Genomic DNA, 57,671 nt, shown 5'->3' with positions numbered 1-57,671 from the left:
TTTCCAAGAATGAAAAAAAGAATACATAATACTGAAATATGGATCTTCATAAAAAAAATTTGCTGCTAATTTAAAAATAAAAACACTTTTATTGATCAATCTTTTGTACATTCATAAAAATAGCCGGAAAAACCGGCCATTATCAAAAATATATATATAAAAGTATGGTGTTGCCTTATTGCGCTTTTTTTCCGGCAAACTTATTCAGTTTCATGCTGATGGAGAACATGACGTATCTTTTCAGGATGAGGTCTTCGCGGTCTTCGAAATAAGAATCTGTGATTGTTCTTTTTACACTTTGGTTTTGATTTAATACATCGTAGATTTTTACTTTTGCCGTAAACTGTTTTTTATAGAATGAATAGCCCAGACTGGTATTCCAGAAGTAAAAATCCTTTTTAAAGCCCGGAGCGATATTCGAATTGGTATTATATTCAAAATCGTTTCCAAATACGAAATTGCCTTTCAGCAGATAATTGGTAAGCTCCAGTTTCAGGGACTGGTTGGCTGTATTTACACTTTTTAAATTATAATTGGTATAATTTGAGAAGCTGTATCCAAGCCGGTAAGAAGGTTTAATCGTCATTTTATCTTTGATCTCATATACAAGATTAAGGCCGGGATTAAGATTGTATGAACTGCTGGTAAAAGATTGTCCGTCAACAAAACCATTATTGTAATTATAATTCATGTTGAATGTTGGGTTAATGGTCAGTTTGTTATTTTTCCATTTCAGGTTTTTACTGAAGCCCCCGCCGGCGTTAATGCTTTTATTTCCGCTTACATTATTATAAGTCACTACTTGTTTTCCTGCATTATCATAGGTGGAAAAATTAATGATGTCGTTATTTCTGTACGTAAAACCAATATTGAAATAGTAACTGAGGTTTTTTACTTTATTATAATTATTGAAATACAGATAAAGATTGTTGATCCATGTATTTTTCAAATTGGGGTTTCCTTGATAGGTAATCAAAGGATTGGATTCATCTTTATAAGGAGTCAGCTGTTCTGCAGTCGGAATGTTGAAGTTAGAGTAATTATAAATACTTAAGGTTTTACCTTCTCCAAGCTGATAGTAAAGATTGAGATTATATTCAGGCAATACGAAATTTTTCTGCAGGTCATATTGCTGTCCGTTATAGATAGAGTTAACCTTCATATCAGAAATATCAAGGTTCACCGAAGCCCAGAAGTTGAGTTTATTTTTATTGATCTGATAGCTCATTTCAGGAGAAATCTGATTGATTCTCTGCTTCATGTTATTCGATAAAAGCTGGTTGAATTTAGTGTAATCTCCGGTAGCATTATCAAAATCGTTTACATTCCTTACATCCCTCGCTGATCTCGCTTCATATTTTATTTTAAAATTTACACTGGACGAATCGGAAATGGGTTCTGTATATCCTGCACTGAAATTAAAAGAGCTGTTCTGATTTTTATTCTTGGCTAATTGATCACGGTTATCTTTTGTTATTCCGTTTTCATCATAAAATGTGTTCTGGGATTGGCTTAAATTATCTCTTTTAGACTCAGAAATTGAACTGTTCATATTGGCTGAAAGCACACGCCCTTTTTTCTTGAATTTTCTGGAAAAATAAATGTAAGGATTAAATGAATTATTTTCCGAATCATTACTTGAATAGGAGTTACTTTCATTCAGAAGACTTCCATTCTTCAAAGTAGATGATTGTAAATTATTGAAACTAAAACTGCTGTTTTTAGTAAATCTCGGGGAAAGATAAACACTTGTCATGGAATCCAGCTTGATTTTGACTGAAGTATCAAAACTGTACTGCTTGGATTCATTTTCTCCATTGCTTTCAGAATTGGTCTGAAGCGTATAATTGGGTAAAAGGGTAGATCTTGAAACTTTGGATCTTGTCTCCGTATTAGAATCCGAATGCATCAGGCTGAAAGAATCCAGATCAGCATTTTTCCCCATTTTATCACTGTAATTCAATCCAATGGTCGTAGACCGCTGAATCCCTCTTGTACCGCCTCCCTGGTTATAATACGTTACATTTCCTACTGTGGAGACAGATCCGCCCTGCATCATCCAGGCATTCCGGCCGTTCCCCATACTGTCAAAAACCTCATCCCTGGAAAATCCCTGAGAATTGATGTTATTAGAAGAAGCAAGGATACTTACTTTGGTATCACCTTTAAAATAACTGGCCAGCCCGCTTGCTTCATACCGCTTGTCTGAACCATAACCTACCGTAAGTCTTGTCAGCAAACCTTTATTTTTCTTTTCGTCAATATTAAAATTGATAGTGGTATTCTGAGATTTGGCTGTTGTCCCGCTCAGTTCTTCTTCCTTTGTCTTGGTTGTTGTAAACTGAATATTCTTGATAATATCTGCGGGTAAATTCTGAAGGGCAATTTTGCCATCTTTATCGAAGAAAGGTTTTCCATTGATCATGATCTGATCCACTTCCTTCCCATTCACTGTAATTTTTCCATCATTATTGATCTCTACGCCTGGAATTTGTTTCAGAAGTTCTTCTATTTTACTGTCAGGTCGTACTTTGATCGCTGCTGCACTGAACTCAATAGTATCTTTTTTAATTTTTACCGGTGATGCTGTGATTTTTACCTCATCAATATTGTTGACAATACTTTGTTTTTCAAGCTGAATATCTCCTAAGGATAGGGATTGATCTATTTTATCAAATTTTTTTGAATAGGACGACAATTTATTAGCATCAATTTTCAGAATGGAGGGTTCTTTAACATCATCAATCTTCAGAGAGAATTTCCCTTCTCTATTGGTGGCTGTGTAATTGATAATGGACGAATCTTTTTCTTTCAGGAGGTAGACGGTTGCATTTTCTATCACCTTCTTTTCAGAATCTGATATTTTTCCGTCAATGTGTAGTTTTTGGGCGTGCAGAATAATGACTGTGAACATCAAAGTCAATAGCAACAGAGTTTTCTTCATTAGTTTTTTTTTCAGAGCCGTAAAAATATAAAAACATCCCAAAGTTGGGATGTTTCTATGCTTTATTTGTGAAATTTTATTATTTTTTAATAAAATTTATGCTCTTAAATATCTTGAATACGCATATCCTTCCTGACCGTCATCAGTTTTCACTTTCCACCAGTCATCAGAAGTTTGTTCAATTAAAGTTACTGAAGAACCTTTAGCTGCTTTACCTACTACAGCAGCCTCAGTAGAAGGCTCCTGTCTGATATTAAGGTTAGAATCTTCTGTTGCCACTGTTAAAGAAGCTCCTGAAGTAAGACCTGCAACCTGTACATCAATATTGATATCTGAAGCAGAATAAGTAGAATCAATAGCTCCTAAAGCATTCCATACAGCATCTTTAGCCGCAGTATTGGAAGCATTTCCGGAAACATAAAGAATTCCGTCCTGCTCCTGAACCTGAAGATTAGAGATCCCTGCAGACTGTGCCGCTGAAACTACACTTGAATATTTATCTTGTAATTCGCTCATCTTAAATTATTTTACGATTAGGTTGTTGTTATACTTTCCAATTTTCAAAGCATCTACAGATTCTTTGATTTTTCTAGCCTGTAGACCAGAAACATTTCCTGTAAGAGTAAGCTGTCCGTTTACAACTTCTACTTTTACAGAAGGGAAATCCTTCACCGCATCCTGAACTTTTTTCTGAACCGCAGGATCTATAGCAGAAGCAGTTTCAACAGGTGCCGGAGCAGGAGCAGCTGCTACAGTAGACATATCCATTACGTCTTTTACTCCGTTGATCGCTTTTAATTTTGCAATCATCGCGTCTTTAGACTGCTGATCTGCGAAAGTACCGCTTAAGTGAGCTACACCTTCTTTTACTTCAACAGAAGCATTGGGATTAGAAGTTACTACCGTTGTAGCCTGAGTCTGAAGGTCGGCATCAGAAATTTTCTTTTTACAAGAAATAGCACCGAAAGATACAGCTACAGCTAATGCAGCCATTGCAATAGTTTTTTTCATATTGTATATTTATTAATGTTGTTATACAATCAAATGTAATAATAAAATTTGTACCAAAAGAATAAAAATTCAATAAATGTTTCTTAATTTTTTTACAATATTTTCTAAACCAGACTTTTAATTTTGGGGCATTAAAAACTTAATGTAAAATTAAGCCCCATTTAAGAAAATCTTCTGTCAATTGAAAAACCATTATATTTGCGCAAATTGAACTATATATATGAAAGGACAGAATAAACTTTTTATAGCAATTATCATTGCCCTTCTTGTTGGAGTAGGAATTGGAGGTGTTGTACACGTGAAATATCCTGAGAATGCAGAACCTTTTGCTAAAAACATAAAACTGCTGGGAACGGTTTTCATCAGATTGGTACAGATGATTATTGCTCCTTTGGTTTTTACGACTTTGGTGGTAGGTATTGCCAAAATGAGTGATATTAAAATGATCGGAAGAGTAGGAACAAAAGCGATGCTTTGGTTTATTTCCGCTTCTCTGGTTTCTCTTTTTATCGGGTTGATCCTCGTTAACTGGCTGGAGCCGGGACATGTCACAAAACTACCGATTCAGGATGTATCTTCTGCTGATGAACTTCTTAAAAGCAGTAAAAGTTTTTCCATGGAAGACTTTGTAAAGCATATGATTCCTAAAAGTTTATTTGAAGCCTTTGCAACCAATGAAGTATTACAGATCGTGATATTTGCAGTGATGTTTGGAGTTGCACTTGCGAATTTAGGGGAAGAGTATTCTAAGCCTGTGGTGAAGCTTTTTGATATCATCGCTCATGCAATCCTTAAAATGGTTGGATATATTATGTGGTTTGCTCCGCTGGGAGTATTGGGAGCTATTGCCGCAGTAGTGGCGACCAATGGTTTTGAAATCTTTAAAGTATATGCTATTTATTTAAGAGACTTCTTCTTTGCTATAGGAGTTCTTTGGCTGGTACTTTTACTGGTAGGTTATTTTATCTTAGGAAACCGTCTTTTTGACCTTTTAAAAAGGATAAAAGAGCCATTACTGATCGCTTTCTCTACCACGAGTTCAGAAGCTGTATTCCCGAAATTGGTTGAAGAATTGGAGAAATTCGGTTGTAACAGCAGAGTAGTATCCTTTATTTTACCTTTAGGATATTCGTTCAACCTTGATGGAAGTATGATGTATATGACCTTTGCGTCAATCTTTATTGCTCAGATTTACGGAATCGAAATGACTCTGGGACAACAGATCACCATGCTATTGGTATTAATGCTTACTTCAAAAGGAATTGCCGGTGTTCCGAGAGCTTCTCTGGTAATTATTGTAGCGACGTGCTCCATGTTTGGTATTCCGCCGGAAGGAATTGCTTTGATCTTACCAATTGACCATTTCTGTGACATGGGAAGAAGTATGACCAACGTGCTAGGAAATACATTGGCGACTTCAGCCGTTTCTAAATGGGAAGGACAATTGACAGAGCCACTAGACAAAATTTAAATATGAGTTTACATAACTTAGAACATCATAAAAGCCATATTCTTGAATATGGCTTTGCTGTTATCAATAATGTTTTTTCACAGAAAGAACTTGAAGAAATAAATCACGTTCTTCAAAATATAGACACTTCAAAAGAGAATTTCAGAAAATCTGAAGACCTGTTTGCGATTAGACAGTTTTTAAAAGAGGTCCCGGAAATCAAAGATCTTATTTTTAATAAAAATATTCAGAGAGTGGTTAAGGAAATCTTCGGAGAAAAATATTTTGTGGTAAAAAGTATTTATTTTGATAAGCCTGAAACTTCCAATTGGTATGTAGCTTATCATCAGGATCTGACTATTTCTGTTGATAAAAAGCTGGATCTGCCAGATTTTGGTCCATGGACAACTAAAAAGCATCAGTTTGCAGTACAGCCGCCACTGGATATTCTGGAAAATATCTATACCATCAGAATCCATTTGGATGATACCGATGAAAATAATGGAGCTTTGAAAGTAGTTCCAAAATCTCACGCAAAAGGCGTTTACAGACCGGAAACCATCGACTGGACAATTGAAACAGAAGAAATCTGTAACGTTGAAAAAGGGGGAATTATGATAATGAAACCTTTAACGCTTCACGGTTCCAATCGGACAACCAACGGAAAGAAAAGAAGAGTAATCCACATCGAATTTTCTGACAGGGAACTTCCGGAAGTCCTGCAATGGTCGGAAAGAATGAATTGATAAAAAAAACGCCTTCGAAAAATTCGAAGGGCATTTTTTTATGTTTGGAAGCTGGATGATGGAAGAAAGAAGTTCTGAAAGTCTAAGGATTAATATCAGTCTATTTAATTAAAACTTGAAAACTAAGCTTTCTTACAAACGAACTTCAGGAAGTAATGAGTCAAATAGAAACTTCCATCTCCCTTCTCCCATCTTCCTTACTTTATAGAAATCTCATCAAGGAAAATATAAGCATCTCCGCCTGCCCCTTGGTGCCATTCCGGAAGTTTCCCGAAGTAGTAAGCTTTTACTTTGATGTATCTCGCTTCGGTAGGAAGAATTTCAGCAGAGAAATCTTTGATCTGTACTTTTTCATCCTTAGGGTCAATGTCATTATCAACGGTTTTTAGAAGGATAAAATCTTTCCCATTCATGGAAGCGTAATATTCTACTTTTTTAGGCATCAGAATCCATGCTCTGCTGTCCTGAAGATAGGTGGAAGATACTGATTTGATTTGCTGAGGAGATTTGAAATCAATGATTGCTTCAAAATTCTGTCCCTGATAGCCATGCCATTCACCTTTTCTCCAGTTGATATCACCTCTGATTCCGTCGATAAGAGCCAGCTTTCCGGTAGCGCTGTATTGTGGAGTAACTTTAGACAGGATATTAATATCCCAGTAATTAGGTCTTCTGTTGAAATTGGCTGTAGTTACAGAACTTTTTTCTCCGTTTCTTTCAGCATAAGCCATTACCTGGGTAGTTTTTGTGATAGAGAACGGTCCTTTGTAAGCAGAGAAAGTCTTTCTTTTATTGCTGTCGCTTTCATCCATGGTCATATAATATACCTTGTCATTGGGATTCAGCGGAGTGATTTCAACTTTGGTAGAAAAATCAAAGATCCTGTCAGCTGCGATTACGGGTGAAGCTGTTTGTTCCTCATATTTATAATCCTTAACAGGTTTCACATTTTCAAAACCAAGTTTTTTAAGTTCTGCTCTGCCGGTGTTTTTAGTGATGGTTTTTGTCGTACCATCTTCCAGATGAAGCTTGATTTCATCAAAATAAGGTGTTGTGGTTTCCCATTCCGGTAATCCTGGAGTCACAGAATAAATTCCCATAGAACTTAGAATATACCATGCACTCATCTGGCCGCAGTCTTCATTTCCGATCAGGCCGTCAGGTGTATTTTTATAGAAATTATCAAGGATATATTTTATTTTGGCATCTGTTTTTTCAGGTTTGTCTACAAAATTGTACAGATAGGCAATGTGGTGGCTTGGCTCATTTCCCTGAGCATATTGTCCCATCAATCCTGTGATATCTACCTGCTCTCTTCCCGTTGTTTTATCAGGAGCGGTGAAGATGGCATCAATAAACTGTTCAAATTTTTCTTTTCCGCCATGCGCAGCAATAAGTCCGGGAATATCCTGTTGTACAGAATAAGAATAATGCCACGAATTTCCTTCTGTATAATTGTTGTTCACTTCTCTTGGATCAAATGGTTCATACCAGTTTCCATTCTTTCTTGGCTGCATAAACCCGGTTTTAGGATTGTAAAGGTTTTTCCAGTTCTGAGAGCGTTTCATGAAATACTGATAATCTTCTTTTTTGCCTAAAATTTTTGCCATTTGGGCAATGCACCAATCATCATAAGCATATTCTACCGTTTTGGAAACACTTTCATGTTCATCATCAATACTGATATAATTATTCTGTTTGTAAGCCTTCAATCCGAAAATATCCTGCATTGCTGAACCTTTAGCTGCCTGAAAAGCCTTTTCGTAATCAAACCCCTGAATTCCTTTAGCCATAGCATCTGCAATCACAGAAACGGAGTGGTAACCAATCATACATTCTGTTTCATTGGAAGCCAGTTCCCATACCGGAAGTTTTCCGCCCTGTTCGTATTGTTTGATGAAGGTGTTGATAAAATCTGCAGTTCTTTTTCTGTCAATTAAAGTCATCAACGGATGAGCACCTCTGAAGGTATCCCAAAGTGAAAAGACGGTGTAATAATCAAAGCCATTTGCCGTGTAGAGTTTGTTATCCCTGCCTCTGTATCTTCCGTCAGCATCCATATTGATGTTAGGCTGTGTGAAAACATGGTAAAGAGCGGTATAAAAAACGGCTAATTTGTTTTTATCATCAGATTTCACTTCAATTTTTGAAAGCTCTTTGTCCCAATCAGATTCTGCTTGCTTTCTTACAGTATCAAAATCCTTTGATTGTCCTTCTGCCAGCATATTTTTTCCTGCTCCTTCATAACCGGTAGGAGAAACAGACACTTTTACATTGATCTTTTCTCCTTTTTTAACATGGGTTGAAAATGCCAGAGCAAGCTTTGTACCGGTAAAAAGATTGTTTTCCTGTCTTCCGTTCACCTCTTTTTTTGAAATTTTCATTGGCTTTGAAAACTCAATTCGGGCATAGATGTACTGGTTGGTAGCCCAGGCTTCACTTCTTCTGAAAACTTCAATGGTTTTATCATCAATGATCTTTACTTCTCCTTCCAGAAGCTTATCCCTGTGGTTGAGGTCCAGAATAATATTGGCATTACCTGCATTATTGAAGGTATATTCATGATAACCGACTCTTTTTGTCGTTGTCAGGCGCACTCCAATATTCTGTTTATCTAGCTTAACAGCATAATATCCGGCAGTCGCCTTTTCATTTTTATGCGAAAACTTTGAGGAATAATCTTTACTGTTCAGGCTTGGGTTTCCCATTGTAGGCATCAGCATAATGTCTCCATAATCTGAAACTCCGGTTCCGTTCAGATGCGTATGAGAAAATCCATAGATCACGGAATCCGAATAATGATATCCGCTGCATCCGTCCCAGCTTCCGTCAATTCTGGTGTCCGGAGAAAGCTGTACCATCCCGAATGGAACGATTGCTCCGGGAAAAGTGTGGCCATGACCTCCGGTTCCTATAAAAGGATTCACATATTGGGAGTAATTCTGTGCAGAAATAATCTGAGTAATAAATAAAGAAAATGCTATAAGCCCTTTTTTCATGTTCTGATTTTATAAAGGCGAAGATATTGAAAAACAGCAAAACAGAGGTAATAAAACAGAGGGGTAGCTTGTCTTATAGAAAACGATTATAATTCATGAAGAAGACATTACTCGCTGTAATTGTGCTGCTGCCGGCAGTTGTATTTGCCCAGACAGTAACAGGAAAAATCTCTCAAACCGAAAATGCGATTCCTTACGTTGAGGTGATTGCCATAAAAGATCAGAAAAAACAGACTGCCATTTCAGACGAAAAAGGAAACTATTCATTGAAGCTTTCAGAAAACGGAACCTACACTATTAAGCTTATCCAGGATGGTATAGAAATATCCAACAACGAACTGATGGTAAATGGTGAGGTAAAGCACGATTTTTTTATTGAAAAAAAGAAAGAGAAACAGATCGAAGGAGTTACGCTTACTGCCAGAAAAAAGCTGATTGAGAGAAAAGCGGACAGATTGGTTTTCAATGTTTCCAATTCTGTGGCCTCACAGGGAATGGATGGAGCGGATGCCCTGGCAACAACACCATTGGTAAAAGTAGATGATAATACCGGGGTCTCAATTGTCGGGAAAAGTGGGGTAGCAGTAATGATTAATGACAGGATTCTGAATTTGTCAGATGCTGAACTGGTTACGTACCTAAAAAGTCTCAGATCTGAGAATATAGAAAAAATTGAAGTCATTACTTCACCTCCCGCCAAGTACGAAGCACAGGGAAACAGCGGCCTGATCAATATTGTTTTAAAGAAAAATCAGAATCTGGGATGGAGCGGAAGTTTGACTTCCAGTCTTCAGCAGCAGACTTACACCGGAAATTCAAACAGTGTAACGGTAAATTATCAGAATGAAAAACTGCGTACCTCATTGAAGTTAAGACAAAATAAAAATGAAAAGCATTCGTATGAAAACTATTGGATAGAAGGTGCAGATGGTCTTAAAAGTAATGATAACAGAAGAGATTTTGGAGATGGACTTGGAGCGAATTTAAGCCTGGATTATCAGCTGGGTAAAAAATCCAATATCGGATTTATTTATGATTTAGGATTCGGGCATTCCAATATGGATATTACGAATACCTCCAACTATTTTCAGAATGGTAATTATACCAACACGCTGCTTACTTATGCAGAACACAGAGCGACCAGCAGACAACATACCGCCAGTGCTTACTATGACCTGAAATTCGGGAAACAGGACAATAAACTGAGTATTACAGGAAATTATTTTTCCAATACACCGGAAACCATCATTGATTTTACCACTACGGAAAGCTCTGGAGACCGGTTTGTTGTAAAGTCGCCATCTATGGTAGATTATAAAATTTACTCCGGGCAGGCAGATCTTACATTGCCTTATCAGTTTGCAAAGACAGAAGCTGGGATAAAATTCACCAATTTTGATAATAATTCTAATATTTTCTATCAGAATTTGGCAAATGGAAATTATATTACAGATCCCCTGAAAAGCAATGAGTTTGAGTATAATGAGAAAAATTATGCGGCTTATATCAGTTTTGAAAAATCTTTCAATGAAAAATGGTCGGCAAAGGCAGGCTTACGTTATGAATATTCTGTAGTCAATGGAAATTCTTTAACGTCAGGTCAGCAGAACGAAAATTCTTACGGAAAATTTTTTCCTACAGCCTATATCAGCTATAAAAGTAATGAGAATCATACATTCAACCTGAATTACTCCAAAAGGATCAACAGACCGGGATTTCGCGCGATCAATCCATACCGCTGGTATATCAATATCAATTCTTATTTTACCGGAAACCCTTTCCTGAAACCGTCGATCAATCATAATTTTGAATTTTCTTATGTTTATAAAGGAAAACTATCAGCATCAGCTTATTTTCAGAGATCAGTGGATGCATTTGGCCAGCTCGCTAATCTGAAAGGTGAAAACAGAGTGAGTACTTTTGAAAATTACTACAATCAGAACAGTTTGGGTGTTTCGCTTAATTATTCAGATACTTTTTTCAAAAAATGGGAAGCGAATTACTCTGCCAATTATTCTTATATGAATACCGATGTTTTTGCAACGGATGCCCTTGCCAGAAAAGGAAACAGCTATGATTTCGATTTTCAGAATAATATATCACTCAATTCAGGCAAAACAATACAGTTGATCCTGAATTACTGGTTTCGTCTGCCTTCCAATTCCGGAAATTCATACATGAAATTTGCCGGTAATTTTACATCAGGCCTGAAACTAAGCTTTATGGAAAGAAGTCTTCAGCTGAATGTGTTTGTTTCTGATATTTTGAAGCAAGGGAAAAGCCTGGGTGAAATTTATTATACCACCGGAACTCATTCGTACAATAATTATTATGATGCCAGAAGGCTTACGGTATCTGCAACGTATACTTTTGGAAATAAAAAAGTAAAAGGAACAGACCGCAATGTAAGGTTTGATGAGAAAAACAGAGCTAACTAATACCCTGGATTTAAATTATTTTTTGATGCATGTCATTCTGAATGAAGCGGAGTGGAATGAAGAATCTCTTCTTTTTATGAGATTCTTCATTCGTCAGAAATTGAAGATTCGACATAGTCAATGACAATACAGGAAATTTCTATACTTCTCCTTCAAAAAAATCATTAAGATATTTCTCCTTATCATTTTCTTCCCATCCGGAACCCAGATATTTTTTCCAGGATTGGGATTCATGATAGACAATACCCATTTCCCAGACACAGTAAGTAGGGAGGTGGGTTTTGTTTCTGTTCCATACTTCAAAGTTGCCGGAACCATCATAATACACGCTTTCCCATAATTCATTTTCACTTCGCCATGTACATACCAGAAGGAGATAATTTTTTCCGCAGCGATGCATAATGATAAATCCCAGATCATCAATATTTTGAAAGCCCTCTTCAGCATATTCAACACATAACCGTGCATTATGAATGTCCTGTGGAGAGATTTCTGCCGGATCATCAGCCAGGTCATACCATTTGAATTTTGTTTTTCCAACGGTAAAAATTCCTTTTGGCTGTGCGTATTTGGAAGGATAGGAAGTCGTGTTCATATCAATTGCTTTCTCGGGTTGGCTATGGTATCAGATAAAAAAACAGAATAAGAAATTTTTAATGATCTGATTTATCACCTGATATTATAGATTTTATTGATTCTAAATTACCGAAAAAATCCGTAAATTTGTAAACAATTTATATTTATATGTTGACGAAAGAAAAGGTTCAGGATTTCCTTAAAGAAATAGAAGTAGACGATTTGGTGAATAATCTTCAGATTATGGGTGATGATGTTTATATTGACATGACTGCTCATTCGCCTGCAATGCACGAAAAGAAAAAACTGGAGGCTGCCATGAAACAGGCTTTTGCCAGTGAGTTTGGAGAAAACGTTCATTTAAAACTTAAAATCGTTTCTCCGGAGCCTAGTGAAATTCAGCAAAGTCAGATCAAAGGAAAACAAATTCCGGGAATTCAAAATATTATCGCTATTGCTTCCGGTAAAGGAGGAGTAGGGAAATCTACAGTTTCTGCAAATATGGCAGTAACGTTAGCTAAAATGGGCTTTAAAGTAGGATTATTAGATGCTGATATCTACGGTCCTTCAGTTCCTACCATGTTTGATACAGAAGGACAAAAGCCAATTTCTGTAGAAGTAAATGGGAAGAATTTGATGAAACCCATTGAGAACTATGGAGTAAAAATGCTTTCTATAGGATATTTCTCAGGAGCTAATCAGGCAGTAGTGTGGAGAGGACCTATGGCTTCAAAAGCATTAAACCAGATGATCAGAGATGCTGCATGGGGAGAACTGGATTTCTTACTGATAGACCTTCCTCCGGGTACAGGTGACATTCACCTGTCAATTATCCAGGAAGTACCGGTAACGGGTGCGGTGATCGTAAGTACACCTCAGCATGTTGCCTTGGCAGATGTAAGAAAAGGAATTGCTATGTTCCAGATGGAAAGTATCAATATTCCTGTTCTTGGATTAATCGAAAATATGGCGTATTTTACACCGGAAGAACTTCCTGATAACAAATATTATATCTTTGGAAACCAGGGAGCACAATATTTAGCTGAAGATCTTGGAATTCCTGTATTGGGAGAAATTCCATTGATCCAAAGTATCAGAGAGGCAGGAGATGTAGGAAGACCGGCTGCGCTTCAGGAAGGATCTAAAATTGCAGATATCTATACAGAGACTGCCAGAAAAATGGTAGAAAGCTTAGTGGAAAGAAATAAAAGTCTTCCTCCTACTGAAGCCGTAAAGATTTCAACAATGGCAGGATGCTCACCAAAAGCAAAATAATAATATCTTTCAATACATTTGAAAGAACCAAATTGAACTGAAAAATATGGAAACAAACATAACGCACGAAGATACAGTAACAAGAGTAATGGAGGCTCTGGAAAGCATCAGACCGTTTTTGAATAAAGACGGTGGTGATATTGAGCTTATTGATGTGAAAGATAATCAGGTGTTTGTGAAACTTTTGGGTAACTGTTCCGGATGTTCGTTGAATTTTTCAACCCTGAAACTAGGTGTTGAAAATACCATCAAGCAACATGCGCCGGAAATCGAAAAGGTAATCAACGTAGAGTAAAATTATATCTGAGATATTTTTAAAAGACAGACCTCAAAGGTCTGTCTTTTTTGTTTGAATATGCTCTTACAGACTTTGAAATCTGTGAAAATCATATTTATTGTTTTACAACCTTATTTCCCACTCCTGTAATAGAAACATCAGGTTTACCCGATTTTGTTCCGGAAGTTCGGTAGTAGATCATATTGTCACCACCTTCCATGGATATTTTGTCCACTTTATCAATGTATACTTTATTACCTGTTCCGGAAACCGTAATTTTTTTAGCACTTCCTTTGACTGTTAATGTATTGTCACCGCCTTCTACCTCAACAACTCCTCCGTTGAGAGTATAATTGAGTTTATGGCCTACACCTTCTACATGAAGCACCTTATTATCTTCTGTTTTCTCTACACCCTTTGTGGATTCTATTTTTCTGGATTGTGAAAAAGCAGTACCCGTTCCCAGTAGCAGGATGGCCAGAATTCCTGCTGTCTTAATATTTTTCATTGTGAATTTGGTTTTGAAGGTAAATATAGAAATAAAATGATTTTTTCAGGCATTTCAAAAGTTAAATCATCTTAAATAATGACTTTGATATTGAGTTGACCTCAAAACTTCTCAATAAAAAAAGCTCCGGAAAAATCCGAAGCTCTAACTCAATAGAATGATATACTGTAATTTATGTTTACTTTACAATAACTCTTTTGATCTGTCCTTCGGAAGTTTTTACAAGATAAACCCCTGTAGAAAGATTGGATGTGCTTATGGTTAAAGCATTTTTCTCTTTTCCAATTAATTTTCCGGACATATCGTACAATTCGTAATCCTGTTTTCTGTTAAAATAAAGTGTATTTCCTTTGTTGACAGGATTTGGGAAGATATTAAATGTTGCCTGTTCCGCTTTTGTTTCACTAGTTCCAAGGGTAGACGGCATTGCTACTTCATACATGGATAAAGTTCCGCTGATCTCATTGGCAATAATTACATACCCTTTGTTGGTCGTTGTATTTTCAGGAGCAATATAGATGATTCCTTCAGGGCCGTTGTCTCCTCCATAAGCTGAAGTAGAACGGGAATGTTTATAATCGGTGAAAGTAGGATTGTTAGGATCTGTGATATTATACACCATAACTCCTCCGGTTCTTTCTAATGTAATAAAAGCATAGGTCTGTCCGTTGATATTTCCTAATGCCACACCTTCCGGTTCAGGGCCTTTTGCACGGCTTCTGTTTTTAACAGCATTAGATTCATTATCCGCATTGAAAATTAACGGCTGATAGGCTGCAATATATCTTTCAAACTGATCTCCGCTGTCGTACACGATCTGTTTGGTATCAGCATTGAAAATAGAGAATGAACGCGCTCCTAAAGCAGCCATCTCTTCAAATTCTGTATCTCCGTCTGTATTTCCTGTAGCAGAGGAAACCCTGAATCTTCCCAGATTATAAGGAGCCTTTAAAATACTTGAATTAGGGAAAAGTACAGGATCTAAAGTATAACCGTTTGCCCCCACAGTAGTTCTTTCACTGTATCCTGAAAGATCTTTTTCATCTCCTTCATTGGCGGTTACAATATAATGGGTATTTCCTACCTTATAGTTCTGTACAGCATCCGGAACATAATAGGCTTTTACAGGCCAATTGGCAATTAAAACCTCTCCATTATTGTCCGAAGCATCAAAACCATTACCCGGCAGGTTCATATCTTTTTTACCCAATCCCCAGATTCCTGTGATGGTTTTGGTTGCCAGGTTAATTTCAGCGACCGCATTATTTTCCTGAAGCGTTACCCAGGCTTTCTGACTGTCAGAACTGATGGTAACATATTCAGGTTCCAGATCCTGAGAAAGCGTATTGTTGGTTCTTACTTTTCTTAAACCTGTAGCGGTTAATGCAGCAAGCTGAGACTCAAAACTGTTGAAATTGAGAGTCGTTACATTACTTTGTGTAAGATTTCCGATACCGCCGGAAATATCAATGATACTGATTGTTCCTTCGGGATCTACAGTGTAAGCATCATTAGGTTCTCCTTCGTTAGCGGTCACCACTTTTGTTCCGTCAGGAGAAAAGGTGATCATATCCGGTAAAGCTCCTACAGTAACCTGCTTAAGGAAGTTTCCGTTAATATCGAAAAATACTACAGAACCATTTTGCTGTGGATTGGTATTAGGAGAAGCTGCTGCAATGATTCCGTTTTTCACTGCAATACTTGTAATTCCGCCATAGGGAGCCATATTGACTGTTGTTACGACTGATGGAGTAGCAGGGGAGCTGAAATCAATAATATCAAAAACGTCTGTAATGGAGCTTATTGTGAATAAACGTTGAGTTGATGCATCGTGAACCACAATTTCCGTAGAACTGTTATTATTTCCTGAAGGATCAAAACTTCCCAGGTAATTCAGTTGAATTTGATGAGAAGGAACCGGTGCCGGTTTATCATTATCCACAATGTAAACCGTTGCAGAATTGTCTCCTGAAATAGTAGCTCCGGTAGGATTTTCAAGACTTACCACAAAATATTCGGCCTGTTGTTCTGCCACCGTGTCATCAATAATCGGAATGTTAACCGTATAACTTGTTGTAGATGGAGTGATATTAATAGTCTGATTGGCTAAAGTAAAATCGTTAGCATCAGCCGTACTGAACGGTGCAGGTTTTATTACAAGATTTACCGCAGCCGCTGAAGGATTGTTGATATTGATTTTAAATGCAAGGTTTCCTGCATTTTCATTGACTTTAATGAAGTTTTTTTCCAGAGAAATTGTTGTTCCGGCTGTAGTGAAAGTGCTGGATGTAGCGACTGTAATCCCATTGTCACTGAAATCTTCTACCATATTGGGTTTAAGTGCAACATAATAAGTTTGTCCCGGTACCAAACCTGAAGTTGGGATCACCGTGATGGTATTGTTGCTGAAAGTTGTCGTAAAAGGAATTAGTGTTCCTGCAGCATTTCCAAGACGAAGCTCTATAAGATTTTGAGCATTAGCATTATTGATTGCAGAATTATCTGTTAATCTTATATTTTCATTAAAAGACAATGTAGGATTTACAGTTGTTGAAGCGTTATTGGTATTGTTGGCAGGAAGATAAGTAACGGTTGGTGGAGTGGTATCTGCCCCTCCGGCAGGAGTCGCATCTACTGTGAAATTGTCGAAACGGTTGTTGCCTCCGGTTCCACCTCCTGCTGCGGAGAATTCAACTTTTAATTTAAAATTGGGGTTGTTATTGGCTCCCTGAATGGCAGAAAAATCAAGGGTAATGAGCTGAGGATTGGCATCCTGAGGAGTTACGGTTTGAAACTGCACAAAATTAGTTCCGTCTGTTGAATAAGACCATGTTTGAGTACCGGCTCCCTGTCCGGATCTTCTGGTGGTAAACTTAACAATGACGTTGTTGTATCCTGTGGTTGGCAGATTAAACTGTAATCCTCCACCAATTGGATTATTGAATCTTAAATGAGTTCCGGATGCATCTCCGTTTCTGGCATTTAAATTTTCATCGCTAAAATTCTGCCCGGTACCCCCGGCAAAATCTATTACACTCGTGCCTCCTGCTATTGCCGTAAGAGAACCATTCACCATGGTAGAAGATGGTGTAGTGATGGTGGCAGCAGATGTATTGTTGTTAAAATTCCAGTAATGAATCAGTGTCTGTCCGAAAAGCCCGCTCTGAAAAAAGAATGCGGCAATCACAGACCCTTTTAATATGTAGTTGTTGATCATTTTTACTTTGATTAGATAAATGCAAAAATGAACTTTATGTTTCGCAACTATTTTAATGGAATCTTAAGAAATGTTTAAAAAATAGGTTTGTTTCCGATAAAAGATAAAATGATATTCGAATGAGGGATTGGTGGAATAAAATTATTTTCCTGATTTTCCGGAGAAATTTAAAATTGTGCCGGACTTATTCCCTTCTAATGGATGTTTCTGCATATAAAAATATCCTGAAACAGCAGTCACAAGCAAGAGTACAAAAATAACCAGAATAATTCTTCTTAACATGTCTCTCATATCGCTAAATTTTTAATATCTCTAATTTCTAAAGTAGATGTAGGGTACCTTTTTTGTGTTACATTGATCATTGCTCTACCCACTTCGTGTAAAGTTAATGATTTTGATTGGAAAAAAACAGGAAAAATCCAAATAAAAGGTTTAAAAAACCATTTTACATTCAATTGACCCTCAACTGGTTTCATAAATCCGGGACGGAAATTATAGGCCCCTTTGAAATTCATCTTTTTCAAATCATTTTCGGTTTTACCCTTTACCCGTGCCCACATCATTTTTCCACTCTCTGTGCTGTCTGTGCTTGCCCCTGAAACATAGTTGAAAACCATATCCGGATTTTGGTTCAAAACAGCTTTTGCAAAATGCAGGGTTGTATCGTAAGTGATCTTGGTGTAATCTTCTTCATTCATCCCTATACTGCTGATTCCTGCACAGAAAAAACAGGCATCATAGCCTTTCAGTTTTTCATCATGAATGTCTATGGATAAAAAGTCCGGGACAAGGTATTCTTTCAGCTTAGGATGTGATTTTCCACAAGGTTTTCTGCTTATGCTGAGGATTTCAGAAACATTGGGATTTTCAAGACATTCCATTAAAACGCCTTCGCCTACCATCCCAGTAGCTCCTGTAAGAATTATTTTGATTGGGTTCATTGCTTTGCTATTGATAATGGTATGACGGATGGGGATGAGGTTTTACTTTAAAATTTGGAAAAGTTTTTTTATTAAAAGATAAAAGATAAAAGATAAAAGATAAAAGATAAAAGATAAAAGATAAAAGATAAAAGATAAAAGATAAAAGATAAAAGATAAAAGATAAAAGATGTTGTCATTAAAATTCAATAGGGGTGGGTTTTAACCCACCTGACAATAAAAGATTCAGCTATTGGCTTTAGCCAAAACTTAATAACAGAAGAGAATATAGAGATTGCTTCGTCGCTTCGCTCCTCGCAATGACATTGCGGGAAATGGATGCCAAAATAAAAAGCCAGCTCAATGGCTGGCTTACAATATTATTATTCGCTGTTATTTTTTGTGTTGTAACTGATTGTAAATGTTATGGATCAATCCGTCTGCCACAGAGATTTTAGGGACAAAAATTCTGTTGATATCAGACCATGACATCACATTATTGAAAATGCTCAGGGCGTGTACCAAAACATCGGCACGGTCTTCTCTAAGGTTGTAATTGGTCATCCTTTCTTCCACAGACAGCTCATTGAATTCTTTATACACTTTTTTCAGGTGGGATAAGGACATTGGTTTCCCGTCTTTCGTTTTGCTCATGGAGAATACTTTATTGATGTTTCCTCCTGATCCAATGGCTACAATGGGTTTCTTGCTGACAATATTTTCCTTGATCTCGTCCTTCATCTCTTTCCAGTTGTCCATCGTAACCAGGTTGTTGAGAAGACGGATGGTTCCGATATTGAATGATTTTTCGTAAACCATTTTACCGTTTTCATAAAAAGTAAGTTCCGTAGAACCTCCGCCAACGTCGATGTATAAGTAAGCGAACTCTTTGTCAAGGCCTTCTGCAACATGGTTTTCATAAACCAGTGTGGCTTCTTCATCACCAGAAATAATTTCGATGTTGATTCCGGAGGCTTCTTTTACGCGTCCGATAATTTCACCGCCATTGGAAGCATCACGCATAGCGCTGGTAGCACAGGCTCTGTAATGGTCCACTTTATATATTTTCATCAGGTCACTGAAGATTTTCATGGAATCAATGACCATTTTTTCTCTTTCAGGACCTATTTTTCCAATGGTGAAAACATCCATTCCCAGTCTCAGGGGAATTCTGAGAAGGTTGAGCTTGATGAATTCAGGTTTTCTGTTGTTTATCTTAACTTCATTGATAAGAAGGCGGGCTGCATTACTCCCTATGTCTATCGCTGCTATCTTCATTTTTTGCTTGTTTTAGCTTTTAAATATTTATAGGTTTCTATTTGTGAACGGCATTCTTTTTTATCATTTCTTATATATTCGTTGCTGAGTTTTTTATCCAGAATTCTCGCTTTTACATTATCCCTAAGCTGAATGTCAAGAATATCTTTTAATTCTTTCTTAAGGTTCTTGTCAGTGATTTTAGCGGCGGCTTCAATCCTGTAATCCAGGTTTCTGGTCATCCAGTCAGCGGAAGAAATGTACATGTCTTCTGTTCCTTTATTGTAGAAATACATTACCCTGGCGTGCTCCAGGTATTCATCTACAATACTAATGGCTTTTATTTTTTCTTTAAACTCTTTCTGGTTTACGGCACAATAGATTCCTCTTACGATGAGTCTGATTATCACACCAGCTTTGGCGGCATCATACAGCTTTTCTATCAGCAGCCTGTCGCTCATAGAATTTACCTTGATGATAATTTCTGCTTTTCGGCCTGCTTTGGCTTCTTCGATTTCTTTATCAATATGGTGAACAATCTTTTCACGCATAAATTGAGGGCAAACTAATAAATTTTTACAAGTTTTCAAAATCGGAATAAAATCATCCTTCGGTTTTTTCAGCACATTGAATACTTTATTGATATCTGCCATGATGCCGCGGTCGGCTGTAAGGAGCAGATGATCACCATATATTCTTGCCGTTTTTTCGTTGAAATTTCCGGTACTTACAAATCCATATTGGATAGTTTTATTATGTGCTCTCTTTTTGATAACACACAGTTTAGCGTGTACTTTTTTGTTGGGGATTCCCACAAGAACTGTAATTCCTTCCGGTTCCAGCATATCTTTCCATTTCAGATTGGATTCTTCATCGAACCTTGCCTGAAGTTCAAGCATTACGGTCACTTCTTTACCATTTCTGGCAGCGTAGATAAGCGCGTTGATGATTTTTGAGCTGCTTGCCATACGGTAAGCGGTGATCTGTATAGATTTTACATCCGGATCCATGGCTGCTTCACGGAGAAGATCAATCACCGGATTATACTTGTGATAGGGGAAAGTAAGAAGTACATCTTCTTTTAAGATAACATCCGTTACTCTTTCACCATGTTCAAATGCCTGATGAGTGAAAGAACTTCTTTCCACAGGTCTTTCATACGCTTCAAAAACATCTGGAAAGTCCATGAAATGCTTGAAATTATGAATTTTTCCTCCCGGAATAATACTGTCTTTTTTCGTTAAATTCAGTTTTCTGATAAGGAGTTCCAGCAGTGCTTTGTCCATATCTTTATCAAAAACAAAACGGGTAGGTTTTCCTTTTCTTCTGTTTTTGAGCCCTTTTTCTATTTTTTCTGCGAAGTTGGTTCTGATATCATTATCCAGATCAAGTTCGGCATCTTTTGTCACTTTAAAAGCATTGGCAGAAAACTCATCATATCCGAAATAAGAGAAGATGTGCGGAAGGTTGAAAGTGATGACATCCTCCAGCAGCATTACGTTTTTCTCCTCCGGATCTTCCGTTGGAAGCAATACGAATCTCCCTACAAAACGCGAAGGAATCTCAATAATAGCATAATTACTGGAATACTGCCAGTCTTTTTTTCTCATCGCAACCCCCAGATAAAGACTTTTATCTCTCAAATAGGGCATGGGTGTATTTTCATGAAGAAGAATAGGAATTACATTAGATTCTACCACCTCATCGAAATATTGTCTGACAAATTCTTTTTGTCCTGCTGTCAGGTTTTTGGCATTTTTAATGAAAACTTTATGATCAGCCATTTCAGTCTGGATTTTTTTCCAGGTTTTATCGAAATTCAGCTGCTGTTTCATGACAACTTCATTGATTCTCTGAAGGATTTTTGACGGAGGTTGGTAGAATGATTCTGCAATCACTTTCTCCTTAAAATCCATGGCACGCTTTAATCCGGCAACACGTACTCTGAAAAACTCATCTAAATTGTTAGAGAAAATTCCGAGAAAACGTATTCTTAAATGTAAGGGAACTTTTTCATCCATGGCCTCCTGTAAAACTCTCTCATTAAAGGCAAGCCATGTAATATCTCGTGGATTAAAGTGTAATGACATTCTAAATGTGTATATTTTATCAAAAATAATAATTCATAAAGATTCTGTCTCTATTTCTTAGGTTAAACTTTGATTAATTTTTAATGGTTGGTGAATTAATTTGTTATGTTGATAACAATTGTGTTGATAATCAGTTTGTTTTTGCAAATGTAGTGTTGTAAAAACTTCTTTTAAATAGATTCAGATTATGGTCAGAAAAATAATTCTACTTACAAGTTGTGTTGTTTTCTTATTTTCCTGTGCACAATCCAGGAAGCTTGACAATGGCAGAGAGGTTTTGGTGAAAAAGTTTAAAAACATTGATCAATTTAATGCATCCATATTCAAAGATATTGATGCAGGCTATTTTTATAAAAAGATTGATTTTATATGGCAGATAAAAATTATAATAAAATAAGGGATATCGGAAAAGATGTAGACAGGAAAATTCAGTTTTATGAAAACGGCAGAGTCAGATTCCTAAGCATTGATATGGAAGAACCGGATCCTGAAAAGACAGGAATGAGAGGAGTGATCTATAGCAAGAATAATGCTTTGAAAATAGATACTCAATTTGCCAATTAATCCGGCAACATTTCAAAAGTAACTTATAGCGTAAAAATTGATGGGGATAAATTATATCTTTTGGATAATCATTTTTTGGTTCCGTAATCAGAGTATATCTGTTTTGTATATCAGAGATCAGAGAAAATTCCTGAAAACTGGAAACACTATAAGGCAGATTGGTAGAGCATATATGTCTGAAATTTCATATTAAAATAATACAAAACCTCGATTTTATCGGGGTTTTTATTTTTATTGTGTCATTTTGTCACAATTCTCCAAATGGTACAGATATTGAGAAATTGAGAGTGTAAATTAAAATTAAAAATAGAAAAAATATAAAATATTATGAGTAAAATAATTGGAATTGACTTAGGAACAACCAACTCTTGTGTTGCTGTAATGGAGGGTAAAGACCCTGTTGTTATTCCTAACGCAGAAGGTAAGAGAACTACTCCTTCTATTGTAGCTTTTACAGAAGACGGAGAAAGAAAAGTAGGTGATCCTGCAAAAAGACAGGCTGTAACGAATCCAACAAAAACTGTTTACTCTATCAAAAGATTTATCGGAACACACTTTAAAGATGATGCTTCTGAAATCACAAGAGTACCTTATAAAGTAGTTGCTGGACCAAACGATACTGTAAAAGTAAAAATCGACGATAGAGAATATACTCCACAGGAAATTTCTGCAATGACTCTTCAGAAAATGAAGAAAACTGCTGAAGATTATCTTGGACAGGAAGTAACAAGAGCGGTTATCACTGTTCCTGCATACTTCAATGATGCACAGAGACAAGCTACTAAAGAAGCTGGTGAAATCGCAGGTCTTAAAGTAGAAAGAATTATCAACGAACCTACAGCTGCAGCGTTAGCTTATGGTCTTGATAAAAACCATAAAGATCAGAAAATCGCAGTATATGACCTTGGTGGTGGTACTTTCGATATCTCTATCCTTGATTTAGGAGACGGTGTATTCGAAGTATTATCTACAAACGGTGATACTCACTTAGGTGGTGATGACTTTGATGATGTGATCATCAACTGGATGGCTGATGAGTTCAAAGCTGAAGAAGGAGTAGACTTAAAATCTGATGCAATTGCATTACAAAGATTGAAAGAGGCTGCTGAAAAAGCTAAAATTGAATTGTCTTCTTCTCCACAGACTGAAATCAACTTACCCTATATCACGGCTACTGCTACAGGTCCTAAGCACTTAGTGAAGAGTTTAACGAAAGCTAAATTCGAGCAATTATCTGCTGATCTTGTAAGAAGATCTATGGAGCCTGTTGCTAAAGCATTAAAAGATGCTGGTTTATCAACTTCTGATATTGACGAAGTAATCTTGGTAGGTGGTTCTACAAGAATCCCGATCATTCAGGAAGAAGTAGAAAAATTCTTCGGTAAAAAACCATCTAAAGGAGTGAACCCGGATGAGGTTGTAGCAATTGGTGCAGCTATCCAGGGAGGTGTATTGACAGGTGATGTAAAAGATGTATTACTACTTGACGTTACTCCACTTTCTTTAGGTATCGAAACAATGGGTTCTGTATTCACTAAATTAATTGAGGCGAATACTACGATCCCAACTAAAAAATCTGAAGTATTCTCTACAGCTTCTGACAATCAGCCAGCTGTAAGCATCAGAGTAGGACAGGGAGAAAGATCAATGTTCAACGATAACAAAGAAATCGGTAGATTTGATCTTCAGGATATTCCACCAGCACCAAGAGGAGTTCCTCAGATTGAAGTAACTTTCGATATTGATGCGAATGGTATCTTAAGTGTATCTGCTAAAGATAAAGGAACTGGTAAAGAGCAGTCTATCAAAATTCAGGCTTCTTCAGGTCTTTCTGACGAAGAAATCGAAAGAATGAAGAAAGAAGCTCAGGAAAACTCTGCAGCAGATGCTAAGAGAAAAGAAGAAGTTGAAATCTTCAACAAAGCTGACGGATTGATTTTCCAGACTGAAAAGCAATTGAAAGAATTCGGTGAGAAACTTTCTGCTGACAAAAAAGCAGCTATCGAAGCAGCTCATGCAGAATTAAAAACAGCTTTCGAAGCTAAAAATGTTGATGATGTAAAAGCTAAAACTGAAGCATTAGATGCAGCATGGATGGCAGCTTCTGAAGAATTATATGCAGCAGGACAACAGCCAGGTGCTGATGCAGGTGCCGGAGCTCAGAATGCTGGTGGAAACGCCGGAGCTGAAGATGTACAGGATGCAGACTTCGAAGAAGTAAAATAATTATTGATTAATCATAATTAATAAATATAGAAAACCCTATAAACAGCTGTTTATGGGGTTTTTCATTTTTTGATATTCTCTCTTATTTTATTTTGGTGTTTTTAATGAGCTATTGTTACCAGCATAATGGTCAACTTCCAATAGAACAAGAGAATTACAAAATTAAATTGTATATGAAGGACATAAAAAAAATGTGCTGATTACATTCTTTGCATAAAAGAAAATGGGAAAAATAAATTAAGGTGTTAATTTTATTTAGTAATATCTCCGGTTGGCTGATAATCAGATACTCCTAATTGCCATAACGCAAATGCAAAAATATCTCCAATATTAGCATATCGCTGTACTGTTGGTATATCACCTCCGTGACCTCCGGCATAATCTATTTTCAGCAAAATAGGATTATTAGAAGAATTATTCGCTAACAATTTGGCAACAAATTTTGCAGGGATCCAGGGAGCTACCCTGGGGTCGTTAATCCCCGATGTGATAAGAGTTGCAGGATATTTTACTCCTTTTTTTATGTGATGGTAAGCATCCATTTCCAATAGCCCTTTAAAATCAGCAGAATTATTTAGATTACCATATTCTTGAGCTGCAGATTTCCCTACACCTCCAAGTTCGTTTCTCAAAGTATTTAGAACTCCTGATTCTATAATTACAGCACCAAAAAGGTCCGGCCTTTCGGTCATTGCTCTTCCCATTAATATTCCGCCTGCACTTCCTCCCAGAATGGTTACTTTCTTTGGTGATGTATAATTTTTATTAATTAAGTAATCGGTACAGGCAATCAAGTCTTTCCACGAATTTGATTTTTTAGATTTTTGTCCATCAATATGCCATTGTTCTCCTTTTTCTCCACCACCTCTTACGTGCGGAACAGCAACAATTCCCCTTGGTTTGGCTACAGTGGTAACTTCTAAATCAGATACTGAATACCCTTGTCTTTGTCAAATCCTAAGCGTTTCTTAAGGTAATAATCTCTATTAGGGATTTTGTTAATCAAAAAATTGGTGTAATCTGTCTGAGATTTCATTCATTGAGCGGTTGCAGAGTCCTTTAAATTTTCTAGATTTCTGTAATCATCAATGATTTTAGTGCCAAAATAATGATCAGTAGCAGGTACAGAAGGTGCTAAATTTGTTTTTTGTGCACCTAAGGATAGTAAAATTAGTTTTTATTATATTACTTGTGATCAATAAAATGGATATTTTTGTACCGCATACTTTAGTTTATGAAAAGCCTAAAATATTTTTTCTTTCTTTTATTAGCATACAACCAATATTATTCTCAAAATAAAGTTTTAATTGATACTTTGTCTAAGTATGACTATTTAGAATTAGAAGAAAAATTCTACAATTACAAGGACAATAATAAAATCAAAGAGTCTAAAATCATTGCTGAATACTACCTGAAAAAGGCAAAGAAAGCAATGATCATCAATAATATTGCTGAAGGGTATGTGTTCATGCAGTATAATCAGAATTTAGCTGCCTCCTTAAAATATATAGATAGTTTAGAATCCATTAGTGATAGGCTGCATGATAATAGATATCCCGCTCGTATCTATCTGTTGAGAGGTAAATTGTATTTTGGTTATGATAACGAAAAATTAGCGTTGGATAATTTTGTAATCGCCTTAAGCCATGCCAAGGAAAAGAACAACAAACGACAGATTGCTATCGCTGATCTTCAAATTGCTTATCTAAATGGATATATAGGAAAACATAAAGAGACCGTAAAGATGCTGGAATATTATTATGGACATCCTGAATTTTTAACTGCCCAAGATATTGAACACATTCAAATAAGTTTGTCAGATGCATATATTGATATTTATGAGTATGATAAAGCATTAAAACTAATAAAAGAAGGACTAAATGATGCATCAAAAAATAATGCAGTAATAAGATATAACAAGTATTTAATCTTGTTGGGCAGATATAATTTGGAAACTAAAAATTACTCTAATGCTATATCAGACTTAGAAATCTGTAAAAAATATTTTTTTAAAAATAATCTTGATTTTGATACTAATTATACCATGTTATACTTAGGGGAATCATACATAAAATCTAATAAAAAAGATAAAGCTGCAGAGAATTTTATTAAAATTGATTCTATTATTCAAAAGACGAATAATACTTTTCCTGAACTTCGTGATGTTTACACTTATCTTGTAGATTATTACAAAGAGAAAAAAGACAAGGAAAAACAGCTTTATTATATTGAAAGATTCCTGACAGTCGATAAGATTCTTGATTCTCAGTTTAAATACATCTCGCGAGAATTGCCAAGAAAATATGATGCTCCAAAACTCTTAAAAGAAAAAGAAAATATTATTAACGATTTAGAAAAAAAGAAATATTTTTTGTTTTCCGGTTTAGGCATTTTACTGCTGGAACTCATTGCTGTAGGTTTTTTCTTTTATAAATCTAAAAAATCAGAAAAGAAATATCAGAAAATAGCGCAGGACTTAATAAAATCTATTCATAAAAAGAAATCAGAAATAGAAGAAAAAGAAGAAAGGAAAGATTTTATTCCTTCTAAAATTGAGATCGCTTCAAAAATTGAGAAATCTGTTATTAGAAATATTTCAGAGAATACTGTACAAAAGATTCTGAAGGAATTAGAACGATTTGAGAACAATGAATTGTTTTTACAAAAAGGAATTACTTTAAGCAGTCTTGCAAAAGATTTTAAAACAAATTCGGCATACTTATCCGATGTAGTGAATACTTATAAAGAAAAGAACTTTGCTTCTTATCTCAATGATCTTCGAATAGACTATGCTTTGAAAAGATTAGTACAGGATAAAAAATTCCGTTCTTATAAGTTAACTGTTATTGCAGAAGAATTAGGTTACAATAATGAGCAGGCTTTTGCTTTAGCTTTCCGAAAAAAAACAGGAACTATTTTGAGGACTTATATCAAAGAAATTGATCAATCTCAAGAATAATTCATCATTTTTATCTTCTAAAAGTTTCTTTTTTCTTGTAAATGATATTCTTTTGTGAATATCATGTGTTTTTGATTTTATTTTTCTGAAAATCAATAAAATAATTAGTGTTTTATGAGCTGCTTTTAATGAGTTATAGCCATTATAAGGCATAAATTTATTTATCAAATCTATATTTAAGTTTTTTTTGTGACTGATGATAACGGTGTATGTTTGCAATCGAAACGAGTAAACATGACACTAGCAAAATTCTACACTATTCTTCTTCTCTTTTTAATTTTAGGATTTTTCAATGCACAATCTTTGAAGTTAAGAATTGTGAATTCAGAAAATAATGATCCGGTTCCACACGCAAGAATTATTTTATCTAATACGGTATTATATAGCAATGATGATGGTCTCATTTTGTTGCCTGAAAATTCAAACAATCTGGAGATTTCAGCTTCAGTTTATCAAACAGAAAAATTGGGCAATTATAATTCAATTATAAAATTAAAACCATTATATAAAGATATTGATGAAGTTAAAATTATAAATGTTGATATCAAGCACTCTTTGTATGATATAGTTTACAGATAAAAAAATAGTGATGATGATAATTTAAGCTTCCTTCTGATAACCAATGGTAAACTTTGGATGGAGTCCAATACCTACACAATATATGAAACGTGAATCCAGAAGTAACAGTGACGGATTGACTATTATTCAGAATACCTCTTTCGGTACTTCTCAATATGAAAATATGTTTGGATATCTTTTTACCACTCCATCCGATATGACAAAATCTGATGATCAGGTTTTATGGAGTAATATTGAATATTATTATAAAAAGCTTTAATCATAACAGGTGACTATGATAAAAATTAATCCCCCAAAATAAAATTATTTTGGGGGATTAATTTTTCTTGTTTTTTTATTTCGTCACAAACACTTTCTCAATGATCTGCGATTCTTCTTTATTCAGTGTCGAGGATTTCCCCAGTTTAGCAATAAAAGCATTAACTTCTTCCGGAGTTGCCGGTGATCCCAGGTTTTCTCCTTTAGCATCAAAAGAATCTGCCAGTATTTCTCCTTTGGGGTTCAGAATCAGCCAGAAAGGAAGTCCTGCATTTTCACCCTTATATTTATTCATCAGTTCCTGTCCGCCAAGGTTTTCAAGACTTTTTTTATCTCCTCTTTCCTGAACATCCACATAAGCAGTGACAAACCTTTTATCAAAAATAGGTTTAGCTTCAGGAAGATCCATATTTTTTTCCATCATCTTGCACCATTTGCACCATGAAGCATGGAATACCAGTAAAACATTTTTCTTCTCTGTTTTAGCCTCCGTAAAAGCTTTATTTAATACAACATCTGCTTTTTCCTGTGCTGCTCCTAACTGAAATAAAAACAGCGTAACAACGATAATAATTTTTGAATATTTCATTTTTGAATTTTTGTTTAAACCTATACGAATTTAGGTATTTAATCGTTCAGTTATTTTATTTAACTTTAAATATTATTATAAATAATGAGGTATAAATATTTTTTCGGTTTTCTTCTCATGTTCAGTTTCATAGGATATAATGCCCAGATTTCTGATGCAGTAAAAAAACTGGCACAGCCTTTAGCTCATATTTCCTATGCTGAATCATCTCATATTGGAGTAGGAGGAGAAGAAAGTAAAATTTATAATCAATTTAAAAAAGTTGCCAAAATAGCAACCAATGATGAACTCTATTATTTTGCGATGAATGGCAGTAATGCGCTAAAGGTATATTCAGGAAAAGAACTGTTTAAAAGAAAAGATAAAAGGTTTTTAGATATCTATACATTTTACTCCAGAAATCCTTTAAAAATGGAGTATGCTTTAGGCTGTACCATAGATAGTAAAAATATTGCTGAGTTTTTGAAAGATGAAGTATACTCGGCCCCACAATATATTTCGTTACGAAATGGGTTATTAAAAAATAACAAACAAGATGAAATAGGAAAAACACAACTCAAGCAAATTAAAGAAATGGGCTATGGTAAGCTTACGGAAGAAGATGTCAGGCTAGTAAAGAAAGATTTGGAAAAAATTGATCAAAAACAAAACTAAGTTTCTTGGTATAACAAATTGATTTAAATTTCACCCAATTCAGTTATATTGATTTTTAACAAGTTTAAAGATGATTGAAATAAAAAAATATTCTCATCAGTCAGGGCATCCTGAGCCAAGACGGGTCATCAGATACACATTATTCTGGTGTCATCATGGGAGCGCTGAAATTTTGATTGACGAAAATATTTTTATCCTGAAACCCAATCAGGCCGTAACGATTACTTCAGGACAGTTTCATCAGTTAAAAACAGTTGAAGGCGAACTTACTGCATTGGAATTTACTCTGGACTTCTTCTCTAAAAGTGATAGTGATATTGAACTTATTTTTCACAATGGGCTTTTTTGTCATTTCGGAATGAATGAAATGATTACTGTACTTCATCCCGAATTTTTCTCTGAAACATTGAACACCATTGAAAAAGAAATTCTGGAGCAGCCTTACCAATATCTGATTTCTACACATTCTCTGGTAGAATTGCTGTTGGTAGAGATCAACCGCAGTAAAATTGCCAACGGCGATGAAATCTGGAAACCGGATGCTTTATTCTTAAAATTCCTTGAAAGTGTCAGAAAGAATTTCAAAAACAATTATCAGGTCTCTCATTTTGCTGATCTCCTGGGAACCACTGAAGCCAAACTGAATGAAGTCTCAAAGCTCCATACAAGCAAAACCGCTCAGAATGTTATCTACAGTCTTATTATTTCTGAGGCGAAGAGACTTTTACTGTATGAAAAACTATCGGTAAAGGAAATTGCTTACCAGCTCGGATTCAATGATCCTTTTTACTTTTCAAATTTCTTTAAAAAACATACTTCCCGTTCTCCAAAAGATTATCAGAAAGCGGTAAAGGAAATTTAAAAGAAATCAGGATGGAGATCGGGTACAAAGTTGAAACTAGGCAAAAAAATGTAGTAATCCGATTAAGTCTTAAAGCTTGGAGAAATTGTAAGTCTGGATTTTATAATACGCAAAGATTATTTTCAATTCTGTTTTATCTTAAGTGAGCAAAGAAGTGAATCGATATTCAATCGATTCTGATGAAGCATGTGTTTAAAGCTGTACTATAATTTATAGCTAAATGTCCATATACTGAACTCTCTACAGCATTTGAGGTTCGTCCAGAATTGTTTTATACATTATCACTTCCCGCTTCCCTCCTCTTCCCTAATTAAATATTATATGCTTTTCCCGGAATTGTCTATTCTTTAGACAACTGTTTTCGCTGAACTTTGTCCCTGTAATTAAAACCTAAAAAAATCAGGTATGAAAACTCAACAGGACACCGCCATTTTTTTATTAAGGATAGCATTAGCATTCGGATTTTTATCTGCTGTAGCGAGCAGGCTGAATCTTTGGGGAGCGCAATCTTCAGGCTGGAAAAAGTTTGTGGACTATACCGCTGAAACGAATTCGTTTTTACCGCAGTCATGGGCTTCCATAATAGCCGTATTGTCTACAGCTGCTGAATTATCAATCGGTATTCTGCTCCTTGTAGGTTATCAGGTAAAAGGAACTGCACGGTGCGCCTCAATTCTTACTTTATTTTTTGCGGTTGCAATGAGTATTTCTTTTGGCATTAAAGAGCCTTTAGATTATTCTGTCTTTGTATTCAGCGCCGGAGCATTTCTTTTGAGTACTTTCTCCCGTTATCAATGGAGTTTAGACCAATTTTTACAACAATAACAATTAAAATTTATATATCATGAACACCAACATCCACGATTACATCGTAAAAACAGAGCAAAAAGAATGGCAGCCTTTAATTGAAAAAGGGATTCATTATGAAGGTATTTTTGTAAAATCTTTAAAATTTGATCCGGAGAAAAACCGTTCTACCAGTATTCTTTTAAAATTTGAACCGGGCGCCAGCTATCCTTATCACAATCATCCTGCCGGAGAGGAACTTTTTATTATGGAAGGTGATGCTACTATTGCAGGAGCCCAACTTGAAAAAGGAGATTACTTATATACTCCGCCTAATTTTAAGCATTCTGTAAAGTCTGAGCAGGGTTGTACGATTCTTTTTGTAATTCCTGAAGAAGTTGAGATTCTTTAATTCTATGACACAACAAAACAAAACCACAGTAAGCTTTTTACTGTGGTTTTTATGATAAAAAAGACCGGAATTATTTCAAAGCTGTTTTGTCCGGTGATATCGGTCTGAAAACAATTAATGTTTTTTTCTTTCTCACAATATCCACCAATGTCTGCACAGAAAACGTGAGAATAATATACAGTACAATAAGTACCATTACATACCCAATATTATGTTGCCTGTAGCCAAAAATACCTTTTCCCCATGAGATCAGTATCCATTGGATCATATACATGGAAGTAAGGTTTCTGCTGCAGTATTTTAAAACTTTAATCGCTTTATTTTCTTTACTGTTTACGGTGAGAGTATAGATGATCCATAGGAAGATCAACGTCCAGCCTGCAAAATAAACAACTCCACCTGGCCCCATATGATAGAAGCCGTTGTAGTTGTATTCGCCATACAAAAAGACCAGTGGTGCACCCATCGCCATAAAAACCAATCCCACATACAGCATATTTCTAAATAATTGCCTGCTATCGTAATTGAGTTCCTGGAACCATTTTCCGAAAAACATTCCGATGATAATAAAAGCCATCCATGGGAAAACAGGGAAATAGACATATGCCGGATAATCCGTATTAAAAAGAAGATCCAGAACATAATTGATCACAGGATAGTCAAAATTAATTCTACTAACTTCTCTGGATATCAGTGCAACGAAGAGACCTATCGCCAGAATGATATATTTATTTTTCACATACGCTCTGATAAATCCGACAAACAGCAAAGACATTCCTGCCAGCTGTAAAATATCACCCAGCTGTACCAGATAAACATATTGTTGCTCTATAGGAGCATGCCATCCGTATTTCTGGATAAAATTATCCGGAGCAAAATTAAAAATCACAGGGATCATAAACTTCATAAAGTTCATGAACAGCCCACCAAATATTAGTAAAACACCTCGCTTCAAAGCACTTTTAAGACTTTGATGTCTGGAAGTCATGAACGTAATCCCCATGCAGATCAGGAAAATGGAAGTTCCTCTTCCGAGAAAAACAATAAAACTGCCAATGGCTGTTTCGTATTGTGATTGTACATTGGCATACACCAGCAAGGTATGTATGATAATCATTCCGATGACACTTATACCTTTTATTAAATCCAGTGTGAGGATTCTTTTGTTTTGTTGTTCCATAGTTTTTAGTGAAAATTGGGATTAGATGGATAAAATTATATTCATTCTTATTTTTAAAATTAATATTTTTATTTATTCTAAATAAAATCAAATATACAAATTAAAACTACATCTTATCATTGGTAAATCAATTTTCACAAATCATTAATAATTAAATATTTATTATAGAGTTAAAGAGCATTCCGGGTAAAATTTTCAAACAATCCAAATCGAAAACCCGGATGCTCAACTGATAAAACCGGTATTATTAATTAACAAAAATATCCGATACCGAAAATTTTTCCATCATTGAATTCAGCGATTACTATTTTATGAAATAAAAAACTCTTCCGGCTGGAAGAGTTTCATTATAATGATGATGATTCAGGCAATGCTGGTGGACGCATTTTGTATTTATAACTGTTTAGGGTTTTTAAAAATGCTACAATATCAAAAACTTCGTCATCTGTTAAATTCAGTTTTTCTATCATTCCTGATTTGTGGGGAAACTTTGGATCATTGATCTGATCTCCTTTTGGAATTTCCTTCACCATTCCGGCATTATACATCATGACAACGTTTGCCAACTCAGGGAAAAGTCCGTTATGCATGTAAGGCTTATTCTCAGAAACTTCTCTCAGCGTGGGTGTTTTGAACTTTCCAACATCTTCGTTCTTTTTGGTAACCATATATCTTCCCAGATCTTCATATTTACTTCCATAATAGGTCAGCCCCAGATTATGGAACTTCTGATCAGAAAAATAAGGGGTGTTGTGGCAATTGATACAATTCGCTTTGGTTCGGAATAAATGAAGTCCATTGATTTCAGAATCCGTTAAAGCCTCTTTTTCCCCGGTAACAAATTTGTCAAACTTTGATGGCGGACTTATCAGAGAGCGTTCAAATGTTGCAATGGCTTTTGTAATTTTCTCTTCCGTCACTTCTCCATTCCCGAAAGCTTTTACAAAAAAAGCTTTATAACCTTTAATCTCCTTGATATTCTTTGTCGCCATTGACATATGCAGATTCATTTCTACCGGATTTTCGATAGGGGCTTTCACCTGCTCTTCCAAAGTTGCTGAGCGGCCGTCCCAGAAAAACGTTTTTGCATATCCAATATTTATCAAAGTAGGTGCATTCCTGGTTCCTGTCTGCCTGTTGTGACCAAAAGAAACTCTGCTTCCATCTGACCATCCAATTTCGGGATTATGGCAATTTGCACAGGAAATCTGGTCGCTTTTGGATAATCTCGGATCAAAAAACAACATTTTTCCCAACTCCATTTTGTCTTCGGAATAAGGATTGTCTTCAGGAAAATTCATTTCAGACAAAGGTCCGATATCCTGAAAACCTTCCTTAGCTTCATCAAATAAATGCGGGGCCGGCCATTTGCTCTGGTCTCCGCTGCTGTATAGCGTACGAAGCTCTTCCACGGTATATCCCGCAGGGTCATTTGAAGTATAACTTAGTAAAGATATTATTCCGGCCATTGCCAGAAAAGCAATATATCTGTCTTTCATTTAATGATAAATACTAAACCCTGCAAATATAACTTTATTAACCAGCTCATTGCAAAATGTTTATCAGATAAAGAACATCTAAAATTTTCACTTATTTTTCAAAACTGGAGATCTACAGGCAGTATCATTATGGCTTTTGAAAAACAGATTGAAAATTAAATGCATAGGAAGATGAACCTTTTTCCTGCAAATATTCTAACCGCTTCATTGCCTCGTCAGTAGTTGGATATTCTTTATCTTTAATCCACCACAAAGCATAATAGGCCTTTCCATATTTTTGAAACCATTCTTTTCTTCTTCTTACAAAGTCAACATGAAATGTCTTATAGGTATAATATTCCAACGATTCTATATCTTTCCATACGGATATATTGATAATAATTTGTTCATCATTAAACGGATTAAAGCTTGTAGCATTGTTTTCATCATCTTTTAATCTCCAGATAAATCCATCGCTTTCCTCTGCCAATCGGTTTACTGAATCCAAATGGCTGACAAACTCATTCATTATCGGATCTTCGATGTTGGTTCCTATCATTCGGGCAACATTAATTTGGGCTAGCTGGTACATTTTTTTATTTCTTTTATTCTGATTAATATTGTGTAAAAATAGCTCCTGTACTATTACCTTGAAATAACTATCCATTTAGATACTATTAAAAAAATGAAAAAAGAATGTGTGACTTCCTCTATCAATGTTGACCAAAAATCTTATCCATGTGCAGTAAGTTTTGTCATGGATCTCATTGGCGGGAGGTGGAAAGGCGTTATCCTCTGCCACTTAAAAAATGGAGATAAAAGATTTGGTGAATTAAAAAAAGAGCTTTCTTTTATTACAGAAACAACTTTAAGTATTCAGCTGAGACAATTGGAAAGGGATCAGTTAATAACGCGGACCGTATTTGGAACAAAACCACCGGTGAAAGTGGTCTATAGCCTATCAGATTTAGGTCTGTCATTTATTCCTTTATTGGATCATATCAATGATTGGGGCAAAATTATTTTAGAAAGTAAAAAAATACTTTAAAAGTTAATGTATTAAATCTGAATATCAGTCTAAATAAAATCCCGTAGTAATTAAATTACTGCGGGGTTGATTTATAATTAAATGTTAGTGTTTATTTATATATTTCTAATTTTATCATGAATGTACCATTTGCTGTAATCTATTTATTTGAGTTACCATTTAAAAGCTTTGAATTTGTTGACTTATTGATGAATATCAAATAATCAAAAGACTTCACTACATTGGTTTTTAAGAATTCATTTTTATCTGTGCCAGATCCTGTTTTGCGAAATAAAATATCTTCCAATATCCAATTGCCAAGTTTGTTGTTATCCTTCTTAATGGCTCTCAGATCTAAAATAAAAATTGGAATGTTGAGTGAGTTAAGCTTATATTCTAATGTTTTTGGACCGCCTTTTTCTGAATTATAGGCAAAAATCATAGTAGGTAACACTGTTTCCGACTTTGAATTCATACTCTAATTCATTTTTAGTTTTTACTTTATAAGATGGATATTTACTTTGATCATATTGCAGCTCATAATGAATAATCGTTTTATCAACTGTTTGATACACAATTGTTCCTGTAACCTCTATTTCCGGGTTGCTGATTTTATAAATAATAGTCTGTTCATCATTAGAATCATCAACGATTTTTCCTGAAAACTTTGCATCTTTTGTCTTGAAATAATAATTAACCCGAGCTAATTCGTAGTTGAAAAAATATTCCCAACAAAATCTTTAGACTGATTCAAAGATTGTCCTTTGCAAAAATCATCTTCGGAAATAATGGATTTGAAAACTTTACAGAATCTATTTCCATTTGGATGAAATTATCAAACCTTTTATTAAAAGCCTCTTTATAATTAATGTTCTCTTCAAAGAAAAGTACCATTCTCTTTATTAAAGTCACCTATATAACCTGGCTTAAGACTGTTATCATTCACTAATACTGAATCATTGACGATTTTAATGTTATATGTGATATCAGCTGAATTTCCGGCTGCCAATTGTATAGAATTGTTTTTCAGATTAAGAGTTATTTTCTTCCAGGCTGGTTCCTTATACATGCTCCAGTATTTGCTCAGATAAGATTCATCAGGATTAGATTTGCTTCCCAATGATCCGGTATAAAGAGTGGTTCCTTTTACAACATAGCTTTTGAATTCAAATTGGTACATTTCTCTATCAATTGGCTTCGGATCGTCGATAGTGCTGTCATTATTTCCACACGAAACCAGAGAAAGACATATCATTGCTGCATAAAAAGGGTACTTCATTGTTATTATTTTTGCAAAAATAGGGGTTTTGCACGTTTGGGTGAAATAGAAGAAGGTGTGATTTATCAGTAACAGAAAGAAAAAGCAAAAAGACGAATTCATTGATTTGCCTTTTTGCTCTTTGTTTTTACATGTTATTTTCCAAAATATATCATATCCTGCTTCTGCTGTTCATTATAAATGATCTGGAAGCTTACAGGCATATATTGATAAAGGAGTTTCCAGTGTTGAATTTTTGCGTGTTTCTTGAAACTTTCAAAAGATCTTACAAACAGGTTTTCAATCATGGTTCTTACATAAGAATCCCCGTTTTTATAGATTGAGTCCATCAGTTTAAGATGATGGGCAATAATACTGATTTTAGATTCCTGCAAAAGCTTCTTCAGATAATTCACGGTAGCCTGCATGATTCCAGCGAAATTGTCCTGAACAGACAACTGTGTGATTTCATTGCGAAGTGGCGGATAGAAAAATTTTAAGTATTCAACAGCTATTTTTTGATTAATAGTTTGCATTTGTACTTTCATCATAATTAAGATTTTTCAAACACTTTGTATTGCAGCGAAATGTATACCAAAATTTAAAGGCAGGCCGCAAAAATAAATACAGATACTATCACAGCGATGTGAGTGAGTAATATCTCTGTATTGTGTCTGTTAGTCGTAGTTTTCCAGGTTTTCCAGTCTGAAATTCTTCTTATTTTATTTTTCATAATCTATTGATTGTGAGTTATTTTTAATTTTGTTTAATTTAAACAGTTTGTAATGAAACGGATAAAAAATGTAATAAAACCCTTATATGCCGTGACTGTAAATTTGTCTTGAATATACCTTCTGAAGATTGGTAGAAATGTGACTAAAAATCACTTTTCGGTATTCTTCACTGCAGAAAGCGGTACAACTGTCCAGAGAATAGATGAAAGTAGTCTCAATAGCATTTTTTAATACGGTATCTCCGTCAGTATAAATTTTGTCCATTTTCTGTAAACTTCTGAACAACAGATTTCTGTCATTCTGGCGGATCATATTTTTAATGCGTTCCGTAAAAGTGCGGATGATGCTGTATGAGTTTTGAATTTTAATTTCTTTCACTTCTTTTTCGAAATCGGGAACCACGTCTGTGATTTCCTTTACGGCTTGTAGATAATTCATAATATTATATTTTAATGGTGATTCTGTTCCAGTATTCTGATGATGGCGCCAAAGATGAAAATGGTTAAAAAAGCAAGAAAGAGCAGATGATAGGGCTTCAGCCACTTTGGCGTTTCAGGTCCTCTGCTTTTTAATCTTCTCAGCTTATCGAGTCTGTTTAATGTCTTTAAGTCCATTTTTTTATGTTTTCAAATGATGATGCCAATGACATTCCGTTGAAAATAAATTTCATTTAAAGTATTGATAAACAATGTTTTGCGATTTTAAAGCTTGGTTTTTAAGACAAAAAAGCATGTCAAAATGATAAGGGGTTTATCAATTTGGAAAAATGAAAGACGAAAATTTCTCTTACCAGCACAATTACAATGGAATGGCTGAAATTCCCCTCCTTTGGAGGGGTGGCGAAAATTCAAAGAATTTTTGACGGGGTGGTATAAACCCACTTCAATAAAATCTATCTCATCTTATGACATTTTTTAAGTTTCGCAGAAAGAATAAGAATGAATATCTTTGCAGTCCAAATATTCAGAAAAATGTTTTCAAAAATAATAGTACACAGAGTAGGAAATAAGATCAATGGAGATTCCCTGACACTTTCCCAGGAGGAATTGAAACTGGAAGAAGGAATGGCAGAAATGCTTGAAGATTACTTTTTAGGATCTTTTAAATCAGAAGAAACCTTTCACTTTTACAGTGACACTTATCTGGTGAATAATCCGGTTTACAGTGCGGTATCAGAAATTTTTGATGACAAAGCCAAGTTCATCTGGGAATCTGAAAACATTGCAAAACACCTTTTTGAAGCAGCTGAAAACCCAAGAGTTCAGAGTGGAGAACTTTTTATTGTACTTTTTGAAGATGAAAGTGACCGCCCTGATAAAGTGGATAAAATCGGGATCTTCAAAACTGAGAAGAGAGAATCTTTCCTGAAAATTACACCTTCAGAAGAAACATTTGATATTGAAAAAGATCAGGGAATCGGGCTGTCTAAAATTGATAAAGCTGCTTTGATCTACAACAACAATAAAGAAACCGGATATGTACTTTCTGTAGTTGATAACAACAAAAACGGGGATATGTACTACTGGTTTGAAGATTTCCTTAAAGTGAAACAGCGTGATGATGAATATTTCCACACGCAGGAAGCTTTGATGGTCTATAAAGATTATATCACAAAGCAGCTTCCTCAGGAATTTGAAGTTTCTAAAGCAGATCAGGCGGATTTCCTTAATAAATCAATTAATTTCTTTAAAGAAAAAGAAGAATTTAAACTTGATGAATTTGCAAATGAGGTATTGGGAGACGAACATGTGATTGAAAGTTTCGTAAACTTTAAAACAGATTACGAACAGGATATGCAGGTGAATATTGCTGAAGAATTCCCGATCAGTGAAGCTGCGGTAAAAAAGACTCAGAGACACTTTAAAAGTATTATTAAGCTAGATAAAAATTTCCACATTTACATCCATGGAGACCGACAAAAAATCGAAACGGGTGAAGATGACAAAGGAAAATATTACAGACTTTATTTTGAAAAAGAGGTGTAAAAAAGATTTCTCCCGTTCCATAATAATATCATAACTTTATTGCTGATTACAAAATAGAAGCTATGAAATTTATGATCATTTTCTGGGGGATTTTTCTCTTTTTTTTCTGCGTTCCTTTTCCGATTTTCATTTATATGGTGAGTGAGGAACTTGCAACAGAACCGAGAAATTCATTAGCGGTGAGCTATGGGTATCTCGGTTTTTCTTTGTTAATATGGGGTTATGTGATTATTTTCTTTATCAACAAGCTTTTCATTACAACTTTTAAAGAGAAAAATGCGATCCGGTCCATTGTACAGAACGGAATTCCAAGAGAAGCCAAAATCATTGATTATAAACTCCTCAAATACATTCCTAAGAAAAACATGAACCTCATTCAGGTCGGGCTTTCATTTCCCAATCTCAGCAATACGGTGATAGAACATAAAATGATGTTTCATGATTCTAAACCCCACGAAAAGAGATTTGATGTAGGAAATAAAATCAAAGTACTTCTGAATCCTAAGATTTCACAGGAACCTTACTTTATTTTAAGTGATCAGAAAGTGGGTTTTAATTCCTTTGGAATCATTTTAAGAGTTGCATTCATTGTATTCTTAATTGTGTATGTGACTGGATTATATTATTATTTCTACATGCGGGAATCCTTCGATTTTGGCTGGAGATTCCTGACCTTCATGCACCCGATTATTTTCAGCGGTGTGATGACAATCATCTATGTATTGGTTTTTCAGTTGATTTTCGGCAGGCTTTTAAAAAATACAAAAGAAGAACGCATTCTTTTTTCAGGAAGAAATGCGGAAGCCCATATCATCAGTGTCAGTGAGACGGGGCTCACAGTGAATGATCAGCCTCAGATTATGTTTCAGCTAAGTTTTAAAGATTTCAGAGGAACCGAACATATTACGGTGTACAAGAAAATTGTCAGCCGCCTGAACCTGTCTTCCGTTCCTAAAAAGGGAACCGTACAAATCATGTATGATGAGAATGATCCGAAGAAGGTTATGATTCCCAGAGGGTTTTAAGTTTCCTCTTTGCCTTCTTCTCCTCATTAGCTATCTTTGTCTCGTTAGCTGAATCATATGAAAACAACAATTGTCGATCTTACAAAACCCATCCAATACAATGCAGGTGATCCCTGGTTTATGAGGGTGAAAATCAAACATAAAGCACACAGGAAATCACATTGGTTGATTCGGTTGGCACTAAGGCTTCCAGCGAGGCTTTTTCCTAAAAACTGGACGGGCTGGGCAGATGACACGATCAAAAATATGGGCCTTCATGCTACCACCCATATTGATGCTCCATGGCATTATGGTCCTGTCGTGGAAGGAAAACCGGCTAAAACCATAGATCAGATTCCGTTGGAATGGTGTTATGGAGATGGAATTGTGATTGATTGCACTCATAAAGAAGACTTTGTGGCTATCACAGTAGATGATCTTAAAAAAGATCTGGATAAAAACGGAATTACCATACAGGAAGGAAATATTGTACTGATCAGAACCGATCGTGATAAAATGATGGGAACCTTGGATTTTGTAGAAAAAGGAACGGGGATGAGCAAAGAAGCTACAGAATGGCTGATTGATCAGGGTGTGAAAGTAATGGGAATAGATCAGTGGGGTTGGGATCTTCCTCTGAAATATATGGCTCAGAAAGCCAAGGAACTCAATGATCCGGAATTCTTCTGGGAAGGACACCGTGTAGGCATTGAAAAGGAATATTTACATATTGAGCAACTTACAAACCTCAGTGCATTACCTCCATCCGGATTTAAAATCTATGTATTTCCGTTAAAGATTGTTGGTGGTTCCGCAGCTCCGGCAAGGGTAGTGGCCATGATGAACGAATAGATCATAAATCAAAAAAAAGAAAGAGCAAATCTGCATGGCAGATTTACCCTTTCAAACAGGATCATTTTTAGCGTTCTTCGTTTATTGATCTAAGCTTTTTTCCTGAAAAATAAGGCTCTGCTATACTCAAAATTCATTCTGGCGATATTGAGTACGGAAATTCCTTGCGGGCATTCCACTTCACAGGCTTCTGTATTGGAGCAGTGCCCGAATAATTCGGTATCCATCTGAGCTACCATATCCAGAACTCTTTTGCTTCGTTCTTCTTTACCTTGGGGAAGAAGTGCCATATGGGTGATTTTTGCTGAGGTAAATAATGCTGCACTGCCATTTTTACATGTAGCAACACAGGCTCCGCATCCGATACACGCTGCAGAATCAAAAGCTTCTTCGGCCGTTTGATGAGTCACCGGAATGGCTGTGGCATCAGGAGCCTGGCCTGTGTTTACCGATACAAAACCTCCTGAAGATATAATTCTGTCAAAGGCAGATCGGTCTACTTTTAAATCTTTCTTCACAGGAAAAGCTTCAGCACGGAAAGGTTCTATCAGAATTGTTTCCCCATCTTTAAAAGATCGTAAATGAAGCTGGCAGGTGGTTGTATTTTTCAGAGGACCATGGGCAATACCGTTAATCATCATTCCACATTGTCCGCAGATCCCTTCGCGGCAGTCGTGATCAAATTCTACAGGCTCGTCACCCTCTATGATCAGTTTTTCGTTCAGAGTATCCAGCATTTCTAAGAAAGACATATGAGAATTCAATCCTTTCAGGTCGTAGCCTACCAGTTTTCCTTCACTTTTTCTGTCTTTCTGTCTCCATATCTTAAGATGTAAATCCATAATTTTCTGTTTTTTATTTGTAACTTCTTACCGTTGGCTGAATTTCTTCGAAGGTTAAAGGCTCTTTGATCAGCTCAGGTTCTTCATTTTCACCTGCCCATGCCCATGCTGAGATAAACTGGTATTCAGCATCATTTCTCATCGCTTCTCCGTCCGGAGTCTGGAATTCTTCCCGGAAATGAGCACCACAGGATTCGTTACGGGTTAAAGCATCATAGCACATCAGTTCCCCGATTTCAAAATAATCGGCAACGCGGCCTGCTTTTTCCAGTTCGGTATTCATTTTATCGCCTTGTCCGGAAACCCTTACATCCTTATAGAATTGCTCTTTCAGTTTTTTGATTTCCTGAATGGCATATTTCAGACCTTCTTCGTTTCTGGCCAGTCCGCAATAGTCATACAGGAGTTTTCCTAATGTTTTGTGGAAATAATCAACGGTTTTGGTTCCTTTGATATTGATAAAATCTGTGATCTGTTCTTTAACAGCTTTCTCGGCCTGTTCAAATTCCGGTGTATCCGGAGAAATTTTTCCGGTGTGAATTTCATCCGCCAGATAATTGGCAATGGTGTAAGGGGCAATGAAATAGCCGTCTACGGAAGCTTGTAAAAGAGAGTTAGCTCCCAGTCTGTTCGCTCCATGGTCCGCAAAATTAGCTTCACCTAAAGCAAACAATCCCGGAACGGTAGTCATTAACTCATAATCTACCCAAAGGCCACCCATTGAAAAGTGAGCAGATGGAGAGATCATCATGGGTTCCTTATAGGCATCATATCCCGTAATTTTAAGATACATATCAAATAAGTTCCCATATTTTTCTTTGATCTTATCTTTTCCCTGTTCCTGTATCGCTTTTGAAAAATCAAGATACACCGCATTTTTCAAAGGCCCGATTCCGAAACCTGCATCAATTCTTTCCTTTGCAGCACGGGAAGAAATATCTCTCGGAGCAAGATTCCCGAAGGCCGGATATCTTCTTTCAAGGTAATAATCTCTTTCATTTTCAGGAATGTCATTCGGAGGTCTGTTTTCACCTTCTTTCAATGGTACCCAGATTCGGCCGTCATTACGTAATGATTCAGACATTAAGGTCAGTTTAGACTGGTAATCTCCGGATTGGGGAAGAGAAGTAGGATGCACCTGAATCCAGCTTGGGGAAGCCATTAAAGCTCCTTTTTTATGCGCTCTCCAGATTGCAGAACCATTACATCCCATAGCAAGGGTAGACAGATAATAGATTTTCCCATAACCTCCCGTTGCCAATACTACAGCATGGGCTGCATGTCTTTCAATATCTCCTGTGTCTAAATTCCTTACAATGATCCCTCTGGCTTTTCCGTCAACAGTGACCAGATCAAGCATTTCATGTCTGGAAAACAATTGTACAGAACCTTTTCCAACCTGTCTCATCAATGCCTGATAAGCTCCCAGAAGCAGTTGTTGTCCTGTTTGTCCTCTGCCATAGAAAGTACGGCTTACCTGAACCCCTCCGAAAGATCGGTTATTCAGATATCCTCCATATTCACGTCCAAAAGGAACTCCTTGCGCTACAGCCTGATCAATGAGGTTCAGAGAACATTCTGCCATCCGGTATACATTGGCTTCACGGGCTCTGAAGTCACCTCCTTTCAAGGTATCTACAAACATCCGGTAAACACTGTCACCATCATTTTTATAATTTTTTGCAGCATTTACACCTCCTTGAGCTGCTACAGAGTGTGCTCTTCTCGGACTGTCCTGAAAACAGAATGATTTGACATTGTATCCCATTTCTCCCAAAGAGGCGGCAATAGAACTTCCCGCAAGTCCTGTTCCTACAACAATCACATCCAGTTTCTTACGGTTGGCGGGGTTGACGAGTCTTGCTTTCTTTTTATAATTTCCCCATTTATGTTCCAATGGGCCCTGTGGTATTTTTGAATCTAAAATCATGACCGTTCTGTTTAATGATAAGTAAAGAATACATACACCGGCATCAATGCAAAACCTACACAGATGATGATTGAATAGGCAATTCCAATAGTTTTGAACCATTGTACAAACTTAGGATGATAGAGTCCCAGAGTTCTTACAGCACTGTATATCCCATGGATCAGGTGATAACATAAGGCAATCATCGACAGTACATAAATAATGACATACCACCATTCTTTGAATACCGTTACTACCAAAATGTAGAGGTCTTTATTTCCGTTCTCATCTAAAGGCGGATTTCCGAATTTGTAGATATACCAGAAGTTCTGGAAATGGATCACAAGGAAGATCAGGATTAAGGTTCCGAGGATTCCCATATTTCGGGAAGCCCATGTACTGGCTCTCCCACGTCTGTCCGACTGATAACTGCCACCAGACTTTTTATTTTTTAACGTAATGATTAGTCCGTCTACAGCATGTAGAATGATGCTGGCATACAAAACGTAAGAAACTATTTTGATAATAATATTTCCTGATAAAAAATGCGAATATGCATTAAACTGCAGGTGCGCTTGTTCTGGTGGTAGAAAAAGCTGAAGGTTTCCAAGGAAATGAATCAACAGGAAGAATCCCAGAAAGAGTCCTGTAAGGCACATCAGCATTTTTCTTGACAATGTTGATAACATATTTTTGATTTAAAAATTAATAATATCCTAAGACTTTCATCCACAATCCTCCTACAACCATATAGATGATCAATAGAACGATTCCTATTTCAAGACCTCTGAGCCACCATGCTTTCAGGTCTACATATCCGCTTCCGAAGAAAACCGGAGCAGGGCCATGTCCGTAGTGGGTAAGTACCCCATAAATAGAACCCATGAAACCTAGCATCATTGCCAGCAGCATAGGAGGAATTCCTAAAGAAACCCCTACACCCAGTAATGCTGCATACATAGCGGCTACGTGAGCAGTAGCACTGGCGAAAATATAGTGACTGAAGAAATAGACTACAATAATTACCGGAAAGGCTACCTGCCAGCTCAGACCTCCGATCTGAACTTTAATAAGGTTACTGAACCAGCCAATGAAGCCTAATTCATTTAAAGAGCTAGCCATCATCACCAGTACAGCGAACCAAACGATGGTGTCCCAAGCTCCTTTTTCGCCTTTTACATCTTCCCAGGTCAATACTGAGGTCAATAACAATAAAGTTAATCCAATGAAAGCCGTTGTCGTAGCATCAATAGAAAGGGCACCACCAAATATCCAAAGGGCTAACAAAATGAAAAATGCCAATAACATCAGCCATTCGTTTCTGGAGATAGGTCCCATTTCTTTTAATTTTTCAGCGGCCATTTTCGGAGCATCTCCTGTTTTTTTCAATTCAGGCGGATATAATTTGTACAATACCAAAGGAACAACAAAGAATGCTACTGCACCAGGAATGAAACCCGCTGCTGCCCATGACATCCAGGTAATATCAATACCAAGGTTGGCTGCAAATTTCTGACACATCGGGTTACTGGCAGTTCCGGTAAGGAACATAGAAGATGCGATGAGGTTCATATAATAGCTGTTCAAAGTTAAGAATGAACCTAATTTTCTATGAGTTTCCGGTTTTTCAGGAACGGAATCAAAGCTTATCGCCATAGATTTCATGATAGGGTAGATAATCCCACCACCTCTTGCTGTATTACTTGGAATAGCAGGTGCAAGACAAACATCGGCAAGGCCTAATCCGTAAGCCAAACCCAAAGAGCTTTTACCAAAAACTCTGATGAATAGAAAGGCAATACGGTTTCCAAGTCCTGTTTTGATAAATCCTCTGGCAATAAAGAATGAGATCCCGATCAGCCAGATTACTTTGTCTCCAAACCCGGAAAGCGCTTTGGTAATAGATTTTCCTGCATCTCCCGGAGCCACAACCTGTGTAAGGGCTGTAAAACCAATGGCCATCATACACATTGTACCCATTGGAGCAGCTTTAAGGATGATTCCTAAAATAGTTGCCGCAAAGATGGCGAACAGATGCCAGGCATTTTCAGCAACACCCTCCGGAGCTGGAATGAACCATATGATCAACGCAACAACAAATGTAATCGCTACGTTTCTGATATTTATTTCTTTCATGATACTAACTATTTAATCGTTTAGAATCTACTCTGTACCTGGACAATGAATAGATTGTTATTGTATTGTGATGTGTTTTCCACCTGATATTTGTAGCGGTCGAACTGAACTCCCAGCTGAATTCTTGCCCCATAATTTTTCAGGAATTCCAGTCCGAACATTGGAGTAATCGTTTGTCGTGGATTGGATGCCATTCTGAAATTCGTGTCAAGGTATTCGTACCGGCATGATAGCTCAAAGGCACTCAGGTTTTTGTGATTGATTTCATATCTTAAATTCGGAAGGAAATAAGCGCCACGGATCAGATATTGGTCAGGATTCTCAGGTCGTAGTTCAGGGGCAATGGAGTTGTACAGAACATGGTTGGTTGCCTGTTTAGCTTCCAGCTGCATATCAAGACTCCACTTTGGATCAAATTGAATCAGTGAGCTCAGATCTATTCCCAAAGCATATACTTTTTTGCTGAATACTTCTCCGATACCACCATTCAAACCTACATTGAAATTGTATTTTTTGGATAACCCGAAAACAAGGCGGGTAGAATACTGTTTTCCATTGTCATTATCATTGATCTGGTTTTTCCCATTTCCGTTGACTACCGAAACAGCATATTGGAAGGGGATTTCTCCTAATTGAAGCTGTCCTGTGGCAGACATCCCGATCTGGAAACTCGTCCAGCCCAGTTTTCCGAATTCCGTATACTGATTAGACCAGTCTAAAGATTTAATAATGTCAATAGGGTAAGTTTCTTCAATACCGAACCAAGGTCTGAACTGTCCTACTGTAATTGCTAATTTCGGATTAAAAGTGTACTTCAGATAAGCATTTTCAAGAACTCTGCTTTTAGGATCATTTTTAAAATCGGCAAGATTGGCTAAGACCACCACTTCTGTACGTTTGCTGATCTGTGCACGAACCTGAACCCTCATGTATTTGAGCATGAAATTATTATCCGTTCCCGAACCATCCGTGTGATGAAGTCCGTTGACATCTACATCTTTACTCATCCCTACGAGATAACGTGCCTGAAAAAGGCCTTTGATCTGCAGCTGCGGATATTTTACATTGTCTTCTTCCTGTGGAGGAGAGGTGGTCTTCAGAGAATCCTGATTTTGTGCATACGCTGATAACCCGCAGGCCAGCATGCACAGGATCAGGCTTTTCTTTTTAATTGAAAAAAAGGCCATATCTATTTTTGTTTTTTTGTTGTAAACTTTACTTTACCACAAGTATCTTTTATGCGCTTGAATGAAAGAAAAGTGTTTTTAACCACTCCGTCAAATCTCTAATTTGACATCCCTCCAGGGAGGGGAATGGTCAAATATTCAATCATAGTTCGTTGATACTTAGTTTTTTTACTGTAGAGATCAGATTTTTTACTTAAGCATAAGTGGTTTGTGGTAAATATTTATTTTAGTCCTAAGAATGTGAACGGTGCAGATTCTTTAAAATTGGCATTGGATTTACCGTTGTAAGTATTATTATTACTGAGATCCAGCTTCATCACTTTTCCCTTAGAGCTTAGGTCGAAATCTTTAAGATCTACCCAAAAAGTATTCGGTGTGAAAACCGTTTCAAAATAATACACAAGGTTTTTCTGATCAGAAACAGAACGCCATCTTGTGGATGAAATATTAGGTTCCGTTGCTGAAGTGATTCCGTAAGGTACTGAACAGTTTCTGATGACACTGAAAACACTCGCTACAGCAGTACGGGTATCGGCAGTCTGCGGAATTGCATTGATATAATACGAAGCTCTTACGAAGCGGTCTGCAGCACGGTTGGTTCCCGGAAGCATTACTGTTCCAGGGATACCTTTCCAGTAGTTGTTAAGGGCTAGTTGTTCTTCAAAAACAGGAGAGTTGGTCATTACGGTGTAAGAAGGATCATGGTGGATCACCAGTTTCCCGTTGATGTATTCAAAAACAGCGCTGTCTCCTGAAGCATCGGAAAGGGAAAGATGAACTGTCGTAAATCTTTCTGTCCCCGGAATATAATCACTCACAATCACGAAAGGTTCTTTTTGTGAATACTCTACCGCTTCTTTTACGGTGGCGAAATTGTCGAGATAATATTGTGCCCATAATGAAATGGCAATTCCCTTTTTACTTCCTTTTCCATCGAACTTCGGGTACTGGGATTCTCCTAACCAAAGCAGATTGGCAACCAGTCCTTTTTCATTCATTCCGTCTGATGATGCAATATCCCATGACGTACTGACAAGGCTTCCGTATTTGGCAGTCCATTTTACAGATTTGGAGCCTACCTGTCCGTTGCGGTCTATCCCTTTTGGTAAAACCCATAGATTAGCGGGAATTTCGTCACGCCAGTCCATAGAACGGGCTGTAATAACAGTATTCTGAGGACCTTTATAAACCACTCTTGTACATGCTTCCGATGGATTCCATAATCCTATAGAGAGGACCAGAGAAAATAAAATTAATGGGAACTTTTTCATAATAGTATTATTTGAATTTAAATTTTATATTGAATTTATTGTGAATAATTCAATGAATTTTTGTCATATTCATTATTTGGTGATATAAATTTAGATAAATTTGTTTAAATAAAATAATTATTTAGGTTAATAATGAGTAATTCATGTTATGAATCATAGTTAAAGCATAATAATTGGATTATTGCATGCTTTTTTGTATATTTTAGAGATATGATAGTAAAAATGGGTGAAAATGGAGAATGTTTTAATACGTTTTTCGACCTTTTCTTTGGCTGATTTTTCCCATGATTGCCTGATAGACTGAAGTTTAAAATTAGGTACCACAAAATGGAAAGTCTGTTCCAAAAAATGCTATATTTGATAGTTAGACTGAAAAGATATATGAATTTTATAGAATGCCATGAAGAACCTATCCATATTCCGGGTTCTATACAAAGTTTTGGTTATTTGATTGGCATTGATGCAGCGTCCCATACCATTACTTTTTTTAGCAGGAATATTTCAGATATATTTGATATCGGGAGTTCTCAGGAACTATTCGGAAGAAAGCTTACTGACTTTCCGGAAAGTTTTCAAAGCATTATTGATTCAGAAATCTATACCTCACTGGATAAGTTTACCAGAAGGAAGAATGAAACTTATTTTGATAAAATTTTTATTGGTGATACAGAGTATCATTTTTCTGTTTTCAGAAGTGAGCTTTACATCTTTATGGAGTTTGAAAAAGTTCTGATTAATCCTAATAAACGGATTTCGAATAAGTACGATAACTTTTATATCATCGATAATGAAAAGGAACTTTGGAATCATCTTCTGGAAACCCTGTCGAAAGTGGTAAACTATGGCCGGATGATGGTCTATAAATTCATGATGGATGGTTCAGGAAAAGTAATTGCCGAGAAGAAAAATGAGAATATGGAAAGTTTTCTGGGACTTCATTATCCGGAATCTGATATTCCCAAACAGGCACGTGATCTTTATCTGAAAAAAAGAAAAAGAATCTTCAGCAATGTATATGCGGATACGGTTCCTATTTTAAGCAAAAGTCCTGAAAATATAGACCTCACCTTCTCTGCTTCCAGAGGAATGTCGCCTGTTCATGGGCAGTATCTTAAAAATTCAGGGGTGGCTTCCAGCTTCAGTGTTTCGATTATTATTGACGATCATCTTTGGGGATTGGTAACCTGCCAGAATGTAGAACCTAAGCATATTGATCTTGAAGACAGGGTACAGGCTGGAATTTTTACAGCTTTAGCTGCTAATGCTTATTCATCTTTTAAATCTAAGAGCGAACTGAACTACCGTTTGGAGCTGAATGAGAAAGTATCTCAGCTTAAAACAGAGTTTCTAAAACATAATAACCTGTTCGACTCTCTTATTGAGTGTAAGACGGAGATCAGAAACTTACCGGAGGCTGACGGGCTTGCTATTGTTTCAGATGAGAACATCATAACAGACGGTAAAACTCCCAATCCGGAAAGTATCAGAAGAATTGTACAATGGGCGCAGGAGAATACGAATGAGAGAATCTACGTGAGCCGCAACTTTCTTAAAGAATACGGTGATAAACTGGATCTGTCTGAAGATGCAGCAGGAATCGTTATTTATTTTATTGAAAGGGATAAAAACGAAATGCTGATCTGGTTCAGAAAAGAGTTTGACGAACACATCAACTGGGCCGGAAATCCTGAGAAAAAGATAGAAGTATTTTCTCAAAACGGAGAGGAAAAGCAGATGATATCGCCGAGAACTTCCTTCCGTATTTTTACAGAAAATATCAAAGGGAATTCTAAAAGATGGAATTCCAGAAATGTAAGTGCCGTACAGGCTGTAAGGGATTTGATTTTAGAAACCTCTCACAAAAATTATAACGCCATCAAAAGGCTTAATGATGAGCTGAAAAAAGTAAATGATGAACTGGACAGTTTTTCATACACTATTTCGCACGACCTTGGAACACCTCTTACGGTAATGAAACTGAATGCTCAAATGCTTTTGGGAAATCTTACCGATGATTCTGTAAAAAGCAAAACCAAGATCAATACGATTATTGAGGAAATAGATAATATGGCTGAAATGATGCATGATGTACTGCAGCTCAGCCGTGCGAAACATAGTGAAATACAGCTTGAAAACCTGAAAACGGCTCACACTATTGAAAAAATATCTCAAAATGCCAAGATGACCTACGGCAGTCCGAACAGTGAAATTATCATTAAAGAATGTCCGGATGTACTGGCAGATAAAACAATGCTTCACCAGGTTTTCCTGAATATTATCAATAATGCTGTGAAATATTCTTCTCACAAAGATCTTCCGAAAGTGGAAATTGAAGGAACAGAAGATGACCAGACTATTATTTATAGGATTTCAGACAATGGTATTGGTATTCCTGAAGAGGAAAAACATAAGATGTTTAAAATCTTCAACAGAATGGATAATGCCAAGAAATTTAAAGGAAACGGAGTAGGGCTGTCTATTGTACACCGCATTATGAAAAGGATAGGAGGAAATGTGGATTATGAAAGCAGCAGTGAGGGAACCTCCTTTATCTTAACGTTTAAAAAGCCTTATATTTGAGAAACTTTTAAAACGTTATTTATGGTATCAGAATATCTTAAACAGAATACGGCAGAGTATCACGATGCAGCAGAGAAACTTTTTAATTCTGAAAAGATTTTTAATAAAACTTTCACTTTGGAGGATTATAAAAAAATCATTCATACCAATTATCTGATGCTTCTTCACAGTGAAGACAAAATATTCAGCAGCCTTTCTGATAAATATGCAGAAAAACTTCAGCTTGAAGCAAGAAAAAAACTTTCCCTTATTGAAAAGGACCTGAAAAGCCTTTCCCTGGAAAATAAATCCGCTTCCCACAATCTTGAATTTAACAATGAACATGAAGCACTTGGAGCAATGTATGTGATTGAAGGCTCTACCCTTGGAGGAAATGTTATCGCGAAACAGCTTTCTAAAACGGAAGGTTTTGATGAGGTTACTTTCAACTTTTTCGGATGTTATCAGGAAAATACAGGCCCTATGTGGAAAAATTTCAAGGAGGTTCTGGATACGGAAGTCGCTGAAGAAAACTACCATGAAGTGCTTTCTGGTGCGAAAAAGCTGTACACCTTTTTACTGAACGTCAACTAATTTATTTTAATTCTAATTAAATTCCTGAAAAATTGCGCATTTTTTCAGGAATTGTTAAATTTGGGGAGTTTCAAATTTAAACTTAACTAACAAAAAATAATTTTAAAAAGTAACAATATGAAAGTAACTGTAGTAGGTGCAGGCGCTGTAGGAGCAAGCTGTGCAGAATACATCGCAATGAAGAACTTCTGTTCAGAAGTGGTTTTGGTAGACATTAAAGAAGGGTTTGCTGAAGGGAAAGCAATGGATTTGATGCAGACAGCATCTCTTAACGGATTTGATACAAAAATTACGGGTACAACAGGAGATTACAGCAAAACTGCAGGTTCTCATGTAGCAGTAATCACTTCGGGGATTCCAAGAAAACCTGGAATGACAAGAGAAGAACTGATCGGTATCAACGCAGGTATCGTGAAAGACGTTACTGAAAACTTAGTAAAACACTCTCCGGAAGTAATCATTATTGTGGTTTCTAACCCAATGGATACTATGGCTTACCTTGTACACAAAACTTCAGGTCTTCCTAAGCACAAAATCATCGGAATGGGTGGTGCATTAGATTCTGCAAGATTCAAATACAGATTGGCTGAAGCGTTAGAAGCTCCAATTTCTGACGTTGACGGAATGGTAATCGCTGCTCACAGTGATACAGGTATGCTTCCATTATTAAGCAAAGCGACAAGAAATGGTGTTCCTGTAACTGAATTCTTAAGTGAAGATCAACAAAAATATGTAATCGAAGAAACTAAAGTAGGAGGAGCTACTCTTACAAAATTATTAGGAACTTCAGCCTGGTACGCTCCAGGTGCAGCAGTTTCTGTAATGGTTCAGGCAATTGCATGCGACCAGAAGAAAATGATCCCTTGTTCATTAATGCTTGAAGGGGAGTACGGACAAAACGATATCTGCTTAGGAGTTCCTGCTATTATCGGAGCAAACGGAGTAGAATCAATTGTAAACGTAACACTGACTGCTGAAGAGCAATTGAAATTCGCTGAAGCTGCTAATGCTGTAAGAGAGGTGAATGGAGATTTGAAATTTTAATGATTGCCAGCTTTTAAAGCAGGAATTAAAATAGATAAAAAACAGGCCGTTTCAATTTGAAACAGCCTGTTTTGTTTTAATGAATATTTGAATGTTGGGAAAGTTTCGGCGCGGCCAAAGGCCGCGCCGAAACTTTTAATTATACAAAATTGCCAATACAATATCACTTCGTTGCTTTCACAAAATTATTAACAGCATTCACAAATTCTTTATTTTTTTCGTAATACAAAAGGTGTCCTCCATCAATGGAAACTACTTTCTGATTGGGAAACTGAAAGGTTTTATAATGCTGAGTTCCGACTGCTTTATCCTTTTTTCCAGTGATAATCAATACAGGAACATGAATATCTTTTGTGATGGGAGCATAATCGGTATAATATTCAGGGAAATCTTTGGGTTTTGAGATCACTGCCATTCCAAAGTCGATGATACGGGGATGGAGAGAATCTACTTTATCCATTTGTTTTATGGTTTCGATATCTTCGGTAAGGAATTTATACCCGATTCTTTTTTTCCTTAATGCACTGCTTATTTTTGAAAGTTCTGAAGAAAGGCTGTCTTTAGGAATAGCTCTGTTTTGTGTCTGTAAAAGACTGTTTCCATATTCAATCTGTTCTTTGATTGACTCATCATTCAGGAAATGAAGGGTAACGTTGGCAAGAATGAGCCCTTTGGTATGCTGAGGATATTTTTTTGCATAATTTACCGCAATAATTCCACCAAAGGAATGAGCCAGTAAAAATACCTTTTTCAATTTGAGATGCTGTCTCAACTCTTCAATATCCTGAATCATTTTATCAATATGATAATTTTCCGATGTACCTGATTCTCCTGAACCCCGCTGATCCATATAAACTATCTGCATATTTTTTTCCAGACTGTTTCCACCCATCAGTTCAAAGGATAGATATCCCTGACCTGGCCCTCCGGGAATATAAATACAGGCTTCTCCTTTTCCGGAGATTTTATATTTGATCTTTACATGATCTGAGGTTTCATAAAAGCCTTCAGAATGATGATTCTGAGCAGAAACGAAAGTCAGAGAAACGAAAAAAAAGAGTAGGAGAGCAATTGTTTTCATAGTATTATAACAATTATAAGGGGCTGTTTATTACTAACATACTAGATTATTTTACTTTTGCTTTGTCTCCTCTTAAGGTCATAACAGTGCTGGTCACAGCCGCGAAAAGTTTCCTTCAGTGTTGGTTATTTCGCAGTGATAAACGGTGATGGTTTTACCGGATTGTATTGGTCTTGTATGAGCCATAAGCTTATCTCTCCACGTTGGACGGAAAAAATTAATCTTAAGTTCTATACTGGTAAAGCTTTCTCCTTCATTAATCAGGGTAGAGTGGGCTGTTCCGATGGCCGCATCTGCCAATTCACAAAGCAGTCCTCCATGGATGGTTCCCTGCTGATTTCCATGTATTGCATATCTGTATTGATGGAGACTTTAGCTTCTCCGGAGGAGATATCAGTTATTTGAAATCCAAGGGTTTTTGAAATAGCTGTAGGATAGATCTGATAGGTTGTAAATTCGTCTATACTTTCACTGTTGACTACTTTGGTAAGGTAATCCAGAATGGAATTGTTGTCATGGATACAGGATATTTTTACAGATAAATATACAGATCTTCGGATGAGAAAATCGGGGGCTAACAAAAGGTATTTATTTTTTCTATTGAACTAAAAGTTTCTACAAAAACAGTGGTTTTTTATTCACTGTTTCGTCCAAAAATTGCCCTTGTATTTTCTAAGTGATTTTTATATTGGTAAAAATAACGGTTTTCTTTGTAACAGATACTTGTTACTTTTTTGATGGGCGAGTATCTCCATTTTGAGAACTCGTGGTAGTACCATAGGTAAGCCGGAATTACAAATATATACGCTTAAAACAGAAAAAATGTGTAAATTGAGTCCCACTTTATAATTGTTTCCTTTATCTGTTCTTTCCTTTGGGAAGAAGAAAAGTTAGACTTACTATCATTAAAAAATTTATATTATGAAAAAAATTATTGTACTCTTTTCTCTGTGTAGTATTTCTATTATTTTCGCACAGGTTGGTCCGCCGCCGCCATCAATGCCTACCAAAGAAAACGAAATTCTCATTAATGAGCTTATTAAAGTAACTGAGTTTGAAAATTATTTCTACAGCTATTGTAAAAATAAAGTAGAGCAAACTGCTAAAGAAAATAATTGGGACGATAAGAAAAAGCAAGAGATTATTAAAAGTATAAATTTTGAGAGATTTAAGACAAATACTATTTACAATAATTTTGCTCGCAATACTAAAGAAGATTTGGAAGAGACTATAACTCTTTTAAAAAAATTAAATCAAAAAAGAAATTTATCTTCTACAAAATTAGTTGTCTCGAATCTTATGATGCAAAGTAATTTAGAAGGATATGTAAAGTCTCTTTTAAGAGGAGATTATATAGAAAAAGCTACTCAATGAGTAGCTTTTTCTATATAAATTAAAAATAATTTTCCCAAAAGAATCCAGGATAAGGAACTGAATCCAATTTTCTTTTTGTATAACTATTTTTGACTATTTCTTTTAATGCCTTTTCATTATCATTAGGATTTACTGGTACAGAAATATATAATCTATTATTATATATATTACTCTTTAAATATATAACTAAAAAACTTTTACCCACATATTTATTAAATTCATCTGAAGATAGATTTCCTGCGCTACATACGGATTTGTATTTTTTTCCATTAACATTAAAAGTATATACAAAATCGTGTCCGGATCTCCCAAATGCATTTATATTCTTTACAATACCTATTGCATAACTTCCTTCATTTTTATACAAATTTTTAAAATTATTAATAAAATAATTATTAGCTGTATATAATCCAATAAAAAGAATAAGAAATATTAGCAAAGTATATTTTCTAAAAAAATTCATCGTTATTTCCTTTTTTGTTGATTCTGAATATTACCAGCATTTATTTCTGAGACTTTATATGCTGTGACGCCAATAAGAAAACTATTAGCATCAACTACTTTCGCGTCTAATCCTGTTGCCCCAGTTTTTGTTATACCATTTAATTTTCCAAATCCTGTTGATAATAAATTAATCGCTGTGGTAGAAGCAGCTTCCTTCACCGACATACTTCCGTCAAAAGCTGTTCTAAAATAAGTAGGATCATTAGTTATAAATTTTTTAACTGAAAACTCGTTCGTTCCTCCAAGAATTTCTCCAATGCCATTTCCCGCAATCATATCACCTGCAACTCCAAACAGATTAACATCCTGACTAGATGTCACCTGTTGTCCTACACTCAATAATCCTTTACCCCAAATAGATGTTCCTCCAGACATAATGTGACCTGGAACATATAATATGGAAGCTAATGCTTTTCCTAACTTATCTGCCTCTTGTGAACTTACATAAGGAGCTTGATCTTTTGAAATGAAAGCTTCTCCATCTACTGTATAATTCCCTCCTTCGCCTAAAACAACTTCTCTATCAACACCGGTATCAATTCCATTACTTGACATTGGTGTTGTATATTTACTATTATCATCCCCACGCCCATTAGCATAACCTATATAGCCAGCATCTGAAGCTTGTTGAGCAGATGTTATATCACTTCTATATTCCCAACCACTCTGACCTGTTCTTTGTACCCAATCTTGTTCTGATCTGCCATCCGGATCGATAAACCTGATTGGATTGTTTAAAGTATAACTGTATGGACTAAATCTTGTTGATTTTTCCGCCAGTGGATCTACCACACCCCATCTTCCCATATCCGGCATATAGAATCTTGCACCATAATCATACATCCCGGTCTCTTGCAACTCCTTTCCATTGTACTTGTAATTATAAGGAACTCCTCCAAAAGGAGCTGGGACAATAGGACTCTCCTGATGTTTTAATCCAAAAGGATAATAGTTGTTGGCATCAATGATCTCTACTCCACCACTGCCATTACTTCTGTAACTCACTCTTATATTTCCTAAATGATCTGTGTAATTGTAAATATACTTATTTTCAGTAAAATCATAATATCCTTCGGAAGTAGGTACAAATTTCAATATAGGAATGGTATAAAGGGAGGCTGAAGTATCATAGGCGTGCCTGTTATCATATTGGAAACCGTCCAGATAATTGGTTTCTATGGATCCGTTCATACTGTATGTTTTAGATACTTTGGTTCCATCTGCCCTGTAGGTGTAGCTGGTGTTGGAAATACCTATTAACCCTTCGTTAACTGAAATATAATTGGGAAGATTCAGGTAATTGTAAATGATCTTCATTTTTCTGTCAGGATGATCCGTCATATTCCCGTTAGAATTATACACCATGGTTCCCTGCAAAGCATTATATCCTGAACTGTTGTTGATAACTCCCGGAGGAAGGGTAATTTTATCCAGTACATTACTTTTGTCTCCATTCTGATAGTTATAGATCAGATCATCAATCTTCTCTGCGGTTGTTCCTCCGGCAGCAGGCCATGAAAATCTCTTTAAGGTTTTTATATTCCCGTTGAGATCATAGCTCAGCTCTTCGTTAAAATAATCATTCTGGGCGAGTGAAGAATTGGGCTGGGAATAAGCTCCTTTCAACATCCTGTTTAAAGCATCATACTGGTAATTGTATCTTTTCAACCCCTCGGCACTGGAAATATTCCAATCAATCTCGGCGATATTCCCATTAAATCTTCCGGATGAAGTATTGGTATACACAGGATTGTTATACTTCATTTCATACCCGAATAATTTCCCGTTCAGACTTGCAGGATCATTAACTTTCGTCATCCAGCCACGGATATTGTATTGGTAAACAATGGCCTGTAATGGAGAGGCTGCAGCTATTCCCCCTACTTTCTTAGATTCAAGCTGGGAAAGTTCATTGTATTTATTTTGAGACAGGTATTCAACAGGGTTACTGCCCACCTGATGGGTATGGGTCAGAAGCCTGTTCTGGGAATCATAGGTGAATTTTTCTACAATAAGCTTTTCAGGGTCTGAGCCAAGCCTTTTGTGGTAGGTATT

The 57,671-nt window shown here is 36.2% G+C and carries 55 protein-coding genes and 1 pseudogene (1 of these 56 running past the window's edge); 22 read left to right on the top strand and 34 right to left on the bottom strand.

Features of this window, described 5'->3' with window-relative positions:
- The 4 genes from FN817_RS08870 to FN817_RS08855 form a co-directional block, all read right to left on the bottom strand.
- Window positions 1–50, bottom strand: the beginning of a protein-coding gene (locus tag FN817_RS08870; protein ID WP_142717623.1) for a CocE/NonD family hydrolase. It extends 1,810 nt beyond the left edge of the window; the window shows 50 of its 1,860 coding nt (coding positions 1–50); it begins with the start codon at window positions 48–50; its stop codon lies beyond the left edge, outside the window.
- Between the two features lie 125 nt (window positions 51–175).
- A complete protein-coding gene (locus tag FN817_RS08865; RefSeq protein ID WP_142717622.1) occupies window positions 176–2,944 on the bottom strand; it encodes a TonB-dependent receptor in 2,769 nt (922 codons plus the stop codon).
- A gap of 96 nt (window positions 2,945–3,040) precedes the next feature.
- Complete coding sequence (locus tag FN817_RS08860; protein ID WP_047420872.1) at window positions 3,041–3,460, bottom strand: SH3 domain-containing protein; 420 nt, start codon at window positions 3,458–3,460, stop codon at window positions 3,041–3,043.
- 6 nt (window positions 3,461–3,466) lie between these two features.
- Window positions 3,467–3,955 (bottom strand): BON domain-containing protein, encoded by a 489-nt coding sequence (locus tag FN817_RS08855; RefSeq protein ID WP_142717621.1) that lies wholly within the window; start codon window positions 3,953–3,955, stop codon window positions 3,467–3,469.
- Between the two features lie 220 nt (window positions 3,956–4,175).
- Here FN817_RS08855 and FN817_RS08850 point away from each other — a divergent pair, with 220 nt between their 5' ends.
- Together FN817_RS08850 and FN817_RS08845 are read left to right on the top strand one after the other, a co-directional pair.
- Entirely contained in the window at window positions 4,176–5,426 is a 1,251-nt protein-coding gene (locus FN817_RS08850) for a dicarboxylate/amino acid:cation symporter (RefSeq protein WP_142717620.1), read from the top strand.
- A 2-nt stretch (window positions 5,427–5,428) separates the two neighbouring features.
- A complete protein-coding gene (locus FN817_RS08845) occupies window positions 5,429–6,151 on the top strand; it encodes a phytanoyl-CoA dioxygenase family protein (protein ID WP_142717619.1) in 723 nt (240 codons plus the stop codon).
- 197 nt (window positions 6,152–6,348) lie between these two features.
- Here the strand turns inward: FN817_RS08845 and FN817_RS08840 are convergent, their stop codons facing one another.
- Window positions 6,349–9,150, bottom strand: a complete 2,802-nt coding sequence (locus FN817_RS08840; RefSeq protein ID WP_142717618.1) for a GH92 family glycosyl hydrolase — start codon at window positions 9,148–9,150, stop codon at window positions 6,349–6,351.
- Window positions 9,151–9,245: 95 nt separating this feature from the next.
- Between FN817_RS08840 and FN817_RS08835 the strand changes: the two genes are divergently transcribed.
- Window positions 9,246–11,588, top strand: a complete 2,343-nt coding sequence (locus tag FN817_RS08835; protein WP_142717617.1) for a TonB-dependent receptor domain-containing protein — start codon at window positions 9,246–9,248, stop codon at window positions 11,586–11,588.
- 139 nt (window positions 11,589–11,727) lie between these two features.
- Here FN817_RS08835 and FN817_RS08830 read toward each other — a convergent pair whose 3' ends face one another.
- Window positions 11,728–12,183: a hypothetical protein gene (locus FN817_RS08830; RefSeq protein WP_142717616.1), complete on the bottom strand. Its 456-nt coding sequence runs from the start codon at window positions 12,181–12,183 to the stop codon at window positions 11,728–11,730.
- A 149-nt stretch (window positions 12,184–12,332) separates the two neighbouring features.
- Between FN817_RS08830 and FN817_RS08825 the strand changes: the two genes are divergently transcribed.
- Window positions 12,333–13,439 (top strand): Mrp/NBP35 family ATP-binding protein, encoded by a 1,107-nt coding sequence (locus FN817_RS08825; RefSeq protein WP_142717615.1) that lies wholly within the window; start codon window positions 12,333–12,335, stop codon window positions 13,437–13,439.
- A 46-nt stretch (window positions 13,440–13,485) separates the two neighbouring features.
- Complete coding sequence (locus FN817_RS08820; RefSeq protein WP_002977212.1) at window positions 13,486–13,734, top strand: NifU family protein; 249 nt, start codon at window positions 13,486–13,488, stop codon at window positions 13,732–13,734.
- Between the two features lie 97 nt (window positions 13,735–13,831).
- On the opposite strand, the gene FN817_RS08815 is transcribed toward FN817_RS08820, so the two are convergent.
- From FN817_RS08815 to ppk1, 6 genes are all read right to left on the bottom strand, one after another.
- Complete coding sequence (locus tag FN817_RS08815) at window positions 13,832–14,224, bottom strand: DUF3060 domain-containing protein (RefSeq protein WP_142717614.1); 393 nt, start codon at window positions 14,222–14,224, stop codon at window positions 13,832–13,834.
- Between the two features lie 178 nt (window positions 14,225–14,402).
- The gene (locus tag FN817_RS08810) at window positions 14,403–17,441 is read right to left on the bottom strand and encodes a choice-of-anchor I family protein (protein WP_142717613.1); all 3,039 of its coding nucleotides are present in this window, start codon (window positions 17,439–17,441) and stop codon (window positions 14,403–14,405) included.
- Window positions 17,442–17,582: 141 nt separating this feature from the next.
- Window positions 17,583–17,732: a hypothetical protein gene (locus FN817_RS23115; RefSeq protein ID WP_156118480.1), complete on the bottom strand. Its 150-nt coding sequence runs from the start codon at window positions 17,730–17,732 to the stop codon at window positions 17,583–17,585.
- Window positions 17,729–18,382 (bottom strand): NAD-dependent epimerase/dehydratase family protein, encoded by a 654-nt coding sequence (locus tag FN817_RS08805; protein WP_142717612.1) that lies wholly within the window; start codon window positions 18,380–18,382, stop codon window positions 17,729–17,731. Before FN817_RS08805 ends, FN817_RS23115 begins: the two co-directional genes overlap by 4 nt.
- A gap of 372 nt (window positions 18,383–18,754) precedes the next feature.
- Complete coding sequence (locus FN817_RS08800; protein WP_142717611.1) at window positions 18,755–19,639, bottom strand: Ppx/GppA phosphatase family protein; 885 nt, start codon at window positions 19,637–19,639, stop codon at window positions 18,755–18,757.
- Window positions 19,636–21,708, bottom strand: coding sequence for a polyphosphate kinase 1 (gene ppk1 / locus FN817_RS08795; RefSeq protein WP_142717610.1), 2,073 nt, complete (start codon window positions 21,706–21,708; stop codon window positions 19,636–19,638). Before ppk1 ends, FN817_RS08800 begins: the two co-directional genes overlap by 4 nt.
- A 369-nt stretch (window positions 21,709–22,077) precedes the next feature.
- On the opposite strand from ppk1, the gene FN817_RS23390 reads away from it, so the two are divergent.
- Together FN817_RS23390 and dnaK are read left to right on the top strand one after the other, a co-directional pair.
- Window positions 22,078–22,272, top strand: a complete 195-nt coding sequence (locus tag FN817_RS23390; RefSeq protein WP_228451511.1) for a hypothetical protein — start codon at window positions 22,078–22,080, stop codon at window positions 22,270–22,272.
- Between the two features lie 327 nt (window positions 22,273–22,599).
- Window positions 22,600–24,498, top strand: a complete 1,899-nt coding sequence (gene dnaK, locus FN817_RS08785; protein WP_047420886.1) for a molecular chaperone DnaK — start codon at window positions 22,600–22,602, stop codon at window positions 24,496–24,498.
- 251 nt (window positions 24,499–24,749) lie between these two features.
- Here the strand turns inward: dnaK and FN817_RS08780 are convergent.
- Window positions 24,750–25,415 (bottom strand): annotated as a pseudogene (locus FN817_RS08780) (prolyl oligopeptidase family serine peptidase); the annotation flags it as partial.
- 317 nt (window positions 25,416–25,732) lie between these two features.
- Between FN817_RS08780 and FN817_RS08775 the strand changes: the two are divergent.
- The 3 genes from FN817_RS08775 (at window position 25,733) to FN817_RS23110 (ending at window position 28,295) form a co-directional block, all read left to right on the top strand.
- Window positions 25,733–27,457: a helix-turn-helix domain-containing protein gene (locus FN817_RS08775; protein ID WP_142717608.1), complete on the top strand. Its 1,725-nt coding sequence runs from the start codon at window positions 25,733–25,735 to the stop codon at window positions 27,455–27,457.
- A gap of 234 nt (window positions 27,458–27,691) precedes the next feature.
- On the top strand, window positions 27,692–28,036 hold the full coding sequence (locus FN817_RS08770) for a hypothetical protein (protein WP_142717607.1): 345 nt from the start codon (window positions 27,692–27,694) through the stop codon (window positions 28,034–28,036).
- An 82-nt stretch (window positions 28,037–28,118) separates the two neighbouring features.
- A complete protein-coding gene (locus FN817_RS23110; RefSeq protein WP_167498836.1) occupies window positions 28,119–28,295 on the top strand; it encodes a hypothetical protein in 177 nt (58 codons plus the stop codon).
- A 75-nt stretch (window positions 28,296–28,370) separates the two neighbouring features.
- Here the strand turns inward: FN817_RS23110 and FN817_RS08765 are convergent, their stop codons facing one another.
- Window positions 28,371–28,883, bottom strand: coding sequence for a thioredoxin family protein (locus tag FN817_RS08765; protein WP_142717606.1), 513 nt, complete (start codon window positions 28,881–28,883; stop codon window positions 28,371–28,373).
- A gap of 84 nt (window positions 28,884–28,967) precedes the next feature.
- On the opposite strand from FN817_RS08765, the gene FN817_RS08760 reads away from it, so the two are divergent.
- The 4 genes from FN817_RS08760 to FN817_RS08745 all read left to right on the top strand — a co-directional run bounded on the left by FN817_RS08760 (window position 28,968) and on the right by FN817_RS08745 (window position 31,597).
- Window positions 28,968–29,537 (top strand): hypothetical protein, encoded by a 570-nt coding sequence (locus FN817_RS08760; protein ID WP_142717605.1) that lies wholly within the window; start codon window positions 28,968–28,970, stop codon window positions 29,535–29,537.
- Window positions 29,538–29,607: 70 nt separating this feature from the next.
- A complete protein-coding gene (locus FN817_RS08755; RefSeq protein WP_142717604.1) occupies window positions 29,608–30,399 on the top strand; it encodes a helix-turn-helix domain-containing protein in 792 nt (263 codons plus the stop codon).
- Between the two features lie 405 nt (window positions 30,400–30,804).
- The gene (locus FN817_RS08750) at window positions 30,805–31,224 is read left to right on the top strand and encodes a DoxX family membrane protein (RefSeq protein ID WP_142717603.1); all 420 of its coding nucleotides are present in this window, start codon (window positions 30,805–30,807) and stop codon (window positions 31,222–31,224) included.
- A 19-nt stretch (window positions 31,225–31,243) separates the two neighbouring features.
- Window positions 31,244–31,597, top strand: a complete 354-nt coding sequence (locus tag FN817_RS08745; protein ID WP_142717602.1) for a cupin domain-containing protein — start codon at window positions 31,244–31,246, stop codon at window positions 31,595–31,597.
- Between the two features lie 70 nt (window positions 31,598–31,667).
- Here the strand turns inward: FN817_RS08745 and FN817_RS08740 are convergent, their stop codons facing one another.
- The 3 genes from FN817_RS08740 to FN817_RS08730 form a co-directional block, all read right to left on the bottom strand.
- Window positions 31,668–32,777, bottom strand: coding sequence for a heparan-alpha-glucosaminide N-acetyltransferase domain-containing protein (locus tag FN817_RS08740; RefSeq protein WP_142717601.1), 1,110 nt, complete (start codon window positions 32,775–32,777; stop codon window positions 31,668–31,670).
- A gap of 347 nt (window positions 32,778–33,124) precedes the next feature.
- Complete coding sequence (locus FN817_RS08735) at window positions 33,125–34,276, bottom strand: cytochrome-c peroxidase (protein WP_142717600.1); 1,152 nt, start codon at window positions 34,274–34,276, stop codon at window positions 33,125–33,127.
- 127 nt (window positions 34,277–34,403) lie between these two features.
- Window positions 34,404–34,847, bottom strand: coding sequence for a DUF3291 domain-containing protein (locus tag FN817_RS08730; RefSeq protein WP_228451510.1), 444 nt, complete (start codon window positions 34,845–34,847; stop codon window positions 34,404–34,406).
- A 93-nt stretch (window positions 34,848–34,940) separates the two neighbouring features.
- On the opposite strand from FN817_RS08730, the gene FN817_RS08725 reads away from it, so the two are divergent.
- A complete protein-coding gene (locus tag FN817_RS08725) occupies window positions 34,941–35,303 on the top strand; it encodes a winged helix-turn-helix transcriptional regulator (RefSeq protein WP_142717598.1) in 363 nt (120 codons plus the stop codon).
- 139 nt (window positions 35,304–35,442) lie between these two features.
- Here the strand turns inward: FN817_RS08725 and FN817_RS08720 are convergent, their stop codons facing one another.
- The 6 genes from FN817_RS08720 to FN817_RS08700 all read right to left on the bottom strand — a co-directional run bounded on the left by FN817_RS08720 (window position 35,443) and on the right by FN817_RS08700 (window position 37,888).
- The gene (locus tag FN817_RS08720) at window positions 35,443–35,757 is read right to left on the bottom strand and encodes an erythromycin esterase family protein (protein ID WP_142717597.1); all 315 of its coding nucleotides are present in this window, start codon (window positions 35,755–35,757) and stop codon (window positions 35,443–35,445) included.
- 402 nt (window positions 35,758–36,159) lie between these two features.
- The gene (locus tag FN817_RS08715) at window positions 36,160–36,561 is read right to left on the bottom strand and encodes a hypothetical protein (RefSeq protein ID WP_142717596.1); all 402 of its coding nucleotides are present in this window, start codon (window positions 36,559–36,561) and stop codon (window positions 36,160–36,162) included.
- Window positions 36,562–36,695: 134 nt separating this feature from the next.
- The gene (locus tag FN817_RS08710; RefSeq protein WP_047420913.1) at window positions 36,696–37,091 is read right to left on the bottom strand and encodes a DUF7674 family protein; all 396 of its coding nucleotides are present in this window, start codon (window positions 37,089–37,091) and stop codon (window positions 36,696–36,698) included.
- A gap of 50 nt (window positions 37,092–37,141) precedes the next feature.
- Window positions 37,142–37,273 (bottom strand): hypothetical protein, encoded by a 132-nt coding sequence (locus FN817_RS23460; protein ID WP_262712104.1) that lies wholly within the window; start codon window positions 37,271–37,273, stop codon window positions 37,142–37,144.
- An 82-nt stretch (window positions 37,274–37,355) separates the two neighbouring features.
- Window positions 37,356–37,712 carry a DUF7674 family protein gene (locus tag FN817_RS08705; RefSeq protein ID WP_142717595.1) on the bottom strand — a complete coding sequence of 119 codons (357 nt, stop codon included), beginning with the start codon at window positions 37,710–37,712 and terminating at the stop codon, window positions 37,356–37,358.
- A gap of 11 nt (window positions 37,713–37,723) precedes the next feature.
- A complete protein-coding gene (locus tag FN817_RS08700) occupies window positions 37,724–37,888 on the bottom strand; it encodes a hypothetical protein (RefSeq protein WP_228451509.1) in 165 nt (54 codons plus the stop codon).
- Window positions 37,889–38,245: 357 nt separating this feature from the next.
- Between FN817_RS08700 and FN817_RS08695 the strand changes: the two genes are divergently transcribed.
- The 3 genes from FN817_RS08695 to FN817_RS08685 all read left to right on the top strand — a co-directional run bounded on the left by FN817_RS08695 (window position 38,246) and on the right by FN817_RS08685 (window position 41,115).
- Window positions 38,246–39,259 carry a nucleoid-associated protein gene (locus FN817_RS08695; RefSeq protein WP_047420915.1) on the top strand — a complete coding sequence of 338 codons (1,014 nt, stop codon included), beginning with the start codon at window positions 38,246–38,248 and terminating at the stop codon, window positions 39,257–39,259.
- A 62-nt stretch (window positions 39,260–39,321) separates the two neighbouring features.
- Window positions 39,322–40,284 (top strand): hypothetical protein, encoded by a 963-nt coding sequence (locus FN817_RS08690; protein ID WP_142717594.1) that lies wholly within the window; start codon window positions 39,322–39,324, stop codon window positions 40,282–40,284.
- Between the two features lie 57 nt (window positions 40,285–40,341).
- On the top strand, window positions 40,342–41,115 hold the full coding sequence (locus FN817_RS08685) for a cyclase family protein (protein WP_142717593.1): 774 nt from the start codon (window positions 40,342–40,344) through the stop codon (window positions 41,113–41,115).
- 89 nt (window positions 41,116–41,204) lie between these two features.
- On the opposite strand, the gene FN817_RS08680 is transcribed toward FN817_RS08685, so the two are convergent.
- From FN817_RS08680 to FN817_RS08655, 6 genes are all read right to left on the bottom strand, one after another.
- A complete protein-coding gene (locus FN817_RS08680) occupies window positions 41,205–41,957 on the bottom strand; it encodes a succinate dehydrogenase/fumarate reductase iron-sulfur subunit (protein ID WP_047378678.1) in 753 nt (250 codons plus the stop codon).
- A 13-nt stretch (window positions 41,958–41,970) separates the two neighbouring features.
- Window positions 41,971–43,887: a fumarate reductase/succinate dehydrogenase flavoprotein subunit gene (locus tag FN817_RS08675; protein ID WP_142717592.1), complete on the bottom strand. Its 1,917-nt coding sequence runs from the start codon at window positions 43,885–43,887 to the stop codon at window positions 41,971–41,973.
- 11 nt (window positions 43,888–43,898) lie between these two features.
- Window positions 43,899–44,555 carry a succinate dehydrogenase cytochrome b subunit gene (locus tag FN817_RS08670; protein WP_142717591.1) on the bottom strand — a complete coding sequence of 219 codons (657 nt, stop codon included), beginning with the start codon at window positions 44,553–44,555 and terminating at the stop codon, window positions 43,899–43,901.
- Between the two features lie 16 nt (window positions 44,556–44,571).
- Complete coding sequence (locus tag FN817_RS08665) at window positions 44,572–46,002, bottom strand: anion permease (RefSeq protein ID WP_047434356.1); 1,431 nt, start codon at window positions 46,000–46,002, stop codon at window positions 44,572–44,574.
- A 20-nt stretch (window positions 46,003–46,022) separates the two neighbouring features.
- The gene (locus FN817_RS08660; protein ID WP_142717590.1) at window positions 46,023–47,189 is read right to left on the bottom strand and encodes a porin; all 1,167 of its coding nucleotides are present in this window, start codon (window positions 47,187–47,189) and stop codon (window positions 46,023–46,025) included.
- A 221-nt stretch (window positions 47,190–47,410) separates the two neighbouring features.
- Window positions 47,411–48,460 carry a linear amide C-N hydrolase gene (locus FN817_RS08655; protein ID WP_142717589.1) on the bottom strand — a complete coding sequence of 350 codons (1,050 nt, stop codon included), beginning with the start codon at window positions 48,458–48,460 and terminating at the stop codon, window positions 47,411–47,413.
- Between the two features lie 381 nt (window positions 48,461–48,841).
- On the opposite strand from FN817_RS08655, the gene FN817_RS08650 reads away from it, so the two are divergent.
- From FN817_RS08650 to FN817_RS08640, 3 genes are all read left to right on the top strand, one after another.
- The gene (locus FN817_RS08650) at window positions 48,842–51,040 is read left to right on the top strand and encodes an ATP-binding protein (RefSeq protein WP_142717588.1); all 2,199 of its coding nucleotides are present in this window, start codon (window positions 48,842–48,844) and stop codon (window positions 51,038–51,040) included.
- A 21-nt stretch (window positions 51,041–51,061) separates the two neighbouring features.
- Window positions 51,062–51,613, top strand: coding sequence for a biliverdin-producing heme oxygenase (locus FN817_RS08645; protein WP_142717587.1), 552 nt, complete (start codon window positions 51,062–51,064; stop codon window positions 51,611–51,613).
- 117 nt (window positions 51,614–51,730) lie between these two features.
- The gene (locus FN817_RS08640; RefSeq protein ID WP_047420928.1) at window positions 51,731–52,657 is read left to right on the top strand and encodes a malate dehydrogenase; all 927 of its coding nucleotides are present in this window, start codon (window positions 51,731–51,733) and stop codon (window positions 52,655–52,657) included.
- 163 nt (window positions 52,658–52,820) lie between these two features.
- On the opposite strand, the gene FN817_RS08635 is transcribed toward FN817_RS08640, so the two are convergent.
- From FN817_RS08635 to FN817_RS23380, 3 genes are all read right to left on the bottom strand, one after another.
- The gene (locus tag FN817_RS08635; protein WP_142717586.1) at window positions 52,821–53,738 is read right to left on the bottom strand and encodes an alpha/beta fold hydrolase; all 918 of its coding nucleotides are present in this window, start codon (window positions 53,736–53,738) and stop codon (window positions 52,821–52,823) included.
- A gap of 93 nt (window positions 53,739–53,831) precedes the next feature.
- Complete coding sequence (locus tag FN817_RS23385) at window positions 53,832–54,038, bottom strand: PaaI family thioesterase (protein WP_262712102.1); 207 nt, start codon at window positions 54,036–54,038, stop codon at window positions 53,832–53,834.
- Window positions 53,999–54,319, bottom strand: a complete 321-nt coding sequence (locus FN817_RS23380; RefSeq protein ID WP_228451508.1) for a hypothetical protein — start codon at window positions 54,317–54,319, stop codon at window positions 53,999–54,001. The genes FN817_RS23385 and FN817_RS23380 overlap by 40 nt, the downstream gene beginning before the upstream one ends.
- Window positions 54,320–54,659: 340 nt before the next feature.
- Between FN817_RS23380 and FN817_RS08625 the strand changes: the two genes are divergently transcribed.
- Window positions 54,660–55,112, top strand: coding sequence for a hypothetical protein (locus FN817_RS08625; RefSeq protein WP_142717585.1), 453 nt, complete (start codon window positions 54,660–54,662; stop codon window positions 55,110–55,112).
- A gap of 19 nt (window positions 55,113–55,131) precedes the next feature.
- Here the strand turns inward: FN817_RS08625 and FN817_RS08620 are convergent, their stop codons facing one another.
- Window positions 55,132–55,575, bottom strand: a complete 444-nt coding sequence (locus tag FN817_RS08620) for a hypothetical protein (RefSeq protein ID WP_167498835.1) — start codon at window positions 55,573–55,575, stop codon at window positions 55,132–55,134.
- A 2-nt stretch (window positions 55,576–55,577) separates the two neighbouring features.
- Window positions 55,578–57,671 (bottom strand): RHS repeat-associated core domain-containing protein (locus tag FN817_RS08615; RefSeq protein WP_142717583.1); only part of this gene is annotated, 2,094 nt, incomplete at its 5' end.

It is taken from the genome of Chryseobacterium rhizoplanae (assembly GCF_900182655.1).
In the GTDB taxonomy this organism is placed as follows: domain Bacteria; phylum Bacteroidota; class Bacteroidia; order Flavobacteriales; family Weeksellaceae; genus Chryseobacterium; species Chryseobacterium rhizoplanae.
This window is presented reverse-complemented; position numbering and strand designations above follow the sequence as displayed.

Bases quoted from the DNA above. Each gene is read 5' to 3' on its own strand.
- FN817_RS23390 (WP_228451511.1), top strand. From the start codon at position 22,078: ATGGCAGATAAAAATTATAATAAAATAAGGGATATCGGAAAAGATGTA.
- FN817_RS08665 (WP_047434356.1), bottom strand. From the start codon at position 46,002: ATGAAAGAAATAAATATCAGAAACGTAGCGATTACATTTGTTGTTGCG.
- FN817_RS08820 (WP_002977212.1), top strand. From the start codon at position 13,486: ATGGAAACAAACATAACGCACGAAGATACAGTAACAAGAGTAATGGAG.
- FN817_RS08805 (WP_142717612.1), bottom strand. From the start codon at position 18,382: ATGAACCCAATCAAAATAATTCTTACAGGAGCTACTGGGATGGTAGGC.
- FN817_RS08745 (WP_142717602.1), top strand. From the start codon at position 31,244: ATGAACACCAACATCCACGATTACATCGTAAAAACAGAGCAAAAAGAA.
- FN817_RS08685 (WP_142717593.1), top strand. From the start codon at position 40,342: ATGAAAACAACAATTGTCGATCTTACAAAACCCATCCAATACAATGCA.
- ppk1 (WP_142717610.1), bottom strand. From the start codon at position 21,708: ATGTCATTACACTTTAATCCACGAGATATTACATGGCTTGCCTTTAAT.
- FN817_RS08850 (WP_142717620.1), top strand. From the start codon at position 4,176: ATGAAAGGACAGAATAAACTTTTTATAGCAATTATCATTGCCCTTCTT.
- FN817_RS08830 (WP_142717616.1), bottom strand. From the start codon at position 12,183: ATGAACACGACTTCCTATCCTTCCAAATACGCACAGCCAAAAGGAATT.
- FN817_RS08840 (WP_142717618.1), bottom strand. From the start codon at position 9,150: ATGAAAAAAGGGCTTATAGCATTTTCTTTATTTATTACTCAGATTATT.
- FN817_RS08660 (WP_142717590.1), bottom strand. From the start codon at position 47,189: ATGGCCTTTTTTTCAATTAAAAAGAAAAGCCTGATCCTGTGCATGCTG.
- FN817_RS08675 (WP_142717592.1), bottom strand. From the start codon at position 43,887: ATGATTTTAGATTCAAAAATACCACAGGGCCCATTGGAACATAAATGG.
- FN817_RS08645 (WP_142717587.1), top strand. From the start codon at position 51,062: ATGGTATCAGAATATCTTAAACAGAATACGGCAGAGTATCACGATGCA.
- FN817_RS08625 (WP_142717585.1), top strand. From the start codon at position 54,660: ATGAAAAAAATTATTGTACTCTTTTCTCTGTGTAGTATTTCTATTATT.
- FN817_RS08835 (WP_142717617.1), top strand. From the start codon at position 9,246: ATGAAGAAGACATTACTCGCTGTAATTGTGCTGCTGCCGGCAGTTGTA.
- FN817_RS08865 (WP_142717622.1), bottom strand. From the start codon at position 2,944: ATGAAGAAAACTCTGTTGCTATTGACTTTGATGTTCACAGTCATTATT.
- dnaK (WP_047420886.1), top strand. From the start codon at position 22,600: ATGAGTAAAATAATTGGAATTGACTTAGGAACAACCAACTCTTGTGTT.
- FN817_RS08620 (WP_167498835.1), bottom strand. From the start codon at position 55,575: ATGAATTTTTTTAGAAAATATACTTTGCTAATATTTCTTATTCTTTTT.
- FN817_RS08705 (WP_142717595.1), bottom strand. From the start codon at position 37,712: ATGAATTATCTACAAGCCGTAAAGGAAATCACAGACGTGGTTCCCGAT.
- FN817_RS08735 (WP_142717600.1), bottom strand. From the start codon at position 34,276: ATGAAAGACAGATATATTGCTTTTCTGGCAATGGCCGGAATAATATCT.
- FN817_RS08750 (WP_142717603.1), top strand. From the start codon at position 30,805: ATGAAAACTCAACAGGACACCGCCATTTTTTTATTAAGGATAGCATTA.
- FN817_RS08725 (WP_142717598.1), top strand. From the start codon at position 34,941: ATGAAAAAAGAATGTGTGACTTCCTCTATCAATGTTGACCAAAAATCT.
- FN817_RS08730 (WP_228451510.1), bottom strand. From the start codon at position 34,847: ATGTACCAGCTAGCCCAAATTAATGTTGCCCGAATGATAGGAACCAAC.
- FN817_RS08755 (WP_142717604.1), top strand. From the start codon at position 29,608: ATGATTGAAATAAAAAAATATTCTCATCAGTCAGGGCATCCTGAGCCA.
- FN817_RS08695 (WP_047420915.1), top strand. From the start codon at position 38,246: ATGTTTTCAAAAATAATAGTACACAGAGTAGGAAATAAGATCAATGGA.
- FN817_RS23110 (WP_167498836.1), top strand. From the start codon at position 28,119: ATGAAACGTGAATCCAGAAGTAACAGTGACGGATTGACTATTATTCAG.
- FN817_RS08765 (WP_142717606.1), bottom strand. From the start codon at position 28,883: ATGAAATATTCAAAAATTATTATCGTTGTTACGCTGTTTTTATTTCAG.
- FN817_RS08690 (WP_142717594.1), top strand. From the start codon at position 39,322: ATGAAATTTATGATCATTTTCTGGGGGATTTTTCTCTTTTTTTTCTGC.
- FN817_RS08740 (WP_142717601.1), bottom strand. From the start codon at position 32,777: ATGGAACAACAAAACAAAAGAATCCTCACACTGGATTTAATAAAAGGT.
- FN817_RS08815 (WP_142717614.1), bottom strand. From the start codon at position 14,224: ATGAAAAATATTAAGACAGCAGGAATTCTGGCCATCCTGCTACTGGGA.
- FN817_RS08710 (WP_047420913.1), bottom strand. From the start codon at position 37,091: ATGATGAAAGTACAAATGCAAACTATTAATCAAAAAATAGCTGTTGAA.
- FN817_RS08670 (WP_142717591.1), bottom strand. From the start codon at position 44,555: ATGTTATCAACATTGTCAAGAAAAATGCTGATGTGCCTTACAGGACTC.
- FN817_RS08810 (WP_142717613.1), bottom strand. From the start codon at position 17,441: ATGATCAACAACTACATATTAAAAGGGTCTGTGATTGCCGCATTCTTT.
- FN817_RS08720 (WP_142717597.1), bottom strand. From the start codon at position 35,757: ATGAATTCAAAGTCGGAAACAGTGTTACCTACTATGATTTTTGCCTAT.
- FN817_RS08655 (WP_142717589.1), bottom strand. From the start codon at position 48,460: ATGAAAAAGTTCCCATTAATTTTATTTTCTCTGGTCCTCTCTATAGGA.
- FN817_RS08640 (WP_047420928.1), top strand. From the start codon at position 51,731: ATGAAAGTAACTGTAGTAGGTGCAGGCGCTGTAGGAGCAAGCTGTGCA.
- FN817_RS08770 (WP_142717607.1), top strand. From the start codon at position 27,692: ATGACACTAGCAAAATTCTACACTATTCTTCTTCTCTTTTTAATTTTA.
- FN817_RS08715 (WP_142717596.1), bottom strand. From the start codon at position 36,561: ATGAAGTACCCTTTTTATGCAGCAATGATATGTCTTTCTCTGGTTTCG.
- FN817_RS08800 (WP_142717611.1), bottom strand. From the start codon at position 19,639: ATGAAGATAGCAGCGATAGACATAGGGAGTAATGCAGCCCGCCTTCTT.
- FN817_RS08860 (WP_047420872.1), bottom strand. From the start codon at position 3,460: ATGAGCGAATTACAAGATAAATATTCAAGTGTAGTTTCAGCGGCACAG.
- FN817_RS08635 (WP_142717586.1), bottom strand. From the start codon at position 53,738: ATGAAAACAATTGCTCTCCTACTCTTTTTTTTCGTTTCTCTGACTTTC.
- FN817_RS08760 (WP_142717605.1), top strand. From the start codon at position 28,968: ATGAGGTATAAATATTTTTTCGGTTTTCTTCTCATGTTCAGTTTCATA.
- FN817_RS23115 (WP_156118480.1), bottom strand. From the start codon at position 17,732: ATGAGAGACATGTTAAGAAGAATTATTCTGGTTATTTTTGTACTCTTG.
- FN817_RS08845 (WP_142717619.1), top strand. From the start codon at position 5,429: ATGAGTTTACATAACTTAGAACATCATAAAAGCCATATTCTTGAATAT.
- FN817_RS08650 (WP_142717588.1), top strand. From the start codon at position 48,842: ATGAATTTTATAGAATGCCATGAAGAACCTATCCATATTCCGGGTTCT.
- FN817_RS23460 (WP_262712104.1), bottom strand. From the start codon at position 37,273: ATGAAAAATAAAATAAGAAGAATTTCAGACTGGAAAACCTGGAAAACT.
- FN817_RS08680 (WP_047378678.1), bottom strand. From the start codon at position 41,957: ATGGATTTACATCTTAAGATATGGAGACAGAAAGACAGAAAAAGTGAA.
- FN817_RS08825 (WP_142717615.1), top strand. From the start codon at position 12,333: ATGTTGACGAAAGAAAAGGTTCAGGATTTCCTTAAAGAAATAGAAGTA.
- FN817_RS08855 (WP_142717621.1), bottom strand. From the start codon at position 3,955: ATGAAAAAAACTATTGCAATGGCTGCATTAGCTGTAGCTGTATCTTTC.
- FN817_RS08775 (WP_142717608.1), top strand. From the start codon at position 25,733: ATGAAAAGCCTAAAATATTTTTTCTTTCTTTTATTAGCATACAACCAA.
- FN817_RS08700 (WP_228451509.1), bottom strand. From the start codon at position 37,888: ATGGACTTAAAGACATTAAACAGACTCGATAAGCTGAGAAGATTAAAA.